Origin of the sequence: Pseudomonas violetae, assembly GCF_023072615.1 — a bacterium.
Classification (GTDB): Bacteria; Pseudomonadota; Gammaproteobacteria; order Pseudomonadales; family Pseudomonadaceae; genus Aquipseudomonas; species Aquipseudomonas violetae.
In genome coordinates, this window is sequence record NZ_JAKNRW010000042.1 from 1 (window position 1) to 45530 (window position 45530).

The following is a 45530-nucleotide window of genomic DNA, read 5'->3' on the forward strand; positions in this document are numbered from 1 at the left end:
TGTGGATCGGCCAGTGCCAGCAACGGCAGGCGCGCCGCCCGCAACAGACTGTTGGCACCGGCCAGCAACGCACCGAGCAGGCTCAAGCCGACACCACTCAACCACCACCACGGGCTCAGGTTCAATTGCCCGGCGACCTCGGCGCCATACAGGCCCCGCAGGCTGGCGGCGACATCCGGCAGCAGCACACTCGCCAACAGATAGCCGCTGACGATCCCGGCCACTGCGCCAACCAGTGCCAGGGCGCCCAGCTCCACGACCAGGCAGCCGATCAACATCCGTGCGCTTACACCGCAGGCACGCAGGGTCCGCAGCAGGCCACGCCGTTGTTCAAGGGCCAGACCGATGGCCGCATGGACGATGAACAGGCCGACCACAAAGGAGAGAAAGCCCAGGGCATCGAGGTTTAGGTGAAAGCTCTCGGTCAGGCGCGCCAAATTGTTTTCTTCACCACTGCGCGTGAGTTGCAGCACAGTGCTGAACCGCTCCGGCAGCGGTGCACTGAAATCCTTGGGCAACAGCAAGCGCGACACTTGAGCCGGCTGGTCGAGAATCTGCTGGGCAAAGCCGATGTCTACCAGCAACACCCCTGGCGCCATGTCTGCCTGGGCATGCAGCGGCGGCAATGCCTGACCGCTGGCACTGACCGGCCGCTCGCCCTCGCGCATGCCCATGGCCTGCAACGTTTGCGGTGCTACCCAGGTGCTACCCGGGGGGGTGAAAAATTCGACGATCTGCTCGATCGCCAATACCCGCCCGGCCACCGCAGCACCCGCCGGCAGCGACACCGGTTCGATGCCCATCAGTTGCAGTCGCTGTTGTTCCAGGCCCTTGAGCGTGACCCGCCCCTGGAGCACCGGCGATACCGGCCAACCGGCCCGACGCAAGTCCACAAACAGTTGCTGGGAAAACGTCCCCCCGCCCGGGGCGCTGAGGCTGGCTTGGGGTTCGCCACCAATCATCTGGCTGGCCCGGGCGTAACTGTCCCGCGCCTGGCCGTTCAATGCCTGTACGCCCGTGAGCAGGCTGGTGGCGAGCCACAACCCGGTCAGCACGCTGAAAAATTGCACCGGGTGCTGCCGCCAGTGACTGAGCAGCGCGCGTAAGGCCTGGCGGAAGACCCGCACCTCAGCGCTCGTCCGCGCCGGCCAGGCGACCACGGTGCAGCACCACTTTGTCGTCGAGGCGCGCCGCTACCCGGGGGCTGTGGGTGACCATCAACAAGGTCGTGGGGCTGTCGTCGAGCAGCTCCAGCAGCAGCTTCAATACTTCATCGCTGGTGGCCTCATCGAGACTGCCGGTGGGTTCATCGGCGAGCAGCAGTTTGGGTTTCGACGCCAGCGCCCGCCCCAGGGCAACCCGCTGCTGTTGTCCTCCCGAGAGTTGTTCGGGATAGCGGCGCAGTAGTTCGGCCAACCCCAGGCGCTGCACCAGATGCGCCTGCCAATGCGAATCATGACGCCCAGCCAGACGCGCCTGAAACGCCAGGTTGTCCTCCACTCGCAGGCTACCGATCAGGTTGAACTGCTGGAACACCAGGCCGATTTCGTTGCGGCGCCAGTCAGCCAACTGCCTTTCGTTCATCTGGTCCAGCCGATATTTGCCGCTGATAATGGTGCCGCGATCAACCTTGTCCAGCCCGGCGATCAAGTGCAGCAAGGTGCTCTTGCCGCTGCCGGACTCGCCCATCAACGCCAGGCTGCTGCCCGGTTTCAACGTCAAGTCGACGCCTTGCAGCACCGGCAAGGGCCCTTGCGGCGTGGCGTAGCTTTTGAACACTGCGTGGACTTCAAGCATGGATCGACCCGTTCGATGAGCGTCGGCCAAGGATAGCGGCCTTGCAGAATATTTGTTTGATCACGATTGCCCGCTCTCGAGCACCTGCGGCGACTGATGGCCATTTGCGTCCAGCCAATTCCGAGCTACAAATGACATGTGGGGTTAACCGTCCAAAATCTTGACAGTGGTTGTCATGGGTCGGACTTAGATGGATGGCGAAAGCTTTAGGGATGGTGAAGCGCATGGCTCAAGGCAAATACCGCTCGGACATAGATGGTCTGCGAGCTGTAGCGGTGATCGCGGTATTGTTACACCACCTTAATACCACCCTGCTGCCCGGCGGTTTTGTGGGCGTGGATATTTTCTTTGTGATCTCCGGTTTCCTGATCACCTCCCAAGTGTATTCCGAGGTCAAGAGCAACGCTTTCTCACTGAAGGGCTTCTACCAGCGACGCATCAATCGGATCGTTCCCGCGCTGGCGACGGTGCTGCTGGCGACGGTGATCGTCGGCGCCTTTATCCTGTCGCCGGTCGACCTAATCCGCCTCAATGTCAGCGCCCTGCTCTCCCTGCTGGGCGTTTCCAACATCTATATCTGGGTCAAGTACGGCAACTACTTCGCCGCCGATGCCAGTGAAGCGCCTCTTCTGCATACCTGGTCCTTGGGCATCGAGGAGCAGTTCTACGTCATCTGGCCGCTGTTCATCGTCCTGCTTTATCGCCTGGCGCCTCGTTACGTCCTGCCTGTCCTGGGCATCGGCGTGGTAGTTGCGGTGGCCGTTTCCGAGTACGCGACGGGCGTCTTCGCCACCGCTGCCTACTACCTGCTGCCGACGAGGTTTTTCGAATTGATGCTGGGCGGGCTGCTGGGGATTTACCTGCAGCAGCCTCGCGTCATCGGCAAGCTGGCAGCCCATGTCCTGGCTCTGGGGGGCTATCTGCTGATTGGCTTCTCACTGTTTGCCTTGAACGCGAACTCAACCTTCCCTGGGCTCAACGCGTTGATTCCCTGCCTCGGGGCAGCGCTGTTGATTCTGGCGGGCAGCGGCGACAGGCACTCGCGCTTGCTCACCTGCCGGCCGATGGTGTTTGTCGGGCTGATTTCCTATTCGCTGTATTTGTGGCACTGGCCGCTGATTGCCTACCTCAATTATCTGGAGATCCCTGTCGACCTGCCGGTCGGAGCCATGTTGATCGCGGTCTCGATCGGGCTGTCGTGGTTGTCCTGGCGTTATGTCGAGGTGCCGTTCCGGCGTGGTGGGGCGAACTGGCATTTCTCCCGGGTGTTCGTCCGCCGATTTGCGCTCCCGGCCTTGGGACTGGCTGCAATAGCGGCGCTAAGCGTTTTATTCAGTGGTTTTCCGCAGCGGTTCGGCCCTGGGGTTTCAGCGCTGGAAGCCATGACGCTGAGCAAGCCCAGCGAGATTCGCAGCGGTTGCCACGTTCCTAATGCGCTGTACAGCACCGCACCCAATGAGAATTGCCGCTTGGGCGTCAAGAAAGAGGGCCTGGACGGCATCATGATCGGCGACTCGTTTGCCAATCACTTTACCGGCATGGTGGATATCCTGGCCAAGCCGAACAATCTGTCGATCATGGATTACACCATGGACTCGTGTCCGCCGATCATCGGCTATAGCGCCGACATGCCACCGGTCTACGCCGCCCATTGCGCAAAACGCAACGAGCGCGTGTTCAGCCTGATCGAGCAGAACAAATACCCTTATGTGGTGCTGGCGGCGATCTGGCCAAAAGAGGCGATTGCCAGGGATATCGTTGAGGCGAGCATTCGGCGGGTGGTGGAGAACAGCGGCCAGGTCATTGTGATCCTGAGTAACCAGCACATCGAAAAGGCCGCAAGTTGCCCGATCAGGCGGTTGATGTTTGGCACCGAGCGCAATTGTTCGGTCGCCCAAAGCGCGCTTGCACCTTATTGGGCGGACGTGCGGGCGAAGTTTCCGCAGGTGCGCTTTATCGACCCTAATCAGGTGATCTGCCCGGCGGGGGTTTGCAGTCCGATCATTCAGGGGCAGTTGTTGTATCTGGACGATTCGCACTTGAACGAGGTTGGTTCGCGGTTTATTGGCCGCACGTTGCTGGAGCGGGGGTATTCGCTCTTGCATGACCCGCTGGAGACTGCGCGTACGGCGGTGGTCAGGGGTACGCCCGAGGTCGTCAACTGAAGCTCTGCTCGCTATGGACCTGAACGATACCGCGCACTTGCTGCTTAAACATCACCCTTGTGGGAGCGCAAGTGCGGGATCAACGCAGTGACCGCCTGGGCAAATCACACCCAATAATCGCAGCCTTTCTCCCCCTTAACGCTATTGCCCAGTACCGCAATTGGCCAATAGATTGTCGGCTATTTTTTGGCGCTAGCACATAGCCATCTTTGCGCAAGAAATGTCGGACTTTTTTACAAAGCGTCAAAAAAACGTTGACTCAAATCTGACACACCTTACGCGTTCCAACCCTCGCAAGAATCGTCTCACGACCGTCTATCGTTTTCTTTGAACTGCCCTTAAACCCCTCAAAACCGGGGCAAATGCAGCTACGACAGGCACTTGATGGCATATCGCCCCCAGAACTGGGGGGTGTCTTGCCAATGCAACACGTCATTTTGCTGACACGGATTCCCACGACTGGTCTATACCCATTTTGACAGTCTAATTCTGATCCTCTCCACCGTCTTACGAGGCACGCCAAAATGGACGTGAGCGTATTTGGTACGGGCTACGTTGGCCTGATACAAGCAGCGGCACTGGCCGATGTCGGACATCGTGTCCTGTGCGTCGACATTGATCCGACCAAGATCAAGCAACTGCAACAAGCGGTACCGCCGATCAGTGAACCGGGACTATCCGGCACGCTGGAAGAGAACATCAAGGCCGGTCGCTTGCTGTTCACCACCCAGGCCAGCGATGCGGTGGAACACGCCGAGCTGATCTTCATCGCGGTCGGCACGCCCGCCGATGAGGACGGTTCCGCCGACCTCAGTCACGTTCTGAACGTGGCCCGGCAGATCGCCAGTTTCATGGAGGCCGATCGCACGCTGATCATCAAGTCCACCGTACCGGTCGGCACTGCGGATCAGGTGGTCGCCGCCGCCAGCGAAGAACTGCAACGCCGGGGCAAGGCGGCGCTGAATGTGCGGGTGGTATCCAACCCGGAGTTCCTCAAGGAAGGCAGCGCGCTGGCCGACTGCATGCGCCCGGACCGCATCATCGTTGGCACCGACGACGATCAGGCCCGCGAGCAATTGAGCGAGCTCTACGCACCCTTCTGCCGCAACCATGAAAAGCTCATGTTCATGGACAATCGCAGTGCCGAGCTGACCAAGTACGCAGCCAATGCGATGCTCGCCACTCGCATCAGCTTCATGAACGAACTGGCCAATCTCACCGAACTGCTGGGCGCCGACATCGAAGCGGTGCGCAAAGGCATCGGCTCGGACCCGCGCATCGGTTACCACTTTATCTACCCGGGCTGCGGCTTTGGTGGCTCGTGCTTTCCAAAGGACCTGCGCGCCCTGCTGCACACCGCCGAACACAACGGCATGCCATTGCGCCTGCTGCGCAGCGTGACCGATGTCAACGACAGCCAGCGCCATATTCTCTTCAGTAAACTCAAAGCTCGATTCCCCGATGGCCTGGCCGGCAAGTCCATTGCGATCTGGGGCCTGGCGTTCAAACCCAACACCGATGACATGCGCGAAGCCCCCAGCCGCTACCTGATGGAAGCGTTGTGGGCAGAGGGCGCCAGCGTGCAGGCCTACGATCCGGAAGCCATGTCCGAATGCCGCCGCCTCTACGGTTATCGCAACGACCTGCACCTGTGCGCCACCCGCGACGACACCCTGGAAGACGCCGACGCGCTGGTGATTTGCACAGAGTGGAAAAACTTTCGCGTGGTCGACTTCGACCTGCTGGCCAGTAAGTTGCGTTCGCGGGTGATCGTCGACGGGCGCAATCTCTACAACCCCGAGCACGTCGCGGCCGCCGGCCTGCACTACAGCGGCATCGGCTTGCGTCACTACGTGCCCGAGGCGCTGCGTCCATGAAGATACTCGTGACCGGAGCCGCAGGATTCATTGGTGCCCATTGTGTGTTGCGGCTACTACGCGACGGACATCAAGTGTGCGGGCTGGATAACTTCAACGACTACTACGACCCGCAACTCAAACACGATCGAGTGTCCTGGGTGCAGGAGCAGGTCGGCAGTTTCCAGCTCGCCAAGGTCGACCTGGCCGACGCCGCGGCCATCGAGGCGCTGTTTGCCCGTGAACAACCGCAGGTAGTGATTCACCTCGCCGCCCAGGCCGGGGTGCGCTACTCGCTGGAAAATCCACGGGCCTACCTGGACAGCAATTTGAGTGGCTTCCTGAGCATTCTCGAAAGCTGCCGGCGACACCCGGTCGCGCACCTGATCTACGCCTCGTCCAGTTCAGTGTATGGCGCCAACCAGCACACACCCTACTCGGTCAGGGACGGCGTCAATCACCCGCTGTCGCTGTACGCCGCGACTAAGAAAGCCAACGAGCTAATGGCCCACAGTTACAGCCATCTGTTCGGTATCCCGTGCACCGGTTTACGCTTTTTTACTGTGTACGGGCCTTGGGGGCGGCCGGACATGTCGCCGATCCAGTTCGCTCGCGCGATCGCCGAGGGCCAGCCGTTGAAGCTGTTCAACTACGGCCAGCACCAGCGTGATTTCACCTACATCGACGACATCATCGAAAGCATCGTCCGTCTGATTGAGCTGCCACCGCAGGCCAACCCCCAATGGGACCGGGAAACCCCGGACCCGGCCAGCAGCATGGCGCCGTGGCGCATCTTCAATATTGGCGGGCAGCACCCGGTCGAGCTCAAGGCTTACCTGGCGCTCCTGGAAAAACACCTCGGGCAAAAAGCTCTGGTCGAGTTGCTGCCCCTGCAACCCGGCGATGTGCTCAATACCTGTGCCGATGCCAGCGACCTGGCCCAGGCCACCGGCTTCCAGCCACGCATCGAACTGGATGAAGGACTCGGGCGCTTCATTGCCTGGTTTCGCGATTACTACCCACTGCCTATCGCCCACGCGCCGTTCGCGGCTGAACTTCAGCGGAGGATTACATGACAGGACACGAAAAAGGTGTGCCCCTCAAAGAATTGAGGAGAGACAAGCGCCTGGACCCCGAACACCGAATCCGCATGGATGCCGCCATCCATATGCAAGGCCGTGGCTGGATCACCGGGCGCGATGGCGGGCGACCCTGGACTTTATCGCGTACCAACCGGGTAATGGCCTGCCTGGGGGCATTGATCATCCTGGTGCTGATCTCGCCGCTGCTGCTGGGCCTGGCGCTGGTGATCAAGTTCACCAGCCCAGGGCCGGTCATGTTCGTGCAAAAACGCACCGGCTACCGCGGTCGCACGTTCGGCATGTACAAGTTTCGCACCATGGTGGCCAACGCCGAGGAGCTCAAGGAATCCCTGCGTCACCTCAACAAACACGGGGCCGATGCCATCGATTTCAAAATCGACAAAGATCCACGCATCACCCGCATTGGTGGCTTCCTGCGGCGCAGCAGCCTCGACGAATTGCCCAACCTGTTCAACGTGGTGGCCGGTGACATGCGCCTGGTAGGCCCTCGGCCCACCTCATTCAATGCCTACCGCTACAAAGACAATCATCTTGCGCGCCTGAGCATCTACCCCGGCATGACCGGCCTCTGGCAGATCTCCGGGCGCAGCAATATCGACTTCGACCAGCGCGTTGAGTTGGACCTCAGCTATATCGCCGAGCAGAGCCTGCTGCTTGATCTGAAGATCCTGTTGAAAACCCCCTTCAAAGTATTCAGCGGCCACGGAGCGAGTTAAATGGACGGTTCAACTGCACAAAGCCTGACTATCGCGAACCCGAGCGAGTCCAACCTGACTTCGACTGTGCTCGATCAAGATCTGCGGATCCTCTTCCTGACCGCCGCCAACGCCGGCGCCGGCACGACCACCAGTGCCCTGGTGCTGGCCAGTCAACTGGCGCAAATGAGCAGCGGCCAAGTGTTGTTGGTCGACGCCAGCCAGTCGACCACCAACCTCACCCAACAGCTTGGGCTGACCAAGGAGCGCGGCTTTCGCGACCTGCTGTTCAACACCCAGAGCCCACCGCTGCTGCAGGACTGTGTGGTGGACGTCTCCAGCCTGCCCTTCCACGTGCTGCCCAACGGACGTTATGCCCGGGGCAACGAACACCTGACCGCCGAAACCCTGAGCCCGTTGCTCGACCAACTGGGCAGCCGCTACCGCTTTGTCGTGATCGACGGCGACGCGGTGTATTCGGCCGCCGACACCCTGGTCATCAGTACCCAGGTGGACGGCGTGATCATGGTTGTGCGCGCCGAAGACACCCGCTGGGAAGTGGCCCAGGCCGCCGTCCAGCGCCTGACCCAGGCGGGAGCAAAACTGGTGGGTAGCGTGTTCAACCGACGCAAGTACTACATGCCCAAATGGCTCTACAAAAATCTGTGAGCAAACGCCAAAGGATGACGACATGAACGCCAGAATGCTTGTCCTGCTGTTGCTGCCGCTTGCAGGTTGCTCCAGCCATACCGAAACCCAGTCAATGCCAGTGCAGATCCTCACGGCCGCACCGGCCAATGCCCAGGCCACCGACGTGCCCAAGGTCGAACAGACCCTGCGGCCCCAGGATGTACTGGACGTAATCTTCCACATCAGCACCAGTGGCTCGGACGCCTATCGAGTGCAGTCCGGTGACATGATCGCGCTGAACTTCACCGCAGCCAGCCAGCTCAACGGCAACCAGTTGGTGCTGCCCGACGGCACCATCGAGCTGCCGGGAGCCAACACTGCGGTGAAAATCGAAGGCCTGACCCGCGAACAGGCACGCATCGAAATTCAGCGTGCGTATGAGCGTAAGCAACTGTTCCAACCCAATCGCAATACATTGTCACTCAATGTGGTCAGCCCGTTGACCAACGAGCAGAACCTCAAGTCGGTCCTCAACCATCCCGGTACCGGCATGAGCCGCGAGATCACCGTGGGCACCGACGGCTTCGCCAGCTTTCCGGAAATTGGCGCCGTACCGCTGCAAGGCATGACGGTCAACCAACTGGAAACGTTCCTCAATAAACGCTACGCCACGTTGCCAGGACGCATGACCGTGGACGTGCTGCTCAAGTCCACCGCCGGCAACGAGATCTATGTACTGGGCGAAGTCGGCCAGCCGGGGTCCTACCCGATTCGCCGTCCGGTGTCCGTACTTGAAGCCCTGACCATGGCCCGCGGCTCCAACATCAAGGCACGCCTGGACTCAGTGATGATCATGCGGCGCAACGGCAACGAGGTCACCGCGCATCGTTATGACGTGGAGAAAGCTCTGTCCGGCGATGCCTCGCAGATCGCCTACCTGCAAGCCGACGACATGCTGTACGTGCCCAAGACCAAATTGGCCAGCGCCGGCGAACTTGCCCGACAACTGGCAGACGTGGTGCTGTTCCAGGGCGTGGGCATGAGCTTCAGCTACCGCGTCGACAACAAAGGCAGCGACAACTAACTCTCAGGTGACCGCCATGAATCCAAAAGAAAACTACCTGCATGAGTTCTTCAGGATCTTTTTCGCCAACAAGCAGTTGGTGAAACGAGTCTTCCTGGTCTTTGCAGTGATCGCCCTGGTTTTGCCGCTGATGCTCAAGCAGAGCTTCGATATCACCGCCCAGGTGATCGTGCAGTCCAAGAAACTCTCACAAGGAGATGCCACCGCCTCTCTGAACCAGGAGAGCGCCTCATTCATTCCGCCATCGCTGGCAGACATGGAAACCGAGAGCAATATCCTGCGTTCGCCGGCGTTGATCCGTCAGACCATCAGCCAGTTGCGCGAAAAGGGCGAGTACTCTCCCCCCGTCAGCACGTTCAACAAACTGGTAGCGCAGCCGTTCAAAGACTACGTCACCACGCCGATTCGCGAGCACGTGATCAATCCGATGCGCGATGCACTGGGGCTTGAGACCGACCCGGTTCGCGACACCCAACTGGACGCGCTGGCCCAGAAAGCATCGGACGACCTGAAGATCGAAACCCTGCCCGGCTCCAACGTGATCTCGATCATCTACAGCTTCCCCGACCCGGCCCAAGGCACCAAGTTCGTTGCAGCCCTGCTGCAGAACTACCTGGCCAGCCGTCAGGAGCTGCAGTCGATCGACCTGCCGCAAAGCTTCTACGAAACCAAGAAACTGCAGTACCAGGTGCGTCTTGATGGCCTGGAAGGCAATCGACTGGCCCTGCTTGAAGGCGTCGGTTCGGCGGATCCTCGGGAGGAAATCACTTTCCGCCTGAACGCCATCAACACCGAGGAGCAGGCGCTCAACCTCTATCAGGATCGCCTGTTGCAAAGCAAACGCTGGCTCGACTACCTCAAAACTAACCTGGCCGCAGCCAAGGACGCCAAACTCCTTAGCGACTTCACCTTCCCTTACACCTTCACCACCACCATCGAAAACGTGGCTTTCGAGGATCGCGAGGTCAAGCAACTCGGTGAACTGCTGACTAGCCAGATCAGCCGCTACATGACCGACCTTTCAGTGTTCCAGCCAAGCAGCGAACCGATGCTGCTGCTCCGTGAACAGATCACTCGGAACCGCGGGCAGTTCCTCAAAGTGGTAAGCAACCGGATTCAGGAACGGACCGCCGACCTGGCCGTGGTCAGCTCGGTGATCGACCAGAAAACCGCGCGCATTGACCAGTTCAAGAACCGCATCCACCAGTTGCAGGAAACCCAGAGCAAGCTGCGCCAGATGGACACAGAGATCGAAGCGTTGCACTCCGCGTTCTCTACCTACGCCCAGCGTTTTGCCGAAAGCAGCACCGCCCGCTCGCTGGACAACGACCTGTCCAACGCACGGATTCTCAGCCCACCGTTCGAGCCGACCGAAGCCGCATTCCCCAAACCGATGCTAATCATTCCATTCGGCCTGCTCACCGGTTTGCTGCTGGCAATCGCTTTCGTTTACGTACGTGAATTCTTCGATCACCGCTTCAAACATCCAGCGCAAATCACCCACGAACTGGGCCTGCCTGTCCTGCTGGTGATCAACGATCAGAACGTCGACCCTATCAATCCGCACAAGAACTGGACCGTGCCGCGCTTCGCGCATTGGGTGCGCAATTGAACGCGCCGCTCAGCCAGACTGCGCCTGCAAGCACCCTGCCGATCATTCATTTGCTCAGCAGCGGCGGCTTCTATGGGGCTGAGCGGATGTTGCTGGACCACTGCCTGGCAACGCCCGGGCAGCACCAGGTGCTGTTTCTGGATGCGCCACCGGAACTGATCGCGCGGTTTCGCGAAGCCGGGGTTGACTGCCGTGGCTGTGCGGGGCTGGGGGCCTTGCTGAGGCATTTACGTCAGCGTCGGGCCGAGCGGCCGCTGATCAACACGCATAACTTCAAGGGCCTGTTGTTCGGTTGGGTCGGCGCGACGCTGTTGCGCCTGCCGTTGGTAATCACCCAGCACGGGTTCACCCCGCGCAGTCGCAAGCAGAAGTTCTACACCTGGCTCAGCCTGCAATTGTGCCGCACGGCTTCGGTGGATCGCGTGGTTTGCGTCGCTGAAAGCATCGCCGTGCTGCACCGTCAGGCAAGCGTCGGGGTGCAGAAGCTGCAGGTGATTCCCAACGGTTTGCCCGCCGCCACTGTGCAGTTGCCCCCCAGTACCGACCGGCAGCGCTTTCTCGCCGGTTACGTCGGGCGGCTGAGCAGTGAAAAAGGCCCGGACCTGTTTCTCGATGCGCTGATTGCGCTGTGTCAGCAACACCCGCAACTGGACGCCGTGATGTTGGGCGACGGCCCGGAACGCGAGGCTCTGCTGGCACGCATTAACGCAGCAGGCTTGCAGGAGCGCATCCGCTTGCCGGGGTATCAGACCGACATGGGCCAGTGGTGGCGACAGCTCGATGCGCTGGTGATCAGCTCACGCACCGAGGGCACGCCAATGATTTTGCTCGAGGCCATGCAGGCCGGGGTGCCGGTGGTGGCGTTTGCTGTCGGCGGGATTCCCGATGTGCTGCAAGACCGGCACAACGGCTTGCTGGCAGCGCCTGCCGACAGCACGGCCCTCGCCCGCCAGATCGGCACCTTGCTGGCCGAGCCGGCCCTGACTGGCGAGCTGATCGACAACGCAAGACGTACGCAACTGGATCGCTATGACCTCAAGGCCCTGGCCGAACGCTGGTCGCAGCTTTATATCCGTACTGCACGGGAGGCACGCGCGTGACTTTTCCGCTCTCGATCGTCGTTTTGCTCGCCCTGGTCTGCCTTGGTTTGCTGGCCAGCCCTTTTCCTTTCCTGGCGCCGGGGGTGGTGCTCGGCCTGGCCGGCGTTGTGTTGCTGTACCGCAAGCCGAGCTGGGGCCTGCTGGGCATCGCCACCATCCTGCCCTTCGAGGGCCTGTTCAAGGACAACGACTTTCCCGGTTCCAAAATGCTCGGGGCCTCGCTGGTGCTGATTCTGATGTTGCAACTGGCGATTCACCAGCTGCCCTCCGAACGCCTGCGCAGCAATATCTGGCGCTTTCTGCTCAGTTTCATGGCCCTGTACCTGCTCAGCCTGCTGAACACCGACAACATGGGCCTGTCACTCGGGCACCTGCGTGAAATGAGCGTCGGCCTGGTGCTGTTCATTATCACCCTGCTTATCGGCCGCGAACTGAACCTGAACATATTCGCCAAACTGGTGACCCTCAGTGTCGCCGTGACCTGTGCCATGGCGATGTTCTCCGTCAAGTACCAGGACGCCGGCCGTGCTTCCGGTCTGCTGAAAGACCCGAACAACTTTGCCCTGATGATCGCCTTTGCCGTTCCGCTGGCGCTGTTCCTGGTGATGCGTAGCCCGAACCTGCTGCATCGGCTGTTCTGGGGCGGGTGCACAATCCTGCTGCTGGGCGGCATGACCAAGACCGAATCGCGTTCCGGCCTGGTGGTACTGTTCCTCAGCCTGCTGATCGGTGCCTGGCACTATCGCGCGCTGCTGCCACGCATTCGCCCGCGGCACCTGGGGTTTGGCATGCTCGGCATGGCGATCGTGATTCCTCTTGCGCTCTATGCGATGCCGGAAGGTTACATTAAACGCATTCAGTCCTTGAGCATTCTGAGCTCGGGTGCCAAGAGCCAGGACGCCTCCCTGGGCCGGCGCGCTTCCTACATCGTGGTGGGCAGCGGGATGATTGCCGAAAGCCCGTTGATTGGCACCGGTCCCGGCACCTTCCCGCTGCACTTCGCGACTACCGGCTATGCCAAGGCCTTTTCCATCAACGGCAAGCCCGAGGAGCTGTACCGTCGCGCACACAACACCTACCTGGAAATCTTCAGTGAACTGGGGATTCCTGCCGGCCTGATGTTTGTCGGCATGCTCGGCCTGGCCATGTACAACCTGGTGCGGGCGCGCCGCGCCTGTATGCAGCGCGGCAATGCCGAGCAAGCCGATATGCTGACCCACCTAAGCATGAGTTTTCTCTCGTTGACCCTGTTCCTGATGTTCCTCAGCGCGCCGAACCACAAGTACCTGTGGATCATGCTCGCACTGACCAGCGTGCTGCGCCTCAAAGCCGAAGAAGGCGCGCCGCTGGAGGCCCGGACATGAACAGCATCAGCATCGTCATTCCGATGTTCAACGAGGCGCGGCACATTGCGCGCACGCTGCTGGCCGCGCAGAAAGCCGCCCATGCCGCCGATCTGCAGTGCGAGCTGATAGTGGTCGACAACGGCTCCACTGATCAGGGCCCGCAGATTGCTCGACAGTTCGGCGCCCAGGTGTTGGTGCTGCCGGGCCTGGTGATCGGCGCCTTGCGCAATCGCGGCGCCGCCATCGCCAGCGGTCACTGGCTGGCCTTTATCGATGCCGACATCGAGATGCCCGAGGACTGGCTGACACGGCTGATCGAACTCGAAGCCAGCGGCCAGGCCGATGTGTTTGGACTGGACCTGCACACGCCCTCAGAAGCCCCCTGGTACGCGACCGCCTGGCAGCGCCGTACGTTGCGTCCCGGCGTCCAAACCGTGCAAAAGGTGGACTGGCTGCCCAGTGCCAACCTGCTGATGCGGCGCAGCTGGTTCGACAAGGTCGGCGGCTTCGACGAAAACCTGCGTACCGGTGAAGACAAGGAATTTACCCTGCGCCTGGGCAAACACGGCGCGCGCCTACTCACCGCCAACGAAAGCGTGGCCCTGCACTGGGGTTACGAAGGCAGCTGGCGGGAATGGATGGGCAAGGAAATGTGGCGCCAGGGCAGTCATCTGCAATTGCTGCGTACCCATGGCATGAGCGTGCGACTGCTGCGCTTTCCGTTGCTTTCGATCATGGCTTGGGTGGTGGACTTCCTCGCCATTTCAGCCCTGTTCAACGGCTTCGCGCATCACGCATTGCTAATGTTTGCCCTGACGCTGTTGCCGGCGCTGATGTTGAGCGTGCGGCAGAGTGCCAAGCACCGCAATGTTGGCCTGACCCTGCAACTCTGGTGCTTGCACTGGGTGCGTCTGCACCTGGCAGGCGCCGCGTTCATTCTCAGCCTTTGTCAATGGAATGCCAGGAGGCCCGCCCGTGGCTGAATTCATTTTCTGGATGTGCCTGTTGTTGCCGGTCTACGCCTACCTCGGTTATCCCGTACTGCTGACATTGCTCGCGCCGCTGTACCCGGCACGTCGTCCGGCGCCGGCGCCACCGATGAACGTGAGCATCGTGATTGCCGCACACAACGAGGCCCGACACATCGAGGATAAGTTACGCATTTTGCTCGCCCAGGATTACCAGCCTGGTTCGTTGCAGATCATCCTGGCCAGCGACGGTTCCACCGATGACACCGTAGCCTGCGCGCATAGGGTCATCGACCCGCGCATCACGGTGCTCGACCTGCCGCGCCAGGGAAAGGCAGCCACCCTGAACGCCGGCGTGGCGCTGAGCACCGGCGATATTTTGGTGTTCACCGACGCGGACAACCAGTGGGCCACCGATACACTCGGCCACCTGCTCGCGCCCTTGGGCGACCCGGCGGTCGGCGCCTGTGCCGGTCACATGGTGATCCCGGTGACCGGCAACGGCCTGAGCATCGGCGACAGTCTGTATCGGCATTACGAAGGCTGGCTGCGCCGGGTGGAAAATCGCACCGGCTGCATGGTCTCCGCCGACGGTGCGCTGCTGGCCCTGCGGCGCGAGTTGTTCCAGAGCGTGCCGGCCGAGGTCAACGATGATTTCTTCATCAGTACCTGCGCGCCTGTGGCGTTCAAGCGCATCGTTTATGTGCCCAAGGCGCAAGTGATCGACCAGGGCGTCGACGAGGCGGACAAACAATTTCGCCGGCGCCAGCGCGTCACCGTCGGCGGCCTGCAAAGCCTTGCCCAGCGCCGCGAACTGCTCAACCCGTTCAAGCATGGGCTGTACGCCGTTGCGCTGATCAGCCACAAGCTGATCCGCCGCCTGGCGCCCATCCTGTTGCTGCCGTTGTTGCTGAGCAATTTCTGGCTGTGGCAGGAGCATGGTTTCTACCGAGTGTTCCTGATCGCGCAACTGCTCGGTTATGCGATCGCCATTGCCGGCCTGCTGGACTCGCAACACCGCTTGCCGAAACCCTTTCGCCTCGCGGCCTTCCTCCTGGTGACCCTTGCCGGGATGTGTATCGGTCTGTGGCAGTTCCTGCGCGGCCAACGCTATGCGCAGTGGAACCCTGAACAAAATCGTTGAGAGGACAAATCCATGGGGATCAAGCATTTGTTCAAACAGACCAGCGGCTGGCTGTACCTCAACTCGTCAGTGGGGCGCAATCAACTGCATGGTGCGGGGGTGATCCTGATGCTGCATCGGGTGCTGTCCAACGACCGCGCCGCCGACCTGCCTCATCGCAACGAACTGTGCGTCGGCCCTAAGGCGTTTGACCACTTGCTGGGCTGGCTCACCCGGCATTTTGACTGCGTACCGCTGATGGATATTCTGCAACCTACACAGCGGCCTTCGAAGCGGCCAAAGGTTGCCCTGACCTTCGACGACGGCTGGCGTGACAACGCCATGAACGCCTTCCCATTGCTGCTCAAACACCAGGTGCCGGCGAGCATTTTCCTCTCCAGTGATTTCATCGGCAGCCGCCAGAGGTTCTGGTGGGAAAGTATCAGTGAAACCCTCTGGGGCACCCATGGCGAGGAACCGCGGATGCACCTGATCGAATGCTTGCAACAAGCCGGCCGGCCACTGCCGGGGCTGCTCGATAACGCCGACGCGGATCGCCGCAGCCTGGCGCTGCTGCGCTTTGTGCAAAGCCTGAAAACCCTGACAGCCGACGAGCTCAACCGCCTCACCGACGAATGCCCGACAGACTCGATGCCACAAGCGCTGGACTGGCAACAGGTGCGTGCGCTGGAGAATTCCGGGCTGGTGCGTTTCGGCCCGCACGGTGCCAGTCATGCCATTCTCACTGGCCTGGACGATTGCACCCTGGCGCAAGAAATCCGCCGCAGCCGCGACGCGTTGCAGAACGGCTGCAACCGTCCTTTACCGGTCTACTGCTACCCCAATGGCGACAACGATGCGCGGGTCCGGCAACAGGTTGCCGACCATGACTTCCCGTTTGCTCTGGGCACCACCACCGGGATTTATCGGGGCGATTCAGAGCCCCTGGCGTTGCCACGGTTCGGCGTCAGCCAAAGGGTCGCGCGCAATCCGCAACTACTGTCCTGGCGCATCTATCGCGGGGCTCGCGCATGAGTCGCGGCAATTATTTCAAGCACCTGGCACTGAGCATGGGAACCAAGCTGGCGATGATCGCCTTGCGCCTGCTGCGCAACGTGTTGCTGGCGCGAATTCTCGGGCCAAGCGAACGCGGCCTGTTCGCGCTGCTCAGCACCCTGCCCGACATGATCAGCGCCGCCACCAGCGGCGGGCTCAATTCCGCCGTCGGCTTCCAGGCTGCGCAACAACGATCCATGGGCCTGTTGCTGAGTCAGGTGCTGGTATTCGGCTGCCTGCTCGCGGGCCTGCTGACGCTGGTAGTGGTGACGCTGACCCGTGAGTTCGGCAGCGAGCTGGACATCACCTTGCAACTGGGTTTATTCGCCTGGTTATTGTTGTTGGCTGTGCCGCTGACTGTGCTCAAGAGTGGCCTGCTGACCCTGCACAATGCCTCGGGCGGTGTGGTCGCATTCAACGTCTTACGCCTGATCGAATCGCTGGCGCCGCTGCTGCTGTTTCTCGCGCTGTTCTGGATGTGGAAAAGCACGGCGCTGGAAGCCGCTTTGATCAGTTGGCTGGCCGGTCTCAGCCTTGTAGTGCTGGCCGGCTGGGTCTGGCTCAAGCGCGCTCAGCCGCTGACCTTGCAATGGGACCGTGCCAGCCAGAAAGAACTGCTGCGCTACAGTGCCCGCAGCCATCCCGACCTGCTGTTCCAGCAGGTGCTCCTGCGCTCCGACTACCTGTTCATCGGCGCCATGCTGGGCACCACGGCCCTGGGGCATTACGCAATGGCCAGTGCGGCTGCCGAGTTGCTGCTGATCGTTCCGGAGGCCGTGACCACTCCGCTGATGAAGCGCCTGCTGCAACAGGAAAAAGGCATCGACAAACTCACGCCGCTGGCGCTGCGCCTGACCGCCACCGTCATGATCGGTGCGTGCCTGTGCATGGCGCTGATCGGTGAGTGGCTGATCGTCACTCTGTTCGGCGCGGCCTATCAACCGGCTTACCCGGCCCTGCTGGCGCTGCTGCCGGGGCTGCTGGGCCTGTGCTATGCGAGCATCCTGCGCCTGGACCTGCTGGGCAAGAATCGCCCCGGCACCATCTCAATGCTGATGGGCCTCAGCGCCTTGCTCAACTTGGCGCTGAACCTGGTACTGATCCCCGCCTACGGCATCGTCGGTGCGGCCGCCGCGTCCTCGATTGCCTACCTGGCGGTGACCGTGGCGCTGCTGCTGCTGTACTGCCGCCTAAGCAAAGTACCGCTCTGGCAAACCCTTATCATTTTGCCCAGCGACGTGGCGCCCATGCTGCTGCTGCTGCAACGGAAGTCGGCATGAAGTGCTTGTTATTGCTGGTAGGCCTGAGCCTGGGGCTGGGCGCCGAGGCCGCGCCCATGCGTTGGGCGGAAATTCGCGATGGCAGCCTGTATCTGCAGCCGGATCGCCCCGACACGCTGACCGTGCGCTGGACCCCAGCCTGGCAGGCGCAAGCCAACGAAGAACAGCTGTACCTGGTCGATGGCCAAGGCAAGCTTGAGGCCGAACGCAAGATCGCACCGAGTGAAACCAGTGGCAGCCAAAGCTGGCCGTTGGCGCCGAGCGCCGCCAGTTATCGTCTGGAAATTCCGGGCTACAGTTTCCGCCGCTACACGGTTGAGCACGACGAACGCACGGTGGCGCTGTTTGCCCCGGCCAAGGTGCATTTCAGCGCCGAGCCCCGAGGCGATGAAGAGTTGTATTTCAAGGTCGTGGCGGGCGAGCACGCCATATTGGCCGGCAAATACCACGGTGGTGTAGGCGCCTTGCAGGCGCAGCGGTTGGGCGACGGCAAGCAGTTATCGCTGCCCCTCAAACCCTACCGGGCCTATTGGCAGTTCGACAAGATCGAGTTGCCGGTGGCCGTCACCGACCAGGTATGGCGCCTGCACTTGCGCGGCAGCGGCAAAGTGGCGTTCTGGCTCGATGGTACGGCCAACCTGTTTGCGCAGAACCCGCAGCAACTCAAATCCTTGCGCGAAGACATCGGCCAGACCCACCTGACGCTGCACAATGAAGTGATCGGCAAAACCCCGAACCTGGCCGTCGCCATGCCGTACGTGTTGCCACCACCATCGAGCTTCGCCGTGCTCGACTCGCTCAATGTCAAGGCAGGCACCCATTACAGCCTGGTCGACATCATGGCGACCCGGCCCCATTACGAGGACAAGTTCCGCCAGCTTTACCAGGACCGCTTTGGTATCACCCAGGACATTACCCTGCTGGCCGGCAGGCAGCGCGTGGCCGATCTACGCGCCGACGCCACCAGCAACGCAGGGCTCGACGCCTGGCTGGCCGCCACTCGCGCCCTCGGCGGCAAAGGCACGCACTACATCGGATTCGCTGACGAGCCGAACCTCAATTACCGCGACTACGCGAGCTATCAGGCGATCTTCAACAGCATGGCCCGGCAGGTGCGCAGCGACCCGGCCAACGCCAAAGCCGGTGTGCGCATTGCCATGCCGGCGAGCTCGCGGTTCGTCAATGGTCCGTTCATTGAAAACGCCAAGGACAAGCGTGGCATTGATTGGGCCCGCCGCCTGCTCGCCGAATCCGGGGACAGCATCGACGCGCTGGCCTGGCACGAATGGATGATCCGCGATCTGCTGGCGACCCGGGTCTATCGCGACAGCGTGCGCCGCGCCGCCGAACTCGTCGGGCTGGATGCCCAGGGGCGGCCACGCAAGGCCTTGTTGCTGGACCAGACCAACATGTCCAGCGGGGGCAGCCTCAGCCCGTACGACCAGGAAACTCACTACGCCTCGCTATGGTGGGCCTCGGTAGCGATCAACTCGTCCCAGGATGGCTTGCTCGACATGCTCGGCTGGTTCCAGGCCGCCGATGAACCTGAACATCCCAAAGGCATGCTGCGGGTGCTCGATAACGATCGCTTCGAGCTCAAACCGGTGGGATTCGCCCAGCAGTTCATCCAGCAGCATTGGCTGCAAGACGTGATGCGTCTGGAAAACGACGCCTTCGAAGTCGATGTGCTAGCCATGGCCAGCGACCTGCAGCGCAGCCTGCTGGGGGTGAACAAAGTCGCGCGCCTGCAACGTGTCAGCCTGGCGGGCGCGGCCTGCCCGCTGAGCAATGGGTCACTGCGTTACTTCGGCGCGGACAACCGCAGCCGCGACGCACCGTTCAAATGCCAGGACGGCCGCATCAGCTTCGAGCTGCCAGGGGAAACCCTGTTCGCCCTGAGCTGGAGGGCCCCATGAACGCCATCGCTGATTGGCGCGCAGACGTCGCGTCGGGCCTTGCATTACTCCACCCACGGTCGCCCCGTCAGGAGTTAACACCATGAATGTCTTTAAAAAGCTCAGCAACCACATCAAGCACAAGGGCGTGCGCGCCACTTTCAACAAAGTCTGGAAGCACTACGTATTTTTCCACGAGGAACTGTTGTGGATGGAGCGTGATCTGGTCAGCCCCGTACCACCGCACAGGCTGCGGCCTTACAAGCCACTGCGCCTGGAAACCATCACCGCACAGAATGCCGTGGCCTTCAGCAAACACTTCGGAGATCGCGTTGGCACCATGGCCGAACTGGCTAATGAGGGCCACACCGGACACATGTATCTGGACGAAAGCGACAATGCGGTGGCCTTCATCTGGGGCAGCAAAGGCGACTACCACGACCGTCACTATTACGGCTGCTGGTTCCCGGTGAAACCCGGCGAATTCTTCGAGTTCGGCGGTGAACAGATCCGCGCCTACTGGGGCACCACACTGTCGGTCGACTTTCAGCTGGACCTGTGGAAGGCCATGGCAAAAAAAGGCTGCAACAAGGTGGTGGACGTCTGCGAGTCGCACAATATCCCGGCGCTGAAATTGCACATCCGCATGGGCTATCGCGAGCAGGGTCGAATCATGAACGTGTACAGCCTGTTTGGCCGGCGTTTCTATCGGGAAACCCATTACAGCGGCTCGCGCCTGGATGCCTTGCGCAAGCCGACCCGTGAACCTGTTACAGCATCGGCGACCTGAACCTATGGCGGCACGATTTGAATGGCGTACTTCGCTGTGTGCACCCGACTTCCCGGCAGCGGCTTATGAAGCGCTGCGCCTACGGGTACCGGAGCACACTCCGTTCAACACACTGGCCTGGATGTGCGCGTCGGAGCAGGCGCTGACCGCCGGGTGCCGCGTGCATGTGTTGCTTGCCTGGCAAGGCGATGAGTTGAAGTTGTGCCTGCCATTGGTGGCATCGGTGAAGCGTTTCGCCGGGCTGCCCTTGCGGGTGCTGCACCACTTGGGCTATCCCCTGGCCGATCGCCTGGCGCTGCTTGCCCGTCTGGACCCCGGGGATGTGCGCCAGGCGTTGGCGGAGGTTCGCCGCAAGCTGCCGCATGCCCTGCTGCAATTGAACGAGCTGTGCGTGGCGGCTGGCGAAGAAAGTACCCTGACCCAATGGACGGCGCACAGCTCTACCGGTGAACGGCGCCTGAGCTGTCGCGTGCCTGTCCACCGGATCAGCGAGGCCGACCATCAGGAAGTCTCAGGCGACCCACGCTACAAACTGCGCCGCGCACGTAAACGAATCGCCGCCTGTGGTGCTGAAGTCCGGCGCATCACCCCGGATGCGTCGACCATGGGGACGTTGTTGCAGGCCATCAGTGAAGTTGAAGCGGTGAGCTGGAAAGGCGACGAAGGGGTGGGGATTTTTGCCGATGAACGCCATCGCCAATGGATGGATCGGGCCTTCACCGCCCTCGCCGCCCAGGGACTGGTGCGAGTCGTGGTCCTCGAACTGGAGGGGCGCTGCATTAGCTATCGCCTGGGGTTGCTCGAACAAGGGCGGCTGTACGATTACAACCTGGCGTTCCTGCCGCAATACGCCGACTTGGGCAGCGGTCGGGTCTTGCTCGAAGAATGGATTCGCTGGGGGCTTGACGACAACTGGCGCTGGATCGATGCGTCGCGCGTCAGCCTGGAAAATTCCAGTCATCAACTGCACGAACGCATGACCGGGCAACTGGAACACTGGCGCTGGAGTTTTTATTCCTGGCGACCCAGCGGTATCGCCTTGGGGCTGGCGTTACGGGTCTGGCAGTCGCTCAAACCGAGGTTGCAGCAATGGAAAGCCCGGCGCGCGGCCAAGGTCGCCAAACCAGCGGCGGCGGAGCCTGTGGTGGCCGCCGAGGCCAAGCCGGCAAAACCTGCCAAGGTCAAAAACAACGCCACACGGGAGGGCGAACATGCCACGCCAAGTCATAGTCAACGCTGATGATTTCGGGCTCAGCCCAAACGAAAACGCTGTGATCCTCGGTGCGTTCCAGGCGGGCGTTATCAGCTCAGCTACGGCCATGGCCAACATGCCGGCCTTCGAGGCCGCGTGCGTTATTGCCCAGCATCCGCTGCTGACCGGGCGCATCGGCCTGCATTTCAATCTGACCTACGGCCAGCCGTTAAGCCTGGGCATTCTTTCGCGACCCAACTTCTGCGACAACGCCGGGGTGTTCGACCTCAACGTGCCCCGCCATCGCCTCTGGCTCAGCCGCGAGGATCGCGAGGCGGTGCTGGAGGAGCTTGAAGCGCAATGGCAACGCTGCCTGGACAATGGCGTGCAGCCCAGCCATCTGGATTCCCATCAGCATGTACACAACATCTGGCCGATCGGTGAGATCGTCGCGCGCTTCGCTGCCCGCCAGGGAGTGCCAGTGCGCCTGGCGCGCAACCTGGGGCAAAACCTCAGCCTGCCTAAGCGCATGTTCAAGCATTTGCTCAACTCGCGCCTGCAGCAACTGGCCGGTGCCACCGCCGATTACGTGTGCACGCCCATTGACCTGCGCGACGGGGCAATGCCGACCGACGGTGTGCTGGAAATCGTCGCCCATCCCAACCAGATCGGCACGGATTTCGGCGATGACTATCTGCCCCCTGGCGAGTCGCTGACGCAGGTGCTAGAGCGGCGCCTGCAAGGTGTACCGCGGGTTTCCTACTCAGCGGTAATTGGCGCGTTGCCCAGCGGTACGGCGGCAATGGAATGAGTTACATAACTTGCAACATATTCAAAGCTGGCGCTTTGACATTATTTGTACGGGTTGATCTATACCCAATTTGAGCGTCATCCACATGATCCTGGCTCAGGCTAAAGAGGGCTTTATGAACGTCATTGACAAGCTTCGCTCACGTATCAAACAGAAGGGTCTGGGCCGTACGTTCAAGACATTGTGGGAACGCTATGTGTTCTTCCATTGGGAGCTGCTATGGATGGAGCGCGACCTGGTCACTCCTGTCGCCCCGCACAAACTGCGCCCTTATTCGGGGTTGCGGATGGTCAGCATCACACCGGAGAACGCCAAGGCGTTCGGTAAGCATTTTGGTGATCGCGTAGAGACCATGGCAGAACTCGCCGCCGAAGGTCACACCGGGCAAATGTACCTGGACGCCAACGACCACGCTGTTGCGTTTATCTGGGGCAGTAAGCGCGACTATCACGATAGTCACTATTACGGCTGCTGGTTTCCGGTCAAGCCTGGAGAGTTTTTCGAGTTCGGCGGTGAAATGACCCGCGCCTATTTCGGTACCAGCCTGTCGGTTGATGCCCAGATCAACATCTGGAATGCGATGGCTGCCCAGGGCTGTGACAAGGTGGTGGATGTGTGTGAGACGCACAATATTCCGGCGTTGAAGCTGCACATTCGCATGGGGTATCACGAGCAGGGGCGCGTGACTCACGTTTACGGCTTGTTTGGGCGCTGGCGGTTTTTCCGCGAGACGCAGTACACCGGATCGCGCCTGGATCCGCTGCGCAAGCCGGGGCGGCCAGTGGTTGCGGATGCGGCTCGGGCTTGAGTCTGTCGCTGCGTAGGAGCTGTCGAGTGAAACGAGGGTGCGATCTTTCAATCTCGTTTCTTTGACCCTGTACATACCCAACCCCGCGGTAACGGCTCCCATCGGTTCTGCCTTTACAGCGGGTCACTTTCGAAAATCCGGAATGCCGGGCCAGGCGAAAGCAACAAAAGCGCTCTTGCACCACCCATCTGCACCTCGCCCAAACACGGTGTGCCCTTTCTGCGGCCTTGCTATGGGGGCTCCCGCGCTGCGCTACTTTGATCGTGTATCTCGCCTGAGTTTGTAATGAGCACCTGTGGGAGCAAAGCTTCCTCACAGGGAGGCACCCTACCCGCAGTTACGGCGCAAACGGATATACCCCACCGCTCTCCAGATCCCCCGCTAATTGATATACGCTTGGCCATCCCAAAACAAAAAAGGCCCCCCATGCTCGAGACTTCCCTGCAAGACTGCGCCGCGCCAGAAGGCGTCTGCTATGGCTGTGGCGGCAAAAACCCCCATGGTTTGCACATCAAAAGCTTTTGGCATGAAGACGGCATTCATGTCATGGCCGAGCACTTGCCCGATGCCCGGTACTGCGGCTGGCCCGACCTGGTCTACGGCGGGCTGATCGCCATGCTGGTGGACTGCCATTCGAACTGGACAGCCATGGCGTATCACTACCGCGCCGAAAATCGCGGCGCCGAAAGCCTGCCGCGCATCGACTGCGTCACCGGCAACCTGGGCATCAAGTTCATCAAGCCCACCCCGATGGGTGTCCCGCTGACCCTTCGCGCCACAGTCGAAGGCGATGTTGGTCGCAAGACCCGGGTGATCTGCGAGGTGTATGCCGCTGGAGTACTGACGGCGGTTGGCGATTCGGTGTTCGTACGGGTCGATACCGGGCAATTGGCTGCAGTCGCTCATGGCCGTGAGCATCCATAGTGCGGTGATGCCGGATTGCACTGAAAAAAATCGGCGCTGGCGCCCGGCTGCGAGATGGAATTGCGACGCAGTGTTTCAACCCGACTGGTAGTCAGCGGGTTTTTACGCATACCATGCGGGCACTTCAAACCTGCAGAGATCCACCATGTTCAAAGCAAGCCTGCGTAGCCATCTGACACTCTGGTTTGCCGGGTTGTCGCTGCTCACGTTGGTCAGCGTCGGCTTTTATGTGGGTCAGATTGCCACCCGGCAAATCCAGCAGGCCAGCGGCAATGCCTTGCTCAATACGGCCAAATCCGCAGCATCGTTACTGGGCGTGCAACTGCAGGAACGGCAACTTGAAGTCTATCTGCTAAGCCGCGCGCCCCATCTGGAACGCGGTAATCTCGATGACCCGGACATTCTGTTGTCGATGCTGCTGCGCTCGCAGTCGCGCGCCGAATACGCCTGGATGGGCGTGGCGGATGCAGACGGCCGGGTGCGCCAGGCGGTCAACGGGCTGCTGGTCAATCAGTCGGTCAAAGAGCGTCCCTGGTTCCAGGCCGGGTTGCGCGCGCCCTACACGGGTGATCCCCATGAAGCGCTGTTGCTGGCCAAGCTGCTACCGGCCAATTCCACAGGCGAGCCGCTGCGCTTCATCGATTTTGCCGCCCCCATTCACAATGCCCAGGGCCAGGTGATTGGCGTGCTGGGCGCACATGCGCACTGGAGCTGGGTGACGCGGATTGTCGAGTCGGCCGTGGTGCGCAAAGGCATGAGTCAGGTCGAGGCGCTGATCGTCGATCACGACGGCCGGGTGCTGTACCCGGAGCAGTCCATGGGGCAACAAGTGCCCGCCGAGCTGCTGACCCGGCAGAACGACAACAGTGGGCCGGACTGGTCGGCGGGTGCGGCTTACCTCACCCGCGTAGTCGCAGTGCCAACGCCGGCTAACGCCGGACTGTCGTGGTACATCGCGTTCCGGCAACCGCTGGATGTAGCGTTGCAGCCGGCGCGGCTGCTGTTTTACAAGTTGCTGGTACTGGGCGTTCTGGCCGCGCTAGTGTTCGGGCTGGTGGCGTACTATTTCGCCCAATACCTCAGCCGACCCATCGAACAGCTGGCGCGCTGGGCCAAACAGGTCCATGACCGCCAGCCGGATGTCACCTTCCCGGCGGACAATTCGGTGCGCGAGATTGCGCAGCTTGGCCAGTCCATCCAGGGCATGACCCAGTCGTTGCTGGACAAGGAAAGCGAACTGCGCGATGCCAACGCGTCGCTTGAGGCCACGGTCGCCCATCGAACCGCCGCCCTCACCCAGGCCAATGCCGAACTGTTGAAACTGGCGACCCATGATGCACTGACCGGCGTCTACAATCGCCGCCGCTTTGACGAGAAGCTGGTCGAGTCAAGCCTACTGTACCAGCGCTCTGGACGACCGTTTGCCCTGCTGCTGATCGACGCCGATCACTTCAAGCGCATCAACGATACCCATGGCCATGCAGTTGGCGATGAAGTGCTGCATCAGCTGTCGGGCCTGATCAAGGACACCACCCGCGCCACCGACTTCGTGGCCCGTTACGGCGGCGAGGAATTTGCCGTGCTGTTGCCGGAGGTAGAGGCGCCGGAAAGCCCTGACATCGTCGCCGAAAAGATCCGCGCAGCAGTCGCCGAAGCGACGTTTGCCTCGGTCGGGCGCGTGACGGTGAGTATTGGCGTCGGTTTAGCCACTTTGTCCGATACCAGCACTACCTCGCTGATCAAGCGTGCCGATCAGCAGCTATATAAAGCCAAGGAATCGGGGCGTAACCGGGTAGTTTTTTGATTCAGGTGCGCCCGCGCTGGTGCAAAATAGGCGCTCGGCCGATAAGCTCTGGCCCTGTCGCGCAACGCAGTGCAATGAGATTTTATATGAACACCCAAGTTGAGAAATGTGATGACCCCAAGTTCAGGATTCAACGTGATGGTTTGCGCCATCGCATCATCCAGCCAACGTCAGGGGTAGCCGCATGATCGAGGTCACTGAAGTTTCCATTGCCCAACTGCGGGCCGCGCTCGAATCGGGCCAGACCACGGCCGTCGAATTGGTCCAGGCTTATCTCGCCAGGGTCGATGCCTATGACGGGCGCGACACGCCTACCGCGCTCAATGCAGTGGTGGTACGTAACCCTGAAGCCCTCGCCGAAGCGCAGGCATCCGATGAGCGCCGCGCCAAGGGCCAGACCCTCGGCCCGCTCGATGGCATTGCCTATACCGCCAAGGACAGTTATCTGGTCAAGGGGCTGACGGCCGCCTCCGGCAGCCCGGCCTTCGTCGACCTCGTGGCCTATCGTGATGCGTTCACCATCGAGCGCCTGCGTGGAGCCGGTGCGATCTGCCTGGGCAAGACCAATATGCCGCCCATGGCCAATGGTGGTATGCAACGCGGGGTTTATGGCCGTGCGGAAAGCCCGTACAACGCCGCTTATCTCACTGCGCCTTTTGCATCGGGTTCCTCCAATGGCGCGGGTACTGCAACGGCGGCCAGTTTCGCCGCATTCGGGTTGGCGGAAGAAACCTGGTCGAGTGGGCGGGGGCCGGCATCGAACAACGGCTTGTGTGCCTACACGCCTTCGCGCGGGGTGATCTCGGTGCGCGGGAACTGGCCGCTGACGCCGACCATGGATGTGGTCGTGCCCTTCGCCCGGACCATGGCGGATCTACTCGAAGTGCTCGACGTGGTGGTCGCGGAAGATCCCGACACCCGTGGCGATCTATGGCGCATGCAGCCCTGGGTCCCGATTCCGAGCGTGGCCTCGGTGCGTCCCGCGAGCTATCCAGAGCTGGCAGCGAAGGCTGATGCACTGGCCGGGAAACGCCTCGGCGTGCCGCGCATGTACATCAATGCCGACCCGGAGGCCGGCACAGCTGAAGCGCCCGGCATCGGCGGGCCGACGGGCCAGCGCATCATCACCCGCGACTCGGTGATCGGGCTTTGGCAACAGGCGCGCCAGGCCTTGGAAGCGGCAGGCGCCGAAGTGATCGAAGTGGATTTCCCGCTGGTGTCCAATTGCGAAGGTGATCGTCCCGGTGCGCCGACGGTGTTCACCCGTGGCCTGGTGTCGAAGGAGTTTCTGCACCATGAACTCTGGGACCTGACGGCCTGGGCGTTCGATGATTTCCTGCAGGCCAACGCGGATCCAAAGCTGAACCGCCTGGTCGACGTCGACGGCCCGCTGATTTTCCCCCACGACCCGGGCACCCTGCCCAACCGCGAAGGTGACCTGGGGGCGGGCATGGACGAGTACGTGCGCATGGCCGAGCGCGGCATCACGCCTTGGGACCAGATCACCACGGTGCCCGACGGCCTGCGCGGACTGGAACAGACACGACGCATCGACCTTGAAGACTGGATGGATCGTCTGGGCCTGGACGCAGTGCTGTTTCCGACAGTCGCTGACGTGGCCCCGGCAAACGCCGATGTTGATCCCCATTCCGCAGACATCGCCTGGAGTAACGGCGTCTGGGTCGCCAACGGCAACCTCGCCATCCGCCACCTGGGCGTTCCTACGGTCACGGTCCCGATGGGCGTGATGCCGGACATCGGCATGCCGGTCGGCCTGACCTTTGCCGGTCGCGCCTATGACGATTCGTCGCTGCTACGCCTGGCTAGTGCGTTCGAGTCCACCGGTTCGAAGCGCATGATCCCGCCGCGAACGCCTGCGTTGTAGAAGCGAGCTCGCTCGCGATGGTCGTTAACGATGACGCGGGCAACCTGAATGCACGCGGCGCCCTTGCGGTTTTCGCGAGCAAGCTCGCTCCTACAGGGCCATCGGGGTGACCGGTAGCGACCGGCGTTGTTCGAGCACATTGACCATCAGGCAGGCATACAGCGTCACGGCGAGGAAAAGTCCCATGCGTATGGCGAACGCCGTGTAGACGTCTTTACCGGCCACGCTGTCCTGCACCGACTGGCCCAACAGAATGATCATCGTGATCAGGCTGTTGAGCCAGAAACCCGGGCTCAGACGAGTGGGACTGAGGCGGTAGAGCTTGCGCGCCAGCACCAGGCCGAACAGCAGCGTCCACAGGAAAAACATCCACAGGTGCACGAACAGGCTCAGCGCACACCAGAACAGGATCGCCAGCAGCCCGCCGAGCAAGGTCGAGCCGACCAGTTCCCGGCCGGCACTGTGGGTGCTGGCGGTCGAGCTCTGCTGGCCCAGGCCGACGGCCTTGAGAATGATCGGCAGGTAACTGGCCGGATCGATCAACGCCAGCAAGAAGGTCGGCAAGACGATCAGCGTGGCTCGCAGCGCCACCCGCCCGGTCTCCTCAGATGGCATGGCCGGCGCGCTCGGCGCTGGGGGCGCATCCGCCGGTTCTGGGAATAGCCAATGACTGCATGCCACCGCCAGTACAGCCAGCAGTAAGCCTTTGACTAGCGCACCAATGACCATCGCCGCCAGACCGAAGTCGGCAACGCCAGCAGACGAAATCATGGTCAGGCCGATCACCAGGAACGTGACAATAAGCGCGTTGCCACCGCGCAGCCCGAAACGGAACACCAGAAACAGACTGAGGCCAATCAACAGCACGCCGCTGAGCGGGTAGTAACGCAAGAGCGGAATCAACAGCAGGCCGCTACCGGTAGTCAGCAACGCCGCCAGCGCCAGCACCAGTGTCGCCTTGAATGGCAGCGGCCGATTGAGCGTCGCCAGCAGCAACACTGCCAGCACCGGCGCTACAAAGGGGATCGGCAATCCCAGGCCAAAACTCGCGCCCAGGCACAGCGCGGTGCCTGAGGCCAAGCGCAGCGCACGCCGAGCCCTGATGATGGATTCAGTAGACATACGACAGCCAGCTCATGAACCCGAGGAAAAGACGACCGAGGGGATTCAGCGGATTGCCCTCTACAGGGAAAGCCATGACTTCAGCCTGGCCCCCGGCACGGATCGCGCGACTGTCGCGTAAGTACTCAGTCGCTTCCCGGGAAAACTCGATGATTACCGGAAAGCGCTGCGCCGGGCGCAACCAGTCACGGCTGTTCTGCACGCTGGGCAAGGTCCCGGGTGCCGGCGCCTGACCGACGCTGACCCCGTACCCCACGCTGCGCACGCGCCCCTCGAACACCTCTCCCGGCAGCGCATCCAGCACGATCGCCACCGGCGTATCGATCTGGACCAGGCCCAGATTGTTCTCGGTCATGTCGGCGCTGACCCACACGTCGTGGATCGCGATCAGGGTCATCACCGGGCCACCGGCAGCGGCGAACTGGCCGGCGTCGGTGCGCAGGTCCGTGACCAACCCAGATGAACGTGCGCGCACCTGGGTGTTGGCCAGGTCCAGTTCAGCTTTCGATAACGCGGTAGCCGCACTGCGCAGGGTCGCGTTCTCGTCCTCGCTGCCGCCCTCCTGTTCCCGGGCACGCTGGACTTCGGCGCGCGCTGCGGCGACCTGGCTCACGGCCTGTTCGCGATTGGCCCGGGAAACTTCCAGCAGGCGCACCGAGATGGTCCCCGGATCGTCCCGATATAAGCCTTCAAGGCGCTGATTGTCCTGGCGCGCCTTGAGTTCGTTGGCCTGGGCCGCACGCAGATTGGCCTGCGCGGCGGCAATGCCCGCAGTGCCGGCGCCGATCTGCCTCCGGGTCGACTCAAGATCGGCCCGCGCCCGATCCACGGCAATCTGATACGGCTGGGGGTCGACCTCGAACAGCACCTCGCCGGCCTTCACCTCCTGGTTGTTGCGCACGTTGACTCCAATGACCCGCCCCGCCACTTCCGCCGCCACCGGAATCACAAAGGCCCCGACCCGTGCCTGCTGCGTATAGGGCGTTAAGCGATCTGCCAGCAGGTACCAGGCCAGGCTCAGGACAATCAACAGCAACACCCACTTGAGACCTCTGCGGCTTGGATCAGCAGCAGGGGGCGGGGGCGTTTCGGACGAGATCGGGATATCGTCACTCATGGGTATCGACCTCGTCAGGTTGGGGAAAGGCAGGCTGGCCAACCGCAGGCTCGTCCAGCAGATCGCCCCAGTCGGTACGCTGTTCCATCTGCCGGCGGGTGGCGGCATCAACCATTGGCTGGGCGCTGTACCAGCCACCACCCAAGGCCTTATACAAGGCGATAACATTGCTCAAGGCATTGCTGCGGGCCACCAGGTAATTGTCCTGTTGCTCCAACAGCGCCCGCTGCGCATCCAGCACTCGCTGAAAGTCCGAATATCCTTCGCGGTATTGCGCGCTGGCCAGCACCAGCGAACGCTTGGCGGCGACCTCGGCCGTGCCCAGGATGCGTTCTCGTTCAAGGGATTTGATCAGGCCGCCAGCCGCATCATCGGCTTCCCTTGCCGCTTGGCGAACCTTGTCGCGATAGGCTTCGATCAGCTGCTGTAAACGCGCATCCTGCACTCGCACGTTATTGCTGATCTGGCCATGGTCGAACACATTCCAGCGCAGGCTCGGACCACCGATCAGGTCCAGGCTGCGCGAGGTGCCATCCAGTGAGTCGGTGGACCAGACGATACTGCCGAGCAAGGTCAACGAGGGGTAGAAATCGCTCTCGGCCACGCCGATCAGCGCCGACTGCGCAGCCACGTTGAGCTCGGCGGCACGCACGTCGGGGCGACGCAGCAGCAGGCTGGCGGGCACATCCTGCAACACCGCACGGTCCACCAACGGAATCAGTCCGTCACTCGCCGCCAACTGCGGCATGCCGCCGGGTGGCTGGCCGATCAGCACAGCCAGGGCATTGCGGGTCCGTTGCAACTGGTCCTCAAGACTGGGGATGGTGCTGAGGGTGCCCAGGTATTGGGTCCGGGCCTGTTGTAAATCCAGCTCGGCATTCTGCCCGCTATTGAACAGCTTCTCGGTTATCTCGAAATTGCGCTGTTGCTGCCGGGCATTTTCTTTTGCCACCCGTAACCGAGCCTCGGTGGTGCGCAATGCAAAGTAGGTGTCCGCCACTTGTGCGCGCAGCAGCACCAGCACGTCTTCATAGTTGGCACGCGTAGCGAAATAACTGGCGTCGGACGACTCGATCGCACGGCTGAAACGCCCCCAGAAGTCGAGCTCCCACCCCACATCGAAACCCACGCTGTGCTGCCAGAAGTGGTTATCCTGCGGATTGCTGCCACCGGATTGCCGACGGTTGAAGTACAGGCTGTCGGCACTGACTTGCTGCAACTGCGGATAACGCCCGCTTTCGGCAATCCCCAACCGCGCCCGGGCTTCCATGACCCGCAGCCCGGCGATTTTAAGATCTGCGTTGCTCGCGTCCGCATCAGCCATCAGGCGATCAAGCAGTGGATCGTTGAAGACCTGCCACCACTCACGGATGTCCGGGCTCTGTGCGCGATGGCTGGCCTGTTCCAGGGACGGGCTGCTCCAATGCCGGCTCCATGCTTCGCCCGGCGCCTGGAAATCCGGCCCCAGACGCACGCAGCCGCCCAGGCCGAGCATGCCAAGGAGCAGCAGTTTCCGCGGGCGTAGGAGCAGTGTTGCACTTGAGAGCATGGATGTCTTCCGATGCGACGGTCAGTCAAGCATAGCCACAGAAACCGAATGTCAACGGTCACTATAGAGTGCCAGGTGCTACGCTTTTTCAAGGTGAGGACGCACGTGACCGGCTCCGCCAAATTGAGGTGAAAACCATGATCTCCGTACCGGGCAGTGCGGCACCCCATTCGGCGGGTTGGCGATTCAAGCTGGGCATAGGCATTATCTGCTTGATGGCGGGCTCCTGGTTGCTGGTGCCCGTGCTGGCCGCAACCGGCGTTCCCGGTTCCAGGGTCGCCGCCTTGACCGGTGTGTTATTCATCAGTAACAAGGTGCTGCTGATCCTGGTCATCGCGATCATGGGCAAGTCCGGATTCCAGCAACTCAAGCGCAGCCTGTTCGGCTACATGACCTCTATGGCGCCCAGCATGGATACAGAAGTGGGCCCCTGGCGCCACCGAATCGGCATCGTCATGTTCTGCGTGCCGCTGATTTCGGCTTTTCTCGAACCCTATGTCGACAACATTTGGCCGGGCCTGCGGCCCAATCTTTGGCAACTGCAGGCGCTGGGCGATGCCATGCTGATTGCCAGCTTCTTCGTGCTCGGGGGCAATTTCTGGGAAAAATTGCGCGCCCTGTTCATCCGGACCGCGCGGGTTACCAATCCGGGGTGATCAGATCGCCCGGTGCTCCAGCGCTACTTGACCAAGCGCTTTTCCTTGGACGGCCGGTAGCCGAAGTAGGCGCTGTAGCACTTGCTGAAATGACTCGGTGAGACAAACCCGCAGGCCACCAAGACCTCTACCTGGGACAACTCGGTGTGCTGCAGCAGCCGCCGCGCCTCGGTAATGCGAAGTTCCAGGTAATAGCGTTGTGGCGTGGTGCCCAGTTGCTCTTTGAACAGGCGCTCGAGTTGCCGCCGTGAACGGCCGGCGTAGACAGCCAGTTGCTCCAGCTCCAGTGGCTCTTCAAGATTGGCGTCCATGAGCTTCACCACCTCGCGCAACGGGGCGCTGACACAGATGTTCTCCGCTGGTTTGATCCGCCGGTAACGCGATTCCTCGAATGCCAAGATGTCCTCGACGCCCTCGACCAGGGCTTTGTCGTAAAGACTCTTTATCCAGTCCAGGGCCATATGGAAGGCACCCGAAGGACTGGACGCGGTAAGCCGGTCGCGATCGATCACATAAGGTTCACTGCTGACCTGGGTCGCCCGGGAAATCTCCGCGAGCGCCGGGCGGTGTTCCGGATGAATGGCGCAGCGATAGTCGTCGAGCAGACCCGCCTTGCCGAGGAACCAGGCACCGTTCCACAAGCCAGCGAGCATCACACCCTGCTCCGCTGCCGTCTTGAGCAGAGCGATGAACGCTTCATTGGCCTTGAGCTCGGTTCGATAACCACCACAAACCACCAGCAGATCCAGCCCCTTGATGGCTGAACAGTCGAGACGCGCATCCGGGCGAATGACCAATCCCAGATCGCTGATCACCTCGCCGTCGCTCAAGCCGAAGGTACGCGTGGCAAACACCCCGGGGCGCAGCAAATTGGCGGTGATGAGGGTATCCAGCACTTGCGTAAAGGCCGGTAGCGAGAAATTCTCGAGCAGCAGGAAACCGCTGCGCACCACCTGAGGTGTCGCGCTGGAGTTGTCATTCAGGTAACGAAGGTTCTTGCCCTTCAACCCTGCGCTGAACTGGCGTCTTTCGATCAATGGTCGACCTGCTGTGTGCCGAAAACGAATACGTTATGGGGCGCGTTGATAAAGCGCAATGGCGGTGCCTGCAAAGATACTCGAACCGCTGATTCTCGTTCCCCGGTGCTACGCTGTGAATGCTTCCCGTAAAGAAATAGCACGCCCTTTTGCAACAGTTCGAGAATCCAGTCATGCAGCCGATCCTGATAAGCGGTATCACGCTGGCGATGGTCGGCACGCTGACGTATTCACTGTGGCAGTGGCGCGATGTGCAAAACCACACCCAGGAATTACGCTGCGTTGAAGCCAGGGAGGCGTTGAAAGGTGTCGAAGTGCGCGCCCGGGCATTGGCGGCGGGAATGTCGGTGGACGCCTACGCCAAGGCCGAGGAAGAGGACGTGGCAAAACTCGTCGGCGCCCTGGATGCCGCAAAGAGCGATGTCGAGATTGACTCCGTGATGGAGTCCCACGCCACTGCCATCGGTGCGCAGGACGCCGCCATCGATGCCGAGGTCGACGGTCGGGGCAACCAGGCATTCCTGGAGCAAACCCTTCGCAAGCAGCGAATACCGGGCGAAGTCAAACAGGAGCTGGAACGCGCCGCCAAGGCAGTGAAGTTGACCTGCAGCTGAGCGGGGTGGACGGGAATCATCAGACCACTAAAAGTGCAATTTTTTTCCTGAAAATAAGAGCTTAACGCCACCGGGAAATTGCTTTGAATTTTTTCTGACACCACCACTCCTTTGTCTATGAGCATAAGGAGGGTCCTCATGAATAGCACCGGTCTCTACATCATTGAATACCTGCTCCACGGGGAGCCGAGGTCGTTCATCATCCGGGCAACAGTGATGAGCAATCGCGACGCCTGGCATTGGGCAAGTTGTGATGCCGGCATAGCGCCCATTCCCAAACCCGGAAGGCCGCCGCTGAAGTTGGTATCCAGGCCCCAGGCGGAAAAATATGGCGTCGCCCAAGTGCGCTGGCGCGAGTCGGCAAAGCTGGACTGGACCGAGGCGGCACCGTCATGACCGAGTTGGAGTCCGGCGGTCACCGCGAATGAAAAATCTCGAACTCGAGCGGCACCGTTGCATCCAATATGAAAGCCAATGGAGGTATGCAATATGAACAATGATAAGCGTATAAATGATGGCAAATCACCCGTGACATCCAATGCGCCACCTACGGATTCGTCCGGCAAGCCGGTGAATGTGGTCCAGAGGGATCTGGCGGACAGGGACGACGATACCAGGGCCGTCGATGAAGTCATCACGCCCTCTTCAATCCGTACCAAAGAGCAGGACGCCGAAGAGCTGCAGAAAAAAGTCGACGAAATAGAGCGCAACGTGGCCGATGGAAATTGAACACCTGCGTGACACAAACAAAAGGGAGGCCTGAAGAAAGCCTCCCTTTTTCCCTTCTCGTGTCAGGAGGTACCTCCCCTAGTAGTCCAGAGGCTGGATCAAAAGATCGCAGCCTCGTTGTACTCGTCAGCGCCTATAGCGACTGCGAAGGTTAATATCAAGCCGCCATTACTGGCGCGCCTCCATCTCGCAAAATCAGCGCATGCACACCTTCCCATTCGGCATACAAGCGCTGCCCGCAATTTACCCCCAGCCGGTTGTAATCGGCATGGGTTTTCTGGACCTTCAGCTCCAGGTCACCGCTGGCTTCGAGATACACGTTGACCATTGAGCCAATGAACTCCTCCCCGACAACGGTGCACGCCAGCCGATTGTGTCGCACCGGCTGCATGGTCAGCTCGATATGCTCGGCGCTGACACAGACCGTGACCGCCTCCCCCGCACTCACCGACTTGCCCTGCGGCAATCGCGCCACGAAGCTACCCTGCGCTGAATCCAGCCGGATCAGGCCGCTGTCGTCGAAGCCGGCAACCGTTCCGGGGAAGATGTTCTTGCCCCCAACGAACTCGGCCACAAAACGATTGTGCGGCTCGAGAAACACCGCTTGCGGCGTGCCTATCTGCTCCACCCGGCCACGGCTCATGATCACCACCCGATCCGCCATCGCAAAGGCCTCGGACTGACTGTGGGTAACGTAGACAAAGGTGATACCCAGGTCTTTTTGCAGGCCGGTCAGCACCCCCTGCATGCGCACACTCAGGTGCGCATCGAGCGCACTCAGGGGCTCGTCAAGCAGCAGCATCGGCGGTTCCGTCACCAGTGAGCGGGCCAGCGCCACCCGCTGGCGCTGGCCGCCGGACAGAAGGCTGATGTCCCGTGTGGCGAATTCCGCCAGGTCCAGCCGCTCAAGCCAGTGCAATGCCTTCTTGCGCCGTTGCGCCTTGGCCATGCCGCGCATGCGCAGGCCGAATTCGACGTTTTCCAGCACATTCAAAAAAGGAAACAACGCCAGGTTCTGCCACACCAGTGGCGTCTCGCGCTGCCAGGAGTACAGGTCATTGATGCGTTCGCCGTTCAGGCGGATTTCGCCTTCGCTCGGTTTTTCGAGCCCGGCGAGCATGCGCAGCGTCGTGGTCTTGCCGCAACCGCTGGAGCCCATGATGGCGACGAATTCGCCTTTGTAGATCTCCAGGTTGAGGCGCTCGACAGCCTGGTAGCTGCCAAAATGCTTGACCACGTTGTCAAATACCACCAGCGGTTGAGTCATGGCGCATTCCTTCGGATTGGAGGGTTGTAGGGGCGCTCGCCGTGATCAGGCGCTGCGCCGACGCATCAACAGCAGTTGCGCAAAAATGACCAGGCTCATGGTGGTGATGAAGACGATCGTGCCAATGGCGTTGATGGTCGGGCTCACCTGGCCTTGCAAGGTGTTGAGGATGCGCACCGGAACGGTCTCGTTCAGCCCCGAGACGAACCAGGCCACCGCGAACTCGTCGAAGGACACCGCCATGGTCACGAACAGCGCGGCGAAGATGCTCGGCGCGGTGAACGGCAGGATCACGTAGCGCATGGCCTTCCACTGGTTGGCCCCCAGGTTCCACGCCGCCGCCTCGATGTTGGGGTCCATCTGCGCCAGGCGCATGCGGATCACCGCCATGGCGAACGGCGTGCACATCACGACATGGCTGATCATCACCGCATAAATCTCACCCGACAGGCCGACCCGGGAAAGGAACGCCAGCATCGCCAGGCCCATGATCACCACCGGAATGGTCGGCGGCAGCGTGGCGAGCGCCATGTAGATCGGCTTGCCGAAAAACTGGTAGCGAAAGTCGGTGTAGGCGGCCGTGAAACCCAGCAGCGTCGAGACCAATGACACCACCACACCCACCAGCAGACTGTTCCTGAACGCCTGCCAGACTGCCGGATCTGTGGCGATCACCTGGTACCAATGCAGGCTGAAACCACCCAGGGGCAGAGACGGAAAACGGTCGATGTTGAAGGAAAAAACGAAGCTGCCGGCAATCGGCGTGAAGATGAAAATGAACACCAGCACGACAAAGCTGCGCAGCACGAAGTTGATCAGGCGATGTTCGTTCATGCGCGTCTCCGATAAGCAAAGCGAACCGCAGCGAAGGCGCTGATCAGCAGCGTGATGATCATGACCGTCGCAATCACCGCTGCCCGAGGCCATTGCTGGCCGGACTTGGTGGTGTCGGTGATCAGCGTACTCAGGGTCGGTGGCTGACCGCCGCCCAGGTACAGCGGGCTGACAAAATCACCGAAAGTCAGGATGAAACAGAACAGCGCCGCCACGACGATGCCGATCCGCGCCGACGGTATGACCACCAGCCAGACCGTGCGCCAACGCCCGCTGCCGAGGTTGTGCGCGGCCTCGATCAACGACCGATCGATGTACATCAGGCTGAACAGTTGCAGCAGCACCACCAGGGGCAGGCACAGGGTGAAGTAGCCGACATAGGTGCCGAACGTGGTGTTCAACATACCCACCGAGCCGATGCCGAGCAGCCCGAGCGCTGCGTTGAGAATGCCGTTGTCGCTCAGGAACACCTGCCACGAATACGTGCGCACTAGATAGCTGGTGAAGAACGGCGTGATCAGCAACAGCACCAGCAACTGCCTGGCGGAATCACGAAACTTGAAGGCAATGGTATAGGCGCACGGAAACGCTACCAGGCTGACCAGCACGGTAGCGCCCGCCGCCATGCCCAGGGTGTGCACATAGGCATCCCAGAAGAATCCGCGGCTGAACATGTAGCTCCAGTTCAGCCATTCGAAGGTCGGCACCATGCGGAAATTGCGCACCATCCAGAAGCTGATCGCCACCAGGAAGGCCAGGGGGAACACAAAAAAAATCAGTTGCCAGATCAGGATCGGCATCGACAAGCATAGCCCGAACCAGGGCACGCGCAGGGCCTTGCGGGCGGTGCGCTGGCGCTGGGCGGGTGCGCTGCTGGACAGTACTGGCGGTGAAGTCTTCAACTTGTCTGAAATCATTGCCACCTCCTCCACACCTGTTGTCAGGCGCCCTTGTATTGCGACCAGAAGTCGTTCCAGTCTTCCAGGCTCTGCTGCACCGGCAACTCGCGGTACTTGATGCGGCCGTCGCGGAGGTCATCCATGACGTTGCGCTGTCCCAGCACCATGCCCTGGCGCCTGGCTTCAGCGAGATCAGTCTGGTTGAGCAACTCCCAGCCCTTCTTGCTTGGAATCAGGGCCGGGTACGCGGCCATTTTTGCCGACTTGACCTGACCTTGCGGTGAGGTGATGTACTGTATGAACTTCTTCGCCAGGTCCGGGCTGTGGGCTTTTCTGGCGATGCAGTAGGACTCCGTCCATTGCAGGCCGCCCTCCTTGGGCAGCACGGTTTTCACCGGGGCACCGGCGCGCTGCAGGACCCCTGTGATCCAGTCGCCGATGCCACACATGGCATGCACCTGGCCGTTTTTCAGCGAGGAAAAGGTGCCACCGTAATCGAAGAAACCGCCAATCTGCGGGCGCAGGCTCATGAGCTTCTGCTGCACGCTCTGCCAATGCGCAGCGTCGATGTCGTAGGGCCGGGCATTGCCGTTGAACAGGCTGATCTGTCCCAGATTGGGCAAGTGCCAGTCGAAGTGCCCGACCTTGCCCTTGAGGCTTTCGTCCCAGAACACGTCATAGCTCTGCACCTTGGCTTCGGGCACCAGTTGCGTGTTGTAGGCAATGCCCAGGAAGCCGAAGCGGATCAGCACGGAATACAGCTTGTCGCCTTGCCAGTGCCCGGGAAAATGCTGGAACTCGGGATAGAAATCATCGAAGGGGTAATCCGCCGGGTCGAGTTGCTCGATGTATTCAGCGGCGTTGAGTTGCTGCACGTATTCCGCGTCGGAAAGGATCAGGTCAAAGGTGCCGGGGGGCGATTGGGCGATCAGCCCCAGCATGTTGTCCCCGCCGGTGTAGTATTTGGCTCGCACCTTGACCCCGTACTGGCGTTCGAAATCGGCGACGATGTCCGGCTCGGCGTGCCCGGCCCACGCCAGGATGACCAGTTCTTTTTCCGCAGCGGCGAAGCTTCTCAAAGGCAATAAACCGGAGAGTGCCGCAGTGCCGGCGAGGATGCTGGTGGTCTTGAGGAAGGTACGACGTGAAAGGTCGATGCGCTTGTTCATGGTCATGGTTCCCCGGGTGCTGGAAGTGCCTCATTCCTGTCGCGGCCAACCCCACGCATCCTTGGCTGGCTGGCAGCATTGCAGCAGATCGCCATCAGTGTTTTTTGTGTACGCCCGACCTGTAATTGACAAGACCCGACCTGTGGCCGGCTCAATGGCATGCATGCGGCTGTATTGCCAATTACGGGTCGGATTTGGACAAATCGGCCACGAGCCGATCTGATCGAATCGATCTACCCGCCACGGCCTGAAAATGACCTATGGGTCAATTACTTACATGGGTGTACAGATGAACAACAGCGTCGTCATTGGAGAACTCACCTGGCCGGAATACGCGGCGAAAGTCGCGACCGGCTGCCCGATCTTCCTGCCCGTGGGCGCCCTGGAGCAGCACGGACACCACATGTGCATGGAGGTCGACGTACTGCTGCCCACCGCAATCTGCAAGGCCGTGGCGCACAACGTCAGTGGCCTGGTGCTGCCCGCACTGGCGTACGGCTACAAGTCCCAGCAGAAATCCGGTGGCGGCAATCACTTTCCCGGCACCACCAGCCTCGATGGCGCAACCCTGACCCACACCGTGCAGGACATCATTCGCGAACTGGCCCGCCACGGTGCGCGCAAGCTGGTCATGATGAACGGGCACTTTGAAAACTCGATGTTCATCGTCGAGGGGATCGACCTGGCACTGCGCGAACTGCGCTACGGCGGCATCACCGATTTCAAGGTGGTGGTGTTGTCCTACTGGGACTTCGTCAACGACCCGGCGGTCCTCGCCAAGCTGTATCCCGATGGCTTCCTCGGCTGGGACATCGAACACGGCGGCGTCTTCGAAACTTCACTGATGTTGGCCCTGCACCCGGACAAGGTCGACCTCGACCGCGCGGTGGATCATCCCCCCGCGACCTTTCCGCCCTATGACGTTTTCCCGATCATCCCGGAGCGCACGCCGGCATGCGGCACGCTGTCTTCGCCCAAGGGCTCCAGTCGCGAAAAAGGTCAGTTGATCCTCGACGTCTGCGTGTCCGGAATCAGTGCAGCGGTGCGCGAAGCCTTTGATTGAATGACTTGAACAGCGCACGGACGTGCCCGACCAGGAAACACCGCGGTTAACGCTTCACCCTCTCAAATACAACAAAAACAGGGTAAGTCTCATGTCCAGCTCCTCAACTCTGGCGCCAGGCCTCAAGCAGCGTCACGTCACCATGTTGTCCATCGCCGGAGCCATTGGCGCCGGCCTCTTCATAGGCTCGGGCCACGCCATCGCGTCGGCCGGGCCTGCGGCGATCCTGGCGTATATATTGTCCGGCACCCTGGTGGTGCTGGTGATGCGCATGCTCGGGGAAATGGCCGTGGCCTCCCCCGACACCGGGTCGTTTTCAACCTACGCCGAACGCGCCATGGGCCGCAGCGCCGGCTTTACCATTGGCTGGCTCTACTGGTGGTTCTGGGTGCTGGTGATTCCCATCGAAGCCATCGCTGCCGCCGCCATCCTGCACGCCTGGTTTCCGTCCATCCAGACCTGGGAGTTCGCCATCGCCGTCACCGGCCTGCTGACCGTGACCAACCTGTTCAGCGTGGCGCGCTATGGCGAGTTCGAGTTCTGGTTCGCCATGCTCAAAGTCATCGCTGTACTCGGGTTTATCGCCCTAGGCGCCCTAGCCCTGGCGGGTGGGCTGCCCGATACCAGCGTCAGCGGAGTGGCTCAGTTGAGCAAGGAGTTCGGCGGTTTCATGCCCAATGGCTGGACCGCTGTCATCGGCGCGATGCTCACCACGGTGTTCAGCTTCATGGGCACCGAGATCGTCACCATTGCCGCAGCCGAATCGCAGAACCCTTCAAAACAGATCACTCGTGCAACCAACTCGGTGGTCTGGCGGATGGGGATTTTCTACATCGTCTCGGTGTTCCTGATCATCTCCATCGTGCCCTGGAATGACCCGATGCTGGTGACAGTGGGCTCATACCAGCGAGCGCTGGAGCTGATGAACATTCCCCACGCGAAAATGATCGTCGACATCGTGGTGCTGATTGCCGTCGCCAGCTGCCTGAACTCCGCCATCTATACCGCCTCGCGCATGGTCTACTCCCTGAGCAAACGAGGCGACGGGCCGCGCATCCTGCAGAAAACCTCAGGCTCCGGCGTACCTTACATCGCCGTGCTGGCAAGTACCGCAGTGGGGTTCCTGACCACGGCACTCAATTACTTTGCGCCCAACGAGGTGTTCGCTTTCCTCCTGGCCAGTTCCGGCGCCGTGGCGTTGCTGGTGTACCTGGCAATTGCCGTATCGCAGTTGGTACTGCGCAGGAGGATGAACGCTTCGGGACAACCGATCGTGTTCAAAATGTGGTTCTACCCTTGGCTCAGCTACCTGGTGATCCTGTGCATCCTGTGCATCCTGTGCATCCTGAGCATCCTGACCGTCATGCTGATCCTGCCGCAACACCGCATGGAAGTGCTGGCAACCGGGGCGCTGACCCTGTCCATCGTGTGCATGGGCGCGATCTTCAACTCCAGAAAACGCACCGCGCCGGTACCTGCTGAAACCCGCAACGCCTGACGCTCAGCCGCGTCCAGCGCCACCCAGCTCACCTCTTTCCGGCCGCTTTCTCACCACGAAGCTGGCCGGTTTTTTTATTCGTCAAAAACGCTGGAACCCATAAGAACAAGAGGATAAGGCCCATGTCTGCCTACGAACAACGGCCAGTGAAAACCGTGGGTTTTCTGGTCATCCAGAACTTCACCACCATCGGCTTCGCCTCAGCCGTGGAAACCTTGCGCATGGCCAACATGGCCGCGCGCCAGCCGATGTACCGCACCCTGATCATCGCCGCCAGCATGGAGCCGGTGACCGCCAGCAACGGCATGCGCATCCTGCCCGACTACTCGACAGAGGACGCACCAAAACTCGACATGTTGTTCGTAGTGGGCTCGAACCCGATAGTGTCCAATCACAGCAGCCGGCCGTTGCTCACCTGGCTGCGCAAACTGGCGCATTTGCAGGTACCCCTGGGCGGTATCTGCACCGGCAGCCACTTGCTGGCCCGGGCCGACCTGCTCAAGGGTTACCGCTGCACCATCCATTGGGAAGATTACGAGGCGCTGACCGAGCGCTTTCCCGGAATCGTCATTTCCAACCAGCTGTTCGAACTCGATCGCGACCGCTACACCTGCTCCGGCGGAGTCGCGGCCATGGACATGACGTTGCAGTTGATCGCCCGGGAACCGGGCGGCCGGGACATCGCCGCCCATGCCGCGGAGTTGCTGTTGTGTGATCGCGCGCGAGGCGCCCAGGAACGCCAGCGCGTACCGTTGCGGCAGAAACTCGGCACCTCCCAGCCCAGGCTCAGCCAGATAGTGGCGATCATGGAAGCCAACATCGAGGAGCCGCTGGGGCTGGAGGAACTGGCACAATTGAACGAGGTGTCGGTGCGGCAACTGGAACGCCTGTTTCACAAGCACCTCAAACGCACGCCCAGTCAGTACTATCTGGAACTGCGCCTGTCCCGGGCCCGGCAGTTGCTGCTGCGCAGCGAGTCCCAGGTACGGGACATCGCCCTGGCGTGCGGCTTCGTTTCGCCGGCGCATTTCTCCAAGTGCTACAGCCGCTACTTTGGCCTGTCGCCGATGGGGGAACGCCGGCAGGTGGCGTGTCTGCACTGATACCGAGTGCGGGCTTGCGCCGGATCGGCGGGCAAACCGGTTGCCAAACCGCTGATCATTTGCTTGCATACCCCTCCTCGTAGCATTGCGGTCAAGGAGACCAATGATGAAAACCATGGTGGTGGGCGCAAGCAAAGGTCTTGGCAAAGCCCTGATCGAAGGTCTCGGTCAGGCGCACGACACGCTGATCGGCGTTTCCCGCACGCGTCCCGACCACATCAAGCCCCAGGCAGGGGTGCAGGTACGCTGGGTGGAGGCCGATCTTGCTGATCCCGCCACGGCGGCCATGACCCTCGAACAGGCCGTGGCCGAGGGCGGGCTGGACACACTGATCTACAACCTCGGCATCTGGGAAACCTTGGCGTTCGACCCCGCCTACGCCTTTCTCGCCGACGACGATGATCAACTGCAGGCCATCGTCAACTGCAACATCACCTCGCCCATAGTGCTGATCAAACGCTTGCTGCCGGTGCTGCTCAAAAGCGCCAACCCGAGGGTCATCCTGACGGGATCGACTTCCGGCCTGCCCCGCAGTGGTCGCCCGGAAGTGGCGTTCGGCGCCTCCAAGTTTGCCCTGCGCGGAATGGCCGATGCGTTGCGCGAAGGCTACCGCGAGCAGCGTCTGGGCGTGACCTGCCTGAACCTCGGCTACCTGAATACCGAAGACGACTTCAATACCTGCCGGTCCGTGGCCGAACAGCGCGGCGCTGGTCAATTGATCCCGGTGCACGACGTGGTGCAGGTGGTGCGCATGGCCCTGAGTTTGTCGTCGGCCAGTTTCGTCAAGGAGATCACGCTGCCGGCGATCCTGGATGAGCGTTTTTAAGCGCACATGAAGGGGTGAAGAATCACGCGGGTTCCCCAAGGGCGGCCTGATCGACTACCATGCCGCCGCCGGTTTCCACATGGGATTAATAGGGAATCCGTGATGCTCGCGCAGCATCAAACGGAACTGCCCCCGCAACTGTAGGTGCTGAGCCTGCTCCACGACTGCCACTGGGATCGCTCCCGGGAAGGCCGGAGCCAGGTGATGACGCACCAGTCAGGAGACCTGCCGGCCAAGCAAATCACTAACCGGCGGGGTGTCCGGGAAGGACATCCTTGGCGCGCGGGTCACCTTGGTGATCAGCAATGCACTGCGTTTTGCGGCAGTGTTCGATGATGTGTTTCCAGACCGTAGACCTCTGCTCCGTGTACGGTTTTACTGGAGATTGCCCCATGCTGCTGCCCCGCTTCGCCACCCTCTGCACGGGCCTGGCTTTGTGTGCCCTCGCCCAGGCGGCACCGACTCAATACCCCCTGACCTTGGAAAACTGCGGCAGCACCCTGACGTTCCAGCAGGCGCCGAGCCGCGCCGTGACCATCGGCCAGGCCGGCACGGAAATGCTCTATGCCATGGGCTTGAGCGACCGTCTGGTCGGCACCTCGCTGTGGTTTAACGACGTACTGGGCCGCTACAAGACCGAGAACGACAAGATCGAACGCCTGGCTGATAACGAGCCGAGCTTCGAGGCGGTGATCGGCAAGCGTCCGCAGCTGGTTGCAGTCGAGCTGGAGTGGATGGTCGGGCCGCAAGGCGCGGTCGGCACCCGCGAACAGTTTCACGAACTGAACATCGCGACCTACCTGATGCCCTCCGACTGCGAAGCCAAGGACAACCTGGTGGGGGCCGACGGCACTCGGCTGGAAGCGTTTCGCATCGACAGTCTGTACAAGAGCGTCAGCCAGCTGGCTGAAATCTTCGATGTGCAGGACCGTGGCCAGCAGCTGACCGCCGAGCTCAAGGCCAGCCTGGCGAAGTCCATTGCCCTGGTGCAGGGCAAGAACCTCAAGCACACCAGCGCGCTGTTCTGGTTCTCCAGCGCCAGCCTGGACATCGACCCCTATGTCGCCGGCCACAAGGGCATTCCCGATTTCATGCTCAACACCCTGGGCGTGCGCAACGTGGTGCAGTCCGACGAAGAATGGCCAACGGTGGGCTGGGAAACCATCGCCAAGGCCAACCCGACCTTCCTGGTGATTGCCCGCATGGATCGTCGCCGATTCCCCGCCGACGACCACGAAAAAAAACTGGCGTTCCTGCGCAGTGATCCGGTGACGCGCAACATGGACGCGGTGAAAAACAATCGCATCATCATCCTCGACGCCATGGCGATGCAGGCCAGCCTGCGGATGTTCGATGGCCTGGAAACACTGGCCAGCGCCATCAACGGCTACGACCTGCCGCAATGACCGGGACGATGATTCGCACGTTGCTGGCCTTTGTCACACTGTTACTGGCGGTGATCGCCGGCGTGGCCATTGGTGAAACGCCGATCGAGCCGGGTGTGGTGTTCCAGGTCCTGGCCAACAAGTTGTGGGCGGCCGGCCACGTGCTCGACCCAATCGACGAAGGCATCGTCTGGAACTACCGCCTGACCCGCGCCCTGGTGGCTGCGGCTTGCGGCGCAGGCCTGGCAACCTGTGGGGTGATCCTGCAGTCGCTGCTGCGCAACCCACTGGCCGATCCCTACCTGCTGGGTATTTCCGCGGGGGCTTCCACCGGGGCGGTTCTGGTGGCGCTGCTGGGATTAGGTGCCGGGGCCATTTCGTTGTCCGTCGGCGCGTTTGCCGGGGCCGTCGCGGCTTTTGTCCTGGTGATTTTGCTGGCGCGGGTCAGCGGGTCAGCCAGCGGCACCGGGCAGATCATTCTGGCGGGGATTGCCGGGTCGCAGTTGTTCAACGCGCTGACGGCGTTCCTGATCACCAAGTCCGCCAGTTCCGAGCAGGCTCGCGGCATCCTGTTCTGGCTGCTGGGCAATCTCAGTGGCGTGCGCTGGCCGTCGGTGTGGTTAGCGGTGCCGGTGGCGCTGCTTGGCCTGGCGGTGTGCCTGTGGCACCGACGCGCGTTGGACGCGTTCACGTTCGGAGTCGACTCGGCGGCGTCCCTCGGCATCCCGGTGCGGCGGG

General features: G+C 61.3%; 41 protein-coding genes and 1 riboswitch. Of the genes, 31 read left to right on the plus strand and 10 right to left on the minus strand.

Annotated features, from left to right (window positions below; all coding sequences use genetic code 11):
* Positions 1 to 1127, minus strand: a 1127-nt coding sequence (locus L9059_RS26995; RefSeq protein ID WP_247294013.1) for an FtsX-like permease family protein, incomplete at its 3' end; no start/stop codon positions are given.
* Position 1128: 1 nt separating this feature from the next.
* Positions 1129 to 1797, minus strand: coding sequence for an ABC transporter ATP-binding protein (locus L9059_RS27000; protein ID WP_247293958.1), 669 nt, complete (start codon positions 1795 to 1797; stop codon positions 1129 to 1131).
* Between the two features lie 224 nt (positions 1798 to 2021).
* Here L9059_RS27000 and L9059_RS27005 point away from each other — a divergent pair, with 224 nt between their 5' ends.
* From L9059_RS27005 to L9059_RS27105, 21 genes are all read left to right on the plus strand, one after another.
* On the plus strand, positions 2022 to 3962 hold the full coding sequence (locus L9059_RS27005; RefSeq protein ID WP_247293959.1) for an acyltransferase family protein: 1941 nt from the start codon (positions 2022 to 2024) through the stop codon (positions 3960 to 3962).
* A 524-nt stretch (positions 3963 to 4486) separates the two neighbouring features.
* The gene (locus tag L9059_RS27010; RefSeq protein WP_247293960.1) at positions 4487 to 5839 is read left to right on the plus strand and encodes a UDP-glucose dehydrogenase family protein; all 1353 of its coding nucleotides are present in this window, start codon (positions 4487 to 4489) and stop codon (positions 5837 to 5839) included.
* Positions 5836 to 6894, plus strand: coding sequence for an NAD-dependent epimerase (locus L9059_RS27015; protein WP_247293961.1), 1059 nt, complete (start codon positions 5836 to 5838; stop codon positions 6892 to 6894). The genes L9059_RS27010 and L9059_RS27015 overlap by 4 nt, the downstream gene beginning before the upstream one ends.
* Positions 6891 to 7637 carry a sugar transferase gene (locus L9059_RS27020; RefSeq protein ID WP_247293962.1) on the plus strand — a complete coding sequence of 249 codons (747 nt, stop codon included), beginning with the start codon at positions 6891 to 6893 and terminating at the stop codon, positions 7635 to 7637. Before L9059_RS27015 ends, L9059_RS27020 begins: the two co-directional genes overlap by 4 nt.
* Positions 7638 to 8285: a CpsD/CapB family tyrosine-protein kinase gene (locus tag L9059_RS27025; RefSeq protein WP_247293963.1), complete on the plus strand. Its 648-nt coding sequence runs from the start codon at positions 7638 to 7640 to the stop codon at positions 8283 to 8285.
* Between the two features lie 22 nt (positions 8286 to 8307).
* Entirely contained in the window at positions 8308 to 9330 is a 1023-nt protein-coding gene (locus L9059_RS27030) for a polysaccharide biosynthesis/export family protein (RefSeq protein ID WP_247293964.1), read from the plus strand.
* Positions 9331 to 9346: 16 nt separating this feature from the next.
* Positions 9347 to 10942: a GumC family protein gene (locus tag L9059_RS27035; protein ID WP_247293966.1), complete on the plus strand. Its 1596-nt coding sequence runs from the start codon at positions 9347 to 9349 to the stop codon at positions 10940 to 10942.
* Entirely contained in the window at positions 10939 to 12042 is a 1104-nt protein-coding gene (locus tag L9059_RS27040; RefSeq protein ID WP_247293968.1) for a glycosyltransferase family 4 protein, read from the plus strand. Before L9059_RS27035 ends, L9059_RS27040 begins: the two co-directional genes overlap by 4 nt.
* Complete coding sequence (locus L9059_RS27045) at positions 12039 to 13406, plus strand: O-antigen ligase family protein (RefSeq protein WP_247293970.1); 1368 nt, start codon at positions 12039 to 12041, stop codon at positions 13404 to 13406. Before L9059_RS27040 ends, L9059_RS27045 begins: the two co-directional genes overlap by 4 nt.
* Complete coding sequence (locus tag L9059_RS27050) at positions 13403 to 14371, plus strand: glycosyltransferase (RefSeq protein ID WP_247293972.1); 969 nt, start codon at positions 13403 to 13405, stop codon at positions 14369 to 14371. The genes L9059_RS27045 and L9059_RS27050 overlap by 4 nt, the downstream gene beginning before the upstream one ends.
* The gene (locus L9059_RS27055; protein WP_247293974.1) at positions 14364 to 15500 is read left to right on the plus strand and encodes a glycosyltransferase; all 1137 of its coding nucleotides are present in this window, start codon (positions 14364 to 14366) and stop codon (positions 15498 to 15500) included. Before L9059_RS27050 ends, L9059_RS27055 begins: the two co-directional genes overlap by 8 nt.
* A 12-nt stretch (positions 15501 to 15512) precedes the next feature.
* On the plus strand, positions 15513 to 16514 hold the full coding sequence (locus tag L9059_RS27060) for a polysaccharide deacetylase family protein (RefSeq protein WP_247293975.1): 1002 nt from the start codon (positions 15513 to 15515) through the stop codon (positions 16512 to 16514).
* The gene (locus tag L9059_RS27065) at positions 16511 to 17815 is read left to right on the plus strand and encodes a lipopolysaccharide biosynthesis protein (RefSeq protein ID WP_247293977.1); all 1305 of its coding nucleotides are present in this window, start codon (positions 16511 to 16513) and stop codon (positions 17813 to 17815) included. Before L9059_RS27060 ends, L9059_RS27065 begins: the two co-directional genes overlap by 4 nt.
* On the plus strand, positions 17812 to 19731 hold the full coding sequence (locus L9059_RS27070) for a hypothetical protein (protein ID WP_247293979.1): 1920 nt from the start codon (positions 17812 to 17814) through the stop codon (positions 19729 to 19731). The genes L9059_RS27065 and L9059_RS27070 overlap by 4 nt, the downstream gene beginning before the upstream one ends.
* A gap of 82 nt (positions 19732 to 19813) precedes the next feature.
* A complete protein-coding gene (locus L9059_RS27075) occupies positions 19814 to 20500 on the plus strand; it encodes a GNAT family N-acetyltransferase (protein WP_247293981.1) in 687 nt (228 codons plus the stop codon).
* A gap of 4 nt (positions 20501 to 20504) precedes the next feature.
* Positions 20505 to 21740 carry a GNAT family N-acetyltransferase gene (locus tag L9059_RS27080; RefSeq protein ID WP_247293983.1) on the plus strand — a complete coding sequence of 412 codons (1236 nt, stop codon included), beginning with the start codon at positions 20505 to 20507 and terminating at the stop codon, positions 21738 to 21740.
* On the plus strand, positions 21712 to 22503 hold the full coding sequence (locus L9059_RS27085; protein WP_247293984.1) for a ChbG/HpnK family deacetylase: 792 nt from the start codon (positions 21712 to 21714) through the stop codon (positions 22501 to 22503). The genes L9059_RS27080 and L9059_RS27085 overlap by 29 nt, the downstream gene beginning before the upstream one ends.
* Positions 22504 to 22618: 115 nt before the next feature.
* Positions 22619 to 23311, plus strand: coding sequence for a GNAT family N-acetyltransferase (locus L9059_RS27090; RefSeq protein WP_247293985.1), 693 nt, complete (start codon positions 22619 to 22621; stop codon positions 23309 to 23311).
* Between the two features lie 426 nt (positions 23312 to 23737).
* Entirely contained in the window at positions 23738 to 24235 is a 498-nt protein-coding gene (locus tag L9059_RS27095; RefSeq protein ID WP_247293986.1) for a PaaI family thioesterase, read from the plus strand.
* Between the two features lie 145 nt (positions 24236 to 24380).
* Positions 24381 to 26039, plus strand: a complete 1659-nt coding sequence (locus tag L9059_RS27100) for a sensor domain-containing diguanylate cyclase (protein ID WP_247293987.1) — start codon at positions 24381 to 24383, stop codon at positions 26037 to 26039.
* A gap of 184 nt (positions 26040 to 26223) precedes the next feature.
* Positions 26224 to 27924, plus strand: coding sequence for an amidase (locus L9059_RS27105; protein WP_247293988.1), 1701 nt, complete (start codon positions 26224 to 26226; stop codon positions 27922 to 27924).
* 90 nt (positions 27925 to 28014) lie between these two features.
* Here L9059_RS27105 and L9059_RS27115 read toward each other — a convergent pair whose 3' ends face one another.
* From L9059_RS27115 to L9059_RS27125, 3 genes are read right to left on the minus strand one after another with little or no spacing between them, the layout of a single operon-like run.
* Positions 28015 to 29046, minus strand: a complete 1032-nt coding sequence (locus L9059_RS27115) for a DUF2955 domain-containing protein (RefSeq protein WP_247293989.1) — start codon at positions 29044 to 29046, stop codon at positions 28015 to 28017.
* The gene (locus L9059_RS27120; RefSeq protein ID WP_247293990.1) at positions 29036 to 30163 is read right to left on the minus strand and encodes an HlyD family secretion protein; all 1128 of its coding nucleotides are present in this window, start codon (positions 30161 to 30163) and stop codon (positions 29036 to 29038) included. Before L9059_RS27120 ends, L9059_RS27115 begins: the two co-directional genes overlap by 11 nt.
* On the minus strand, positions 30156 to 31712 hold the full coding sequence (locus tag L9059_RS27125; protein WP_247293991.1) for a TolC family protein: 1557 nt from the start codon (positions 31710 to 31712) through the stop codon (positions 30156 to 30158). Before L9059_RS27125 ends, L9059_RS27120 begins: the two co-directional genes overlap by 8 nt.
* Before the next feature lie 137 nt (positions 31713 to 31849).
* On the opposite strand from L9059_RS27125, the gene L9059_RS27130 reads away from it, so the two are divergent.
* Positions 31850 to 32368 (plus strand): transporter suffix domain-containing protein, encoded by a 519-nt coding sequence (locus L9059_RS27130; RefSeq protein ID WP_247293992.1) that lies wholly within the window; start codon positions 31850 to 31852, stop codon positions 32366 to 32368.
* 23 nt (positions 32369 to 32391) lie between these two features.
* Here L9059_RS27130 and L9059_RS27135 read toward each other — a convergent pair whose 3' ends face one another.
* Entirely contained in the window at positions 32392 to 33405 is a 1014-nt protein-coding gene (locus L9059_RS27135) for a GlxA family transcriptional regulator (protein ID WP_247293993.1), read from the minus strand.
* A gap of 173 nt (positions 33406 to 33578) precedes the next feature.
* Here L9059_RS27135 and L9059_RS27140 point away from each other — a divergent pair, with 173 nt between their 5' ends.
* From L9059_RS27140 to L9059_RS27150, 3 genes are all read left to right on the plus strand, one after another.
* Entirely contained in the window at positions 33579 to 34019 is a 441-nt protein-coding gene (locus tag L9059_RS27140; RefSeq protein WP_247293995.1) for a hypothetical protein, read from the plus strand.
* A gap of 138 nt (positions 34020 to 34157) precedes the next feature.
* Positions 34158 to 34415 (plus strand): DUF6555 family protein, encoded by a 258-nt coding sequence (locus L9059_RS27145; protein WP_247293997.1) that lies wholly within the window; start codon positions 34158 to 34160, stop codon positions 34413 to 34415.
* Between the two features lie 93 nt (positions 34416 to 34508).
* A complete protein-coding gene (locus tag L9059_RS27150) occupies positions 34509 to 34748 on the plus strand; it encodes a hypothetical protein (RefSeq protein WP_247293998.1) in 240 nt (79 codons plus the stop codon).
* Between the two features lie 157 nt (positions 34749 to 34905).
* On the opposite strand, the gene L9059_RS27155 is transcribed toward L9059_RS27150, so the two are convergent.
* From L9059_RS27155 to L9059_RS27170, 4 genes are read right to left on the minus strand one after another with little or no spacing between them, the layout of a single operon-like run.
* Positions 34906 to 36015, minus strand: coding sequence for an ABC transporter ATP-binding protein (locus L9059_RS27155; RefSeq protein WP_247294000.1), 1110 nt, complete (start codon positions 36013 to 36015; stop codon positions 34906 to 34908).
* A 45-nt stretch (positions 36016 to 36060) separates the two neighbouring features.
* Entirely contained in the window at positions 36061 to 36849 is a 789-nt protein-coding gene (locus tag L9059_RS27160; RefSeq protein WP_247294002.1) for an ABC transporter permease, read from the minus strand.
* Positions 36846 to 37766, minus strand: a complete 921-nt coding sequence (locus L9059_RS27165; protein ID WP_247294005.1) for an ABC transporter permease — start codon at positions 37764 to 37766, stop codon at positions 36846 to 36848. The genes L9059_RS27160 and L9059_RS27165 overlap by 4 nt, the downstream gene beginning before the upstream one ends.
* 23 nt (positions 37767 to 37789) lie before the next feature.
* Positions 37790 to 38917 carry an extracellular solute-binding protein gene (locus L9059_RS27170; RefSeq protein ID WP_247294007.1) on the minus strand — a complete coding sequence of 376 codons (1128 nt, stop codon included), beginning with the start codon at positions 38915 to 38917 and terminating at the stop codon, positions 37790 to 37792.
* Positions 38918 to 39206: 289 nt separating this feature from the next.
* Here L9059_RS27170 and L9059_RS27175 point away from each other — a divergent pair, with 289 nt between their 5' ends.
* The 6 genes from L9059_RS27175 to L9059_RS27200 form a co-directional block, all read left to right on the plus strand.
* Positions 39207 to 39980 carry a creatininase gene (locus L9059_RS27175; protein ID WP_247294008.1) on the plus strand — a complete coding sequence of 258 codons (774 nt, stop codon included), beginning with the start codon at positions 39207 to 39209 and terminating at the stop codon, positions 39978 to 39980.
* Positions 39981 to 40071: 91 nt separating this feature from the next.
* On the plus strand, positions 40072 to 41478 hold the full coding sequence (gene gabP, locus L9059_RS27180) for a GABA permease (protein ID WP_247294009.1): 1407 nt from the start codon (positions 40072 to 40074) through the stop codon (positions 41476 to 41478).
* A gap of 122 nt (positions 41479 to 41600) precedes the next feature.
* The gene (locus tag L9059_RS27185; protein ID WP_247294010.1) at positions 41601 to 42581 is read left to right on the plus strand and encodes a GlxA family transcriptional regulator; all 981 of its coding nucleotides are present in this window, start codon (positions 41601 to 41603) and stop codon (positions 42579 to 42581) included.
* Between the two features lie 106 nt (positions 42582 to 42687).
* Complete coding sequence (locus L9059_RS27190) at positions 42688 to 43407, plus strand: SDR family NAD(P)-dependent oxidoreductase (protein WP_247294014.1); 720 nt, start codon at positions 42688 to 42690, stop codon at positions 43405 to 43407.
* A gap of 52 nt (positions 43408 to 43459) precedes the next feature.
* A riboswitch (cobalamin riboswitch) is annotated at positions 43460 to 43654 on the plus strand.
* Between the two features lie 145 nt (positions 43655 to 43799).
* Positions 43800 to 44813 carry an ABC transporter substrate-binding protein gene (locus tag L9059_RS27195; RefSeq protein ID WP_247294011.1) on the plus strand — a complete coding sequence of 338 codons (1014 nt, stop codon included), beginning with the start codon at positions 43800 to 43802 and terminating at the stop codon, positions 44811 to 44813.
* Between the two features lie 8 nt (positions 44814 to 44821).
* A partial coding sequence (locus L9059_RS27200; protein ID WP_247294012.1) for a FecCD family ABC transporter permease occupies positions 44822 to 45530 on the plus strand: 709 nt, incomplete at its 3' end.

Coding starts and splice junctions, on each gene's coding strand:
- L9059_RS27000 (WP_247293958.1), bottom strand. CDS start 1,797: ATGCTTGAAGTCCACGCAGTGTTCAAAAGCTACGCCACGCCGCAAGGG.
- L9059_RS27005 (WP_247293959.1), top strand. CDS start 2,022: ATGGCTCAAGGCAAATACCGCTCGGACATAGATGGTCTGCGAGCTGTA.
- L9059_RS27010 (WP_247293960.1), top strand. CDS start 4,487: ATGGACGTGAGCGTATTTGGTACGGGCTACGTTGGCCTGATACAAGCA.
- L9059_RS27015 (WP_247293961.1), top strand. CDS start 5,836: ATGAAGATACTCGTGACCGGAGCCGCAGGATTCATTGGTGCCCATTGT.
- L9059_RS27020 (WP_247293962.1), top strand. CDS start 6,891: ATGACAGGACACGAAAAAGGTGTGCCCCTCAAAGAATTGAGGAGAGAC.
- L9059_RS27025 (WP_247293963.1), top strand. CDS start 7,638: ATGGACGGTTCAACTGCACAAAGCCTGACTATCGCGAACCCGAGCGAG.
- L9059_RS27030 (WP_247293964.1), top strand. CDS start 8,308: ATGAACGCCAGAATGCTTGTCCTGCTGTTGCTGCCGCTTGCAGGTTGC.
- L9059_RS27035 (WP_247293966.1), top strand. CDS start 9,347: ATGAATCCAAAAGAAAACTACCTGCATGAGTTCTTCAGGATCTTTTTC.
- L9059_RS27050 (WP_247293972.1), top strand. CDS start 13,403: ATGAACAGCATCAGCATCGTCATTCCGATGTTCAACGAGGCGCGGCAC.
- L9059_RS27060 (WP_247293975.1), top strand. CDS start 15,513: ATGGGGATCAAGCATTTGTTCAAACAGACCAGCGGCTGGCTGTACCTC.
- L9059_RS27065 (WP_247293977.1), top strand. CDS start 16,511: ATGAGTCGCGGCAATTATTTCAAGCACCTGGCACTGAGCATGGGAACC.
- L9059_RS27070 (WP_247293979.1), top strand. CDS start 17,812: ATGAAGTGCTTGTTATTGCTGGTAGGCCTGAGCCTGGGGCTGGGCGCC.
- L9059_RS27075 (WP_247293981.1), top strand. CDS start 19,814: ATGAATGTCTTTAAAAAGCTCAGCAACCACATCAAGCACAAGGGCGTG.
- L9059_RS27080 (WP_247293983.1), top strand. CDS start 20,505: ATGGCGGCACGATTTGAATGGCGTACTTCGCTGTGTGCACCCGACTTC.
- L9059_RS27085 (WP_247293984.1), top strand. CDS start 21,712: ATGCCACGCCAAGTCATAGTCAACGCTGATGATTTCGGGCTCAGCCCA.
- L9059_RS27090 (WP_247293985.1), top strand. CDS start 22,619: ATGAACGTCATTGACAAGCTTCGCTCACGTATCAAACAGAAGGGTCTG.
- L9059_RS27095 (WP_247293986.1), top strand. CDS start 23,738: ATGCTCGAGACTTCCCTGCAAGACTGCGCCGCGCCAGAAGGCGTCTGC.
- L9059_RS27100 (WP_247293987.1), top strand. CDS start 24,381: ATGTTCAAAGCAAGCCTGCGTAGCCATCTGACACTCTGGTTTGCCGGG.
- L9059_RS27105 (WP_247293988.1), top strand. CDS start 26,224: ATGATCGAGGTCACTGAAGTTTCCATTGCCCAACTGCGGGCCGCGCTC.
- L9059_RS27115 (WP_247293989.1), bottom strand. CDS start 29,046: ATGTCTACTGAATCCATCATCAGGGCTCGGCGTGCGCTGCGCTTGGCC.
- L9059_RS27120 (WP_247293990.1), bottom strand. CDS start 30,163: ATGAGTGACGATATCCCGATCTCGTCCGAAACGCCCCCGCCCCCTGCT.
- L9059_RS27125 (WP_247293991.1), bottom strand. CDS start 31,712: ATGCTCTCAAGTGCAACACTGCTCCTACGCCCGCGGAAACTGCTGCTC.
- L9059_RS27130 (WP_247293992.1), top strand. CDS start 31,850: ATGATCTCCGTACCGGGCAGTGCGGCACCCCATTCGGCGGGTTGGCGA.
- L9059_RS27140 (WP_247293995.1), top strand. CDS start 33,579: ATGCAGCCGATCCTGATAAGCGGTATCACGCTGGCGATGGTCGGCACG.
- L9059_RS27145 (WP_247293997.1), top strand. CDS start 34,158: ATGAATAGCACCGGTCTCTACATCATTGAATACCTGCTCCACGGGGAG.
- L9059_RS27150 (WP_247293998.1), top strand. CDS start 34,509: ATGAACAATGATAAGCGTATAAATGATGGCAAATCACCCGTGACATCC.
- L9059_RS27155 (WP_247294000.1), bottom strand. CDS start 36,015: ATGACTCAACCGCTGGTGGTATTTGACAACGTGGTCAAGCATTTTGGC.
- L9059_RS27160 (WP_247294002.1), bottom strand. CDS start 36,849: ATGAACGAACATCGCCTGATCAACTTCGTGCTGCGCAGCTTTGTCGTG.
- L9059_RS27165 (WP_247294005.1), bottom strand. CDS start 37,766: ATGATTTCAGACAAGTTGAAGACTTCACCGCCAGTACTGTCCAGCAGC.
- L9059_RS27170 (WP_247294007.1), bottom strand. CDS start 38,917: ATGAACAAGCGCATCGACCTTTCACGTCGTACCTTCCTCAAGACCACC.
- L9059_RS27175 (WP_247294008.1), top strand. CDS start 39,207: ATGAACAACAGCGTCGTCATTGGAGAACTCACCTGGCCGGAATACGCG.
- gabP (WP_247294009.1), top strand. CDS start 40,072: ATGTCCAGCTCCTCAACTCTGGCGCCAGGCCTCAAGCAGCGTCACGTC.
- L9059_RS27185 (WP_247294010.1), top strand. CDS start 41,601: ATGTCTGCCTACGAACAACGGCCAGTGAAAACCGTGGGTTTTCTGGTC.
- L9059_RS27190 (WP_247294014.1), top strand. CDS start 42,688: ATGAAAACCATGGTGGTGGGCGCAAGCAAAGGTCTTGGCAAAGCCCTG.
- L9059_RS27195 (WP_247294011.1), top strand. CDS start 43,800: ATGCTGCTGCCCCGCTTCGCCACCCTCTGCACGGGCCTGGCTTTGTGT.